We start from the raw sequence: 54,662 nt of genomic DNA, 5'->3' as shown, positions 1-54,662 counted from the left end.
CGGTCGGAGGATGTTGTCGGCAGACAGTATCGGTAATAGATCGAAGTCGATCACTCGCGATTTCCTCGAAAGGATTCATCGGTTAGCGCGCAGAGGTATAGAAACTCTCGTGCTTTCCGAGGTGCGATCGCAAACTCGTGCAGAACTGCGAGTTGCCGGAGCTGCTGCAGAAGCGTGTGCGCCCGAGCCGCTACCGTTGGTGAAGGTTTCGCCACACCGGAGACGCGCCTCTCCAGGCGAGCGAAAGCCTCCATGATGACGGCACGGGGGCGGTCATCAACCACATGCCACAAGTCCCCGTCGATCCCACCTTTCCTTTCCGCGGGCAGGTCCGGTGGGCGCGCCTGGCCGAGGGCGCGAAACGCAGCCGCGGTCAAGTCGGACCAGGTCTTCTCAAACGGCCCGACTGTGTCACGCATCCGTGCAGCGCGGGCACGCCAATCGTGCAAGCGGAAGGCGAGCGTTCCCAGCGTTACTGCCAGCCAGTACGTGACAAGGATCCCGCCTCCAACCATCGCGCCGATCTCGCCAGGTTGTGGCGAGCCCGCCACGGTGGCCGCCAGCCATCCGATCGCCCAGCCAAGCGCGCCTAGCAGCGGACCGACCACGAGCATCTGGTCAATACCGAACGGGGTCCAGTTATAGCCGAACGCGCGTTCGTCGAACCACCTGCGAAGTACCCCCGGCCGACGATCTTGCGTCATCAGCACCCCCACATCCCGATCTCCAACATGCCAAGCCCCGGGCTCCGACTGTCTCATATCAATCGGACGAGCAGGGCGACCTGGCGGCGTGTGACCTGCCAGCAGATGCGTGACACACGTCCGCCAACTGATTCTCGACCGGCATGAACCTGGCGACGACCGCGTGACACCGGCCAACGCACGGATCTGCCGAGTTCAGTGCGTTCCGTGTGGGGCCCGGCAACTTGGCGCACGTCAGGCTGCGGGACGAGACTGTTCCCGTGATGGAACGGCGGCTCTCCGGCTACTGGCGTAACGAGAAGCATCCCGAGTACCCGGACCCGACGGATCTTGTCGATGAGTCATGGGCTGCAGACGAGCGGCACCTGGTCTGGTCCTACCTCTGCAGCGGCACAATGGTCGTCTCCTACATGGGACTCTCGCCTTGCCGCGTCTGTGGCAAGCACAACGGCGCGCTGGAGTTCTCCGACGGCACCTATCAGTGGCCCGAAGGCTTAGCCCATTACGTCTACGACCACGCCGTTCGTCTACCAGCGGATCTCGTCGAGCATGCGCGCAAGCAGTTCGACGGCTTGGAGGCTGGAACCGCCACCCTCGACTGGTGGCTCGCGGCCACACGACATTGACACCGAACCGCACTCATCTGCCGCAAACAGTAGGTCGCTGACACACCGTATGCATGCGTGCGTGAGCGTGGCAATCAACAGCCTGCCGCGCTGACTGGGTTGGCAGCTACCGGAGGGTCGGGGCAAGAATGGCGCCATGTTACTCATCGCCGAAGCCGCTTGGCACGGAGAGCCGGGCTGGTTGTTCACGGTGGCGAGCGTTGCAGCGATGATTCTGTGGGCGATCGGGTTCGGAGCACTCCGCATCGGTCGGGTCGGTGACCGGTACTCCGCGGCGAGCGCCGTCCTCATAGTCCTCCTCGTCGTGGCGGCCGGCCTTCAATCGGTCCTGCTTACGGTGGCCGGATTCTCAGCGGCGTTTGTCCTCGGTGGGTACGGCACGGTTATGAGGTTTCGCCGCCCGAAGGGTGAGGGCCGACCGAGCTAAGTAACGCCCGGATCTGCCGCGTTCCGCGCGGTCATGCCTTGCGAGTGATGCGCGGTCATGCCGAGTTGCGGACGTCCCTAGGGACTGCCTTATGTTGACTGCGTGATCGACGAAGGCGAGGCCCGCACCGCAGTTGACGCGGCTCTGGCCGACTGGCCGCCTCCGGCAAAGCCCGACGAGCAAGTCGTCGTGTGGAAGGTCGACGAGCACTCCCAGGCGTGGGTAGTTCACGTGGCAACCCGTCGCTGGCTTCGCACACAAGACTTCCGAGACCTACTGGTCGGCGCCTGCCCGTTCGTTGTCGAAAAGGCCACCGGTCAGGTGCACCTGTACGGCTCAGCGCCGACTGAGTACGCGAAGTTCAGGGCCTGGCTTGATAACGATGACATCGACCCCTCGACGGCTTGAGACCAAGCACGCTACCGCCGCGCGGTCACTCGCCGACGCACGGACATGCCGCGATCAGAGCGCAGTGGCGATCACCCGTCGCGACCTACGAGCTCAGCGGGATGGCCCATCGCTGGCCGCGTCGATCGCCTGACGGACACTCGCAAACCGGTCGACCGTGAAACCTGATACGGCACGGACCTCGGTCTCATCCCAGACGTTGTTCATGTAATGCTCAATGGTGAAGAGGGCGGCTCGAACGATCTCAGCCTCCTCAAGGGTGAGGCACAAGCCTCCACGCTCAGCACGCTCCATGGCCTCGACAATAGTGGTTCAACGGACCCTGTCACCGAACGTCCGCTCATGCCGCAGATGGTGCTTGCGGGGTTGTTGACGCGACGTGCCGCGCCCTGGGCGCTTGGGGGATGGAGATCTCACAATCGGGGCCGGCCGTTTCCGGTGTCGTTGTCGCTACGTCTGGCGTGCTGCGGTTGGCTGTCGCGGCTTACCTTGCTCGGTTCAAGGGCCAGTCCCGCATCCATACCGACTCAGACCTGCGCGGGTATCTGCGGTGGTGCCAGCAGCGCGCGCTTGATCCTCTGCGAGCGAGGCGGCCCCACATCGAGCTGTACATCCGCTGGCTCCAAGAGGTGCGTCGGTACCAGCCATCGACGGTGTCCCGACGGTTGTCGGTCGTCGCCGGCTTCTACCGCACGTGTGTGATCGACGGCGTCCTTGAGCACTCCCCAGCCGAGTACGTGCGCCGCCCCCAAGTACCGGCCCAGTCCCCGACCCTCGGGCTGACACACCTGCAGTTCGAAGCCATGCTGACTGCCGCCAGGCAATCACCCAACCGGTGCGACTTTTGCCCTGGTCACCATGTTGGGTCTGCTCGGGCTACGGATCTTCGAGGCCACCGCCAGCGACATCCGCGACCTCGGCGAACAACACGGCCACCGGGTTCTGCGCGTGCACGGGCAAGGGCGACAAGATCGCCCTGGCGCCGCTTCCCCCAGCCCTGGGCCGCGCCATCGAACGCGCCATCGACGACCGGACCGCCGGACCGATCCTGCTGACCTCACGCGCACCCGGATGGACCGGCACTGCGCCACCCGCCGACTGCGGCACCTCGCCGAACAAGCCGGCGCCAGGCTGCCACGGATGCACCCGCACATGCTCAGGCACACCTTCGTCACCACCATGCTCGACGCCGGCGTCTACCTGCGCGATGTGCGAATCGCTGCCCCCCACGCCGATCCGCGAACCACCATGCGCTACGACCGCGCCCGCAACAACCTTGACCGCCACCCCACCTACATCCTTGCCGCCTACATGGCCTCCGCCACCTGACAGGTCTACCGATTCTGCCGATGATCGCGCTTCCGCCCGGCAAGCATTCGCGGCACCTCATGCGTCATCACGGCGCGAATCCGACTCGTCCCAGGTCAGGTAGAGGTCGTCGAGCCAGCGCAGGTCGGACTCGGTGGGGGCTGAGGCGACGACCCAGAAGTCGGTCCCATCGCCACAGATCATGAGCACGGAGGCTCCGCGGTAGAGCAGCGAGTGACCCGTGCCTGGCCATGACCAGGAGTTACACGGCAGCGGCGTTGTTGCGCTCTCGATGCTCCGGACAGTCGCAGCATCGAAGCAGTGCGCGCTGCGACTGGCGGGAAGGTTGGAAACGGCATCGAAAGCCGCGTGGTGGAGCCAGAACTCCTCGGTGCTTTCGCCAGTCTCTTGCCAAGGCACCCCGGGCTCGTTCTCCCGCTCGACGTAGCGGTCATCGGCGTCCTTGCCCCAGAGCCACACGCCTTGGTTCTCGACGACCAGTACTTCGACGGCACCGTCAAACGTGCCCGGCGGCGCTGGACGGTTGAACCTCAGAACTCGACCGACGGTGCTCGCCGGGTCGTCGTCCTTACCGCCGCTTTGCTGGCCAAACCACAGCTCGAGGAATCGACCAAGCCGATCCACGTCATCACCTTCCACAGAGATCGCTCGCCGCGCCAATGATGCCGCGTCCCGGTTGGAGCCGGAAGCTTACGGATCTGCCGCCGATGGTGCAGTGCCCATGCCGATGAGTGCGCCGGTCGGGGGGCCGCTGCGAGACTTTCGGCATGGCGTTCCTCAAGCGCAAGAAGCAGCGAGCCAGCGACAGTCCCCAGACGCCACCGGCGGACGAGCGGGCACCCGAGCTCTTCAAGAGCGTGTTAGCGAATCGCTGGGCCCCTGCGCTCCGAGAGTCGGGCTTCAAGGCCTCGGGCCGCCTCTTCGTGCTTCCTGACGACCGAGACTGGGTAATGCTGGGCTTCCAGAGTTCGAGTTCGAGCAACGCCGAATGGGTGAAGTTCACCATCAACCTTCTCGTCGTCGGCAAGCAGGCATGGGACGAAGCGAGAGAACGCTCCCCGCACCTTTCCGCCAAGCCATCGCCGAACAGGATCGGACAAGCACCGCTATTTGCAGCGCATCGGCCACCTCACCCACGGCGGCGATCACTGGTGGAGGCTGTACGCCTCGCAGGACACCGAACCGTTGGTCGCCGAGATCTTGGTGGTACTTCGCGACGCGGCAGTCCCAAAGTTGCGCCAGGAGATGACGGATCAGAGCCCGGGACTTCGCGGGACCTTAGAGGGAATCAGGCAAGACAACCGCTGAGGCATCTGACTCCGGCGGCCGAAACGTACTCATCCGACGCGATCCGCGCTCTCGGCCTTCGCAGATCAACTCGCGGGCGGGTGTCGCAGATCAGTCGGCGGAAGACGCCGGGGGACGCGGGCTGGGCGCTCGACGCCCTTGACTAATACCGGTGCGCGTACCAGGTCGGTGGCTCGCCGAACATGTTTTTGAAGTCGCGGATGAAGTGGCCCTGGTCGGCGTAGCCGAGGTCTGCCGCCAGTGCGGCCCAGTCGATCGGCCGGGCGGCGGCCATGCGTGCGGTCACCTCGTGCAGACGGTAGCGGCGGATCACCCACTTGGGGCCGATGCCGACGTACTCCGCGAACAGCCGTTGCAGCGCCCGCATGCTCAGCCCTAGCTCAGCGGCGAGGCGTTCGACTCTGGTCATGCCCTTGTCCTTGGCGATCAACTCGACCGCGGCCACCGCCTGGCGTGCGCGGGCGTCGTCGTCCGGCAGGTGTTTCAACAGGAACGCATCCATGGTCGGCACGTCGAGCACGGTGGGCAGGTCCGTACTGAACACCTCGGTCGCCGGGACGACGCGGTCCGTGATCATCGAGACGGAGGCACCGAGGAACGGGCGGAAGCAGCCCGGCCGGAACGCGACACCGAAGACGTGGCCGCGGCCCTCGAGGACCTTGATCTGGTAGCCGCTGCACACGCCGCTGACGTCCGCGCGGCCGCCGCCGAACGACAGGTGCACGTTCGGGTAAGGCACGATCTTCTGCCGGTAGGGCTCGGCGTAATCCCAGCGAGCCTCCCAGTAACGCTCCACCCATGGCGTCAGCGCCGGCGACGGGTCATGAAACGCGTGACGCTGGTACTTGCTCCACGCACTCGCCAGCTCACGAATGTCCCGTCCCACCCGGCAGAGTGTATGTCGCCTTTGTTCAATACCCCTCCGGCCAACGCTGCCTAGCATCGCCGCCATGTCACACGTTTCCGAGGCTGCCGAGGCCATGGCCGCAGTCGCCCACACCATCACCGACGACCAGCTCGCCAACAAGACTCCATGTACGGAGTACGACGTGCGGGCTCTGGTCAACCACCTGCTGTTCTGGGGTCCGTCGCTCGCCGGCGCCGGCCGCAAGGAGTCCGTTCCGCAGCCGGCGACCTCCGAGTCCGAGGTCGACCTGGCAGCCGACGACTGGCGCGGCCGCCTGCTCGCCCTGCTGGATGACATCACGTCGTCGTGGGCGCCGCCGAGCGCCTGGACCGGCGAGACGAGCATGGGCACGCCGCAGACGCTGCCCGCGGCCGTCATGGGCGACATGATCATCGGCGAGTTGGCCGTACACGGCTGGGACCTCGCGGTCGCGACCGGGCAGCGGCTGGAACTGCCCGCCGACCTGCTGGCGCATCTGCACGACACGATGTTCGCCGGCGTGGAGCAGGGGCGGGAGATGGGCATGTACGGACCGCAGGTCGCGGTGCCGGCCGACGCGACCACCTTGGACCGCATCCTCGGCCTCACCGGCCGTGATCCCGCCTGGGCGTAGTTTCGACTCCCGCCGGCCGCGGCATCTGGAGCATCACGCCGCCCGCGTGATCCCTCCAGCCTGACTTTGAGCACCCACCAACCAATCCTCGACGAGGATTTTGGTTGGTGGGTGCACAAAGCAGGTGCCAGGCGGGGCGGTGGGCGCCGCAGCAGGCGCCGGCCGCTCGCGCCCGGCGGGAGAGATGACACGGCCGCGCCCACACCACAAGCCGATGGGGGTTCTCGGGATTCGGGCGGGGTAGCAGCGAGGCTCCTACGGATCAGAAGGCCGGTGCCCGGTGCACCTGCGGATACGCATGGGGAATCTCGCGCTCCGCGTAGTGAGGAGGTCGTCGGTTCGATTCCGACAGGCGGCTCCACCAGGCCCCGAGGTCAGAGGTCATCCTCCGGCGCCGGGGTTCATTGTCCCGGCCTCGATCGCCTTCGATGCCCCCGAGTGCTGGACGCCTCATGATGGGTGCATGGGGCGCAAGCGGAAGACCGAGCAGCAGCAGGCTTTTGCTGATGTGGTTGAGAAGGTCCGCGGTTCCGCAGAAGGCGGCGGAGAGCCGGTGGAGGTCTGGTCGCCGATCCGGGACCGACGGTTGGTTGACGAGAGCGGCGTGCTCTGGCGGATGCGGCGCGGCGAGTTGCGGTGGAGCCGCCTGGAGCACTTGGTACGGGACCCGGCTGTGCCTGTGCTGCATGTCTACCTCGACGAGGTCAAGGAGGTACCGACCGCGGAGCGGGTGAACCTCGTGGCGACTATCCGGCCCTACCTGAAGCCGGCCGGCGATGGACGCGCGCCCGGCGATCACACCGAGTTCGTGGCCGCTGAATTCAAAGCTGACGACCAACGGTCATTGGTCGTCGTCGAGGAATACTGCTAGGCGCCGTCTGAGGCGAGCTTCTCGGCTCGCGCCTTGCGGAAGGCGTGCCATCTGGTTTCTGGGGGCTCGGGTGGGCCGGGGATGAGTTTGTGTACGACGGTGGCGGCGGGCGTCCAGGCGGCGTTGGGAAGTTCGCCCATGACTTCGGTGTAGACGGATCGGATGACCTCGGCCTGGGCGGACCAGGAGAAGCGGTGCAGGAGGTCGGCGTCGTCGGCGATGCGTTTGGCGATGCGGTCGCGGTCGGCGAGTACGGCGCTGATCGCGCGGGCGAGGCCGTCCACGTCGCCTGCGGGGTAGACGGCACCGAGGTCGAGCTCGTTCACCAGATCGGCCTGTGCGGGGGTGTCGCTGGTGATGATCGGCAGGCCGGCCGCGATGTACTCGCAGAACTTGTTCGTCACCGCGATGTCGTGGTTCGGCGCGTGCAGCAGCGGGCTGAGGCCGATGCTTGCCGAGCGCAGATACACCGGCACGACTTCGGCGCTGACGAACGGCGCCAGGTGGACGCGGTCGCTCACGCCCAACTCGACGGCGCGTGCCAGCAGTTCCGCGGTCACGGAGTTGGCCCGCGCGACGATCGCGAGGTGTACGTCGGGTAGTTGCGGCAGCGCCTCGACGACCGTCCCGACGCCGCGGGCCCGGTTGACGCCCCCGCCGTACACGAGCAGCGGCACGTCCTCCGACAGCCCGAGCAGCACGCGCACCCCGGTGACCTCGGCGTCCGCGGGCGGTTCGACCGGTGCGTTGAGGACGACGTCGGGCAGCGCGGCCAGCTTGTGATCGCGCTGCAGCCAGCGGGCCAGCGGCTCCGACACCGTGATGACACGGTCGGCGTCGCGGATGAATTCGCGCTCGAGATCGCTGTACGCCGCGACCCGGCGCGGAGCTACCACCGGTACGCCGGGGATGTACTCGTGGGCGTCGTAGATGATCTTGACCTTCCGCCCGTCCAGCGCCGCCCGGTGTGCCGCGCGTGCCGCGATGCCGAGCATGAACACGTCGTGCACGTGGATCACCTCGATCAGGAGGCGGTCGAGCAGCGGGCCCAGCGTCAGCTCCTGGTCCATCACCTCCGGCATCACCCGTCGCCAGCGGCCCGTCGGCAGGCGGCGGTGCAGGGCGAGCAACCGCGCGCGGCGCTTGCCGATCCCGAGGTCGGTGAGGTCGACGTCGCGTTGCGGGCGGCGGACGAAGTACGCCCGGGCCTGCAGTACTGCGCGGTGCAGCCGAAGGGTGCGCCAACGCACCGCACGCTGCAGCCGCCCGAGCAGGGAACGCCGTACCCGCCCGGACTCGTTGCGCTCGTGATCGCGGCGGTCGCGGCCTCGCTCCGCACGGAGCTCGCGACTCGCGTACTGCCAGCGGCTGTACGCCAGCAGGTACTCCGCCTCGGTGCTGAACCACGGCCTCAGGTTGGCCTTGACGATCGTCAGCCGCCTGCGCCACCCGGTCAGCAGCACCTTCGAGGGGATCGGCGGACACATCACCTGCACCTTGCCGAACTGGCGAACGCCCCGGAGCCGACGCCCCGGGATGCCGATACAGGTGACGTCGAGGTCCCAGTTGGCCACCGTCTGCGCGTACTTGAGCACGCGGGCGTCGGACACGATGTCGTTGCCGGCCATCATGACGACCTTGGGCCGGATCCACGACGGCTTCCAGTCGACGGGCACCGGAGCCGGCTGCTCGACGAACGACGCCAGCGCCTCGGCCGACCAGCGGCCGTCATGCACCTTCTCGACGAACGCCGGGCCGCGCGCGGCGACCGCGCGGGCGCGCTCCGGATCCGCGATGAGGTCGAGGACGACCTGCTCGATGGTGTCGGGTGTCGCGTCGACGATCGGGAGGTCGAGCCCCGTGTCGGCGGCCACGCGGTCGCGTACGTGCTGGGCGATGTGGCCGATCACGACCCGGCCCGCGGCCATCGCCTCGCAGGCGGCGACGCCGTAGCTGCCGATGCGGAACTGGTCGAGAACGATGTCGGCGTCCCGGTAGACGGCCGGCATGTCCGCAGGGTCGATCCCCTCGACGCGCCGGTACGTGATCAGGCCGCGCTCGGCCAGGCGCTCCATGATCGGGTCGATCAGCTCCGAGCCCTTCATGGCCGACTTGCTCGGCGCGTGCGCCACGACAGGCTTCTCGTGTTCGAGCACCGGGGCGTCGCTGCGCCAGGCGTCGACGTCGACGATCACCGGGCACCACGCCGCGTGGGGGACGTAATCGAGGAGGTCGGGCGTGGAGACGTACACCTGGCCCGGGTACGACGTGAACAGCTCCGCGGCGCGGGTGGCGTTGCGCTCGAGCAGCTCGACAGTCTCGTCCTCGAGGTCCGGGAACGGCGACCAGGGCTCGGTCTCGACGTGCCGGCTGGGAATCCGTACGTCGGAACCGTGCGCGATGAGCGCCACGTGCAGGCCCTTGGTCAGCAGGTGCGGGATCTCGAAGGACCCGTCCGGGCCGTGCAACGGGCCGAAGACCGGGCGGGCCGCTTCGAGCAGCACGTGCGTGTAGTTGCGTACGACGTGGTTGTAGAAGTTCAGCCGCCACCTGGGATTACGCCGGTACGTACGGGCCGGAACGCCGTAGTCGACCGGGTAGTCGAGGACGCCTTTGAAGAAGGCGAAGGACGTCGCTTTCGTGTTGGTCGCCCGGTTTTCGAGCGCGCGAGCCCAGCGGCTGCCCTGCCCCGCGAAGTTGGCCGGCCCGACGAGCAGCCGGACAGGCGCATCCAGCCGCGCCGGCATCCCGTCCCGCGGCGACGCCGCCCCGCCCGGCGACGTCGCCTGCTCAGCCCGACCCTTGTTCGTACTGCGATCCACTGCGGTGTTCCCCCCACGCGCGCCTGCTCCCCTGCAGGAGATCAGGACTAGACCTCTTACACCTCATTAGATGTCGTGAGAGCGGGAGATGGTTGCAGATCCGCGGCAAATTGCAGCTTTTGACATTGATCCCCGGCGGCTCAGGCGCCTGGCTCAAGCAGGGGGAGACCAGGCGCCCAGCCACTGGTCGGCGCCCCAGGCTTCGTAGCGCTCCACCTCGGTGAAGCCGAGCTTGGTTGCCAGGCGCATCGACGCGACGTTGGCGGTTTGGGTGGTGAGGGCCACTGCAGTGCCGGGGCGGGCGGCGGCGAGCCAGGTGAGGGCGGCGGAGCAGGCTTCGGTGGCGTAGCCCTCGCCCCAGGACGACGGGAGGAACAGGTAGCCGAGTTCGACGGGCGCGACGTCCGGGCGAACCTCCCGCTCGTCGAGGGTGACCGTGCCGATCATCGACCCGTCGAGGTCGACCGCGAACAGGCCGGCGCGGCGCCGTGGCGCGGCACCTCCTCGCGACGGCGCTGGATAACCAGACAGGACCTAGCCGTGAATACCATCCGGTGTGGACTGGAATGCCGAGGTCACTGATCAGATCGACGCGCACTGGCAGACCCGGCTGCGGCCGAGGCTCGACGGGCTGACCGACGACGAGTACTTCTGGGAGCCGGTCGACGGTTGCTGGACACTCAGCCGTCGGGGCACGAGCCGTGCACAGCTGTCGTTCGGCGCCGGGGAGTTCACCTGGGACTACGGCGAGACCGTGGATCCGGAGCCGGTCACCACGATCGCCTGGCGGCTCGGGCATCTGATCGAGGGATTCGCGGAGTCGAACGCGAAGCGGTTCGGCGGTCCGGCGGCCGATCTCGCGACGTTCGAGTTCGCGGGGACCGCCGATGGAGCGCTGCAGCAACTCGACGACGTGTACGCGCGGTGGCTCGACGGCGTACGGCGCCTCGGCGACGACGGCCTCGCCCAGCCGCAGGGTCCCACCGCCCCGCCCGCGTTCGCCGACAAGCCGATCGCGCGCGTCATCCTCTACTCGAACGTCGAACTCATCCACCACGGCGCCGAGATCTGCCTGCTCCGCGACCTCTATCTGCGCCTCGCTCGCGGCCGATGAGTGCCCCGATGGAGTTCGTGGCTCGGGTAGTTGATGAGGAGCGGTGGGGCGACCTGCTCGAGCTGTTCGGGCCGAGCGGCGGGACCCGCGGCTGCTGGTGCATGGCGCGTCGATTGCCGTCCGCACAAGTTGCCGCGAACGGAAATGCCGAGAACCGCGCCGCGCTGCAGAGCTTCGTCGAAGCGGGCAGTCCCGTCGGGCTGATCGGGTACGTCCACGCGCGGCCGGCGGTCTGGTGCGCGGTCGCGCCGCGGACGGCGTACTACGCGATCATGCACTCGAGGACGCTGCCGATCGACGACCCCGGCGACGAGACGATCTGGGCGATCAACTGCCTCTTCGTGAAGCGCGGCTACCGCGGACGCGGCCTCACTGCGCCGATGATCGACGCGGCCGTCGAGTACGCGCGGACCTCGGGCGCCCGGATCGTCGAGGCCTACCCGGTGAAGGCGATGCCCGGCGACCCAGGCCGCGGCGTACTCAGCACCTTCCTCAGCGCCGGCTTCACGCCGCACGCCGAGAACCGCACCACAGCCAGACGCAACATCGTCGTACGGCGCACGCTGTGAACCCGCCCGCCGTCTATGAACTTTCCGGAAGGGGATTGTCCGGAATGGGGTTTACGGTGCAGTTATGGCTGAGGATGAGTGGGTTTCGCCGTGGTGGGAGCCGCCGTTGGCGGGGAGTGAGGCGGAGCATCTGGTCGGGGCGCTGGACCGGCTGCGGACGACGTTCCGGTACAAGGTGGACGCGCTCGACGCGGACGGGCTGAACACGCGGATCGGGGCGTCGTCGATCACGCTCGGCGGGTTGCTGAAGCATCTCGCGGCGAACGAGGACTACATGTTCGACGTGAAGTTCCGTGGCAAGCCGATGGGTGGGCCGTGGCTCGACAACGGCTGGCGGGACGACAACGACTGGGAGTTCAACTCCGCCGTCGACAACACCCCGGAGGAGCTGTACGCGCTCTGGGACGGCGCGGTCGCCCGTTCGCGGGAGACGTTGACGGCGGCGATCGCCGACGGCGGGCTCGGCCAGCCGGCGCACATCAGCTGGCCGGACGGCCGCCACCCCAGCCTGCTCCGGCTCGTCTGCGACCTGATCGAGGAGTACGGCCGCCACACCGGCCACGCCGACCTGATCCGCGAGGCCGTCGACGGCCGGGTCGGCGAGGACCCGCCGCGCGACTGGCAACCGGTCGGCGCCAAGAAGGCCTGAGCGGATCTCCAGCACTACACAACTCGCCTTCATCGGCGCTGTCCACGCTCAGCGCGGGCCGAAACCGGCGATTGATGAGTGCTGGAGATCCGCCACACCTACTTGATCCGCTGCAGTGTCCCGTCCTCGGACACCCCGACCGTGGTGGTGACGCCGTCGACGGTGAGGTTCAGGATCATCCGCGACCCCTGCCACGACGTCGTGTACGACACCGCCGCGTTGGCGCGGCTCGGCGCGATCACGGACAGGATGTTCGCGTCGTGCCCGGACCGGTTGAACTTCACGACCGGCGCCGGCACCCGCTTGTCGATCGTCAGGTAGTGCCACCCCTGGACGGGAGTCTGCTGCCCGGTTGTCACCTCGATCGGCGTGGTCTCCTGCTGGAACGGGATCTGCAGCAGCGTGGTCTTCACCCGGTCGCCCGGCCGCGCCGCCACCGCCCGGTCATTGCCGCTGACAACCACCTTCTGGTCCGCCGGCAGGTGCCACAGCGTCGAGTACTGCTGGTCCGAACCCGACGTCCCGCGGTCCAGCACCACCATCAGATCGGGGTCCTTCAGCACCAGCACGCCACGCGTCCGGTCGACCGCTCCGAGCTTGTCCTTCAGCTCGTAGAACTCCGACGTGTCCTTGATCGACGAGCGCACCAGCTTGGTGTCCGGGTGCTCGGCGGCGGTCGACGCGACGGTCAGCTCGTTGTGCGCGAACTGGCTCTTCGCCCAGCTCCGCCAGTCGTCCCACTTGTACCCGGAGTGCCCGCCGTCGATCAGGATGTCCCGCCCGCGCGACGTGTAGGTGATCGACGTGTGGTCCTCGTGCCCGTGCAGCTTCCGCGCGGGACCGAACCGGATGCTGTACGTCGACTCCTGCGTGAACGGCCGCTTCTCGCCCCAGCCGGTCCGCCCGAAGATGTACCCGGCGTCGAAGATCCCGATCCGCTGCGTCGGCCGGATCCCGCGCGCGCCGAGCGTCCCGGCGTACTCCAGGACCGTCCCGGTGACGGGCACCGTGCGGACCACCTCGGAGTCGCCGATCTGCGGCAGGTTCCCGAGCGAGTTGGTCGCGAGCGCGAGCCACTTCGCGAGCTCCCGCCGGCGCGCCGTGATCGTCGTACCGGGGTCGGCCCCGCACTTGCGCAGTACGTCGATGGCCCGTCCCCAGAGCGCGTAGTTGAACTGCGCGTACGCCGTCGACTGCTCGTTCGTCGACCCCTGCGTGTCGATGGAGGTCTTGATCGCGCTGGTCAGCCGGTCGGTCGCGACCTTCTTCAGATCGTCCCGCTTCAACGTGCAGCCGACGCCGAACAGCGCCAGGCTCTCGTCGGTGCCGTGGTTCCAGTCGCCGCTGTAGTTCTTCTGCAGGAACCAGGCGTGCTGCAGCAGCGTCTTGTCCAGCCAGGCGTACGTCGCCGGCAGCTTGCTCACGCGCAGGCCCGACAGCACCGCCTGCCGCAGGCAGATCAGCACGTTGGTGCGGTGCATCGTCGACTCGTACGCACCGACGTCGGACTTCCACGAGTACGGGTTGTCGTTGACCCAGTCGCGCGCGATCGCGCTGACCCGCTGCAGCGCGGCCTTGTCGCCCTTCGCGGCCGCGTTGATCCCTTGCCCGAGCCACCGCAGCGAGTGCAGCCACATGTACCAGCTGGGGTTCTTGTCCGGGTTCATCCGCCAGTCGACGTTCCCCTTGCCGTCGCCGACCTTGGTGGGCGGCGTCGTACCCCAGGTGAAGGTGTCCTTGGCGAGGTTGGCGACCGGGTTCGCGGAGTCGATCCCGCTGTACGCCGGGCAGGTGTAGACGTTCTGCCGCGCCGGCGCCGGTGGCGCGGTCGGCGGCTCCGGGGTGTGGCTCACGGTCGGGTCCGGCGCTGCCTCGGGCTCGGAACCGCCCCACGGGATCACCAGGACGGCGCTCAGCACGGCAGCGCTCACGAGCAGCGTGATCGTGAGTCGCAGGGTCGCACCGGTCGTACGCAGATGTCTCGCGGGCATCGTGGGTCCTCCCCGCATGCCCGAAGGCATGCCTATTCTGGCATAGACCTGAATTCGGGTGGGGCGATCCCCGGGACAAGGTCAAGTGGTGTGCGTGGTACCTCGGAAACGTGCGGCAGCTCGTCGAAGGTTGCGCCCGGCATCAAAATTGCGGCCGGCCGGCTCCTGTCAGGTACGTCGCCATCGGTTCCCCCCGAGGTCGGAATGGTTCCTCTACCTCATAGATGTCGCGAGCGGCCGGAAAAGTTGCTTCGGATCGCCGACTTCGGTTCCGGTTGCCCGCACGGGCAGCGTCAGCCGTGCCGGATCGCCTGCAGGATCAGGGTGTTTCGCGCGTTCTGCCCGGCCGGGACGGTGGTGTGCCGGCCGTCGCGCAGATCCGCGTGCAGCCGCTGGGGATGGGCTGCGAGGAATTCGGCCCAGTGCACGATCCGCAGGTTCGGGTGCTGCAGCGCCGCCTGTTCGAGTTGCAGGTCGATCCAGGCGCTGTTGCGCTGGTCGGCGACCTGGACCGCGGCGGGCTCGTCGGTCCGGGAGACCTGGACGTCGACCCAGTACACCGTCCGGTCCGGCCCGGCGATCCGGAGTGCGCGCTCGACCTGGGCCGCGAAGGCGGGCGGGTCGAAGATGTCGTTGGACCCGACCGCCATCACGATCCGCCGCGGCAGACCGTACTCACGGGCCCAGACCGCCATCGCGTCGACGGCGGCGGAGGTCGGCTGGCCGGCCCAGCTGTATTGCGCGAACGACGTGTGCAGCTGCTGTCCGAGGAGCCGGCCGAGAGCGCCGCCGTCCTGGACGGCGATGCTGTCGCCGAAGAGCACCACGCCGTTGTTCTTGACCGTCTCGCGCACCGCTGCACTGTCCGAGATGACGTGGTTGTCTCCCTGCCAGGACCCGAGCGTGCCCGATCCGTAGCTTCCGGGGTCGACGGCCGGTGGTGCCGCCTTCGCGTGTGCGGCCGGCGCCTCGAGATGCAGCAGGGTCAGGAGGAACGCGGTCAGGACCACGATCAGAAAGGCCGAGACCGACCAGCGCTTGATGGACATGCCCACCTCCTCGCAATCCTTCACGCGGAGCCGGGCTGCGAGGTTTACCGGCTGTGGAGCGCGTCCGCGATCAGTTCGTTGCGGGCCGCGCCGCCGGCCGGCCGGCTGGTGTGCACGCCGTCGCGCAGGTACTCGGCCGGGCGGTCCGGCTGGGACATCAGGAAGCCCGACCAGTCGATGATCCGCAGGTTCGGGTGCCGGAGCGCCGCGTCCTGCAGCTGCTGGTTGATCCAGGTGCTGTTGGCGAGGTCGGCGTCGCGGATGGCGTCGGGCTGCTTGGTGCGGGCCACATACACGTCCACCCAGTACACGGTCCGGTCCGGGCCGGCGATCCGGAGCGCGCGCTCGACCTGGGCGGCGAACGCGGGCGGGTCGAAGATGTCGTTCGTCCCGACCGCCATCACGATCCGCCGCGGCAGACCGTAGTCGCGCGACCACTCCGCGAGCGCGTCGACGGCCGCGGACGCCGGCTGCCCGGACCAGTCGTGGATCGCGATCGACTCGCCGGTGCGATCCGTCAGCAGCCGCTCGAGTGCGGCGCTGTCCTGGACGGCGATGCTGTCGCCGAACATGAAGATCCCGTCGAACGCGAGCACGTCGCGGATCTCGTCCTCGGGAGAGATCCGGCGGGCCAGGCCGTCCCACGGGCCGAGCGTCCCCGACCCCCAGCGCCCGGGGCCCTTGGACGGCACGCTGTACGAACCGCCGACCGTGCTGTCGGCGCTCGTCGACCGCGGCTCGAGGACGACGAGCACCGCGCCGAGCAGGGCCAGTACGAGCAGCGTCACTCCGATCGCGGCGACCGACTCCAGAAACTTCCGCAGCACGGACACCCGCTCGTGCCTCGGCCGCTGTCGTATGTCGTCCACCACCGCGACGCCCCCCAGCCTCCGTCGTCTCCTCACACTGACATGACGCGGCGACCCCCGCATTCGCTGCATGCTCCTACCCCCCATGTGTTCGGAGCGAACCCCCCGGTTCCCAGACCAGCATCTCCGAAGAGCCGGATCGTGGGTAGGTTTTCGGTCATGCCGGAAGCCGATCTCCTCCGCGACCTCGAGCGCACCCGCCTGTCGCACCTGGTCGCCCGCCGGATCCCGGAGGCCGACGCGATCCACGCGCCGGACTTCGAGCCGATCACCGACATCGACGTGATGGTCGACGGCGCGGTCGCGGTCCTGCGCTACCAATCGGCGATCGAGATCGGCGTCAACGGCCGTGAACCCGGTCCGCTCAACGCCTGGCACCTCGACTGCTACCGGCGTACGACGGCCGGCTGGCAGATCCGCTGGTCCCAGGCGACGGCGCTGACCTGATGTACCGGCCGGCAGGAATGTTCCGGCGGACGCCGGAGGAGCGGGCCGACCAGGAGGTGTCCTGGCGGCGGACGGACCAGGCGTTCTTCGCCGCGGGCGCGTGTCACATCCTCGCGTGGGAGTTCGTCGCGCGGAACCCGGCGTACGGCGTGTGCGCGGTCTGGAAGGCGGGCGAAGAGAACCCGTCCCACGTGATCGCGACCGACGGGACGTGGGCGTTCGATCACGACGGGTGGACGTTGCAGGACGAGCTGCTCGCGGCGACCGCGGCGTACGAGCCGGACGCGGCCTGGGAACTCGTCCCGGTCACGTCCGATCTCGCCACCTTCTGTGCGCAGAACTACCACCGGCCGCCGGAGCTGTACCACGAGGATCCGCGGCCCCGCGCCCGCGCGTACCTGGACCGCTTCCCGCCCCGGCCGCCGGGCTGATCAGCCGGCCCGTTCCGCCTCGCTGCGCTCTACGCAGAACTCGTTGCCTTCGAGGTCCTTCATCGTGACCCAGCCGCGGCCGTCGGGGACCCGGTGGTCCTCGTGGACGGTGCCGCCGAGGGACAGGATGCGCTCGACCTCCTCGTCCCGCGTCCGCTCGGTCGGGGCCCAGTCGAAGTGCACCCGGTTCTTCACCGTCTTCCCCTCCGGGACCGCGATGAACAGCAGCCCGGGCACCGGTGCCGGCGCCTGCACCAGCACCTCGGTGTCGCCCGGCTCGTCCCCGTCCGCCACCGGCCAGCCGGTCACGGTACTCCAGAACTGCGCCAGCTCGTACGGGTTGCCGGCATCGATCGTGACATGTCGCAACATCATGGCCAGACCTTAACCGGACGGCGGGTTTCCAAGGGTCGCGAACTGTCCGTGGCCGGGTCTACTGTGCGGAGAATGAGGGCCGGGCCAGAAGGGCCGGCCGAGATGGGGGAAGGACAATCCGATGGCATCCCGGCTCAATCCGTACATCCAGTTCGACGGCGACGCCCGCGCCGCGATGGAGTTCTACCAGAGCGTCTTCGGCGGTGACCTGTCCGCGAACACCTTCAAGGAGTTCGGCGCCGGTCACGGTCCGGAGGACGACGAGAAGCTGATGCACAGCCAGCTCGAGACCCCGAGCGGGTTCACGCTGATGGCGTCCGACACGCCGCAGGGCATGCCGTACAACCCCGGCCAGAACATCGCGATCAGCCTCAGCGGCGAGGGCGACGAGCTGCGTGGGTACTGGGAGAAGCTGTCCGCCGGTGACAGCAAGGTGACGGTCCCGCTCGAGAAGCAGATGTGGGGCGACGAGTTCGGCATGGTCACCGACCGGTTCGGCATCAACTGGATGGTGAACATCGCCGCCGCGGGCTGAGGCTCGGCCTCCCCGGGGAAATCCGGTGTCCCCGGGGAGGCCTCGCGGCTACCTTGGGCCGGTATGGGACTCAACGACGTGCTCTACGACCCCATCCGGCACAACAACTGGGCGACGGGCAGTCTGATCGACTTCTGTCGCGCGCAGAACCTGACCGCCGATCAGCTCCAGATCACCGGCGTCGGCACGTACGGCGGCATTCTCGCGACGCTCGACCACATCGTGCGCTGCGACGGCAGCTACCTGCGCCGGATCGCGGACCGGCCGCTCGACTTCGTCGACAGCGAACCGGCCGCCGACCTGGAGACGCTCGCCCGCTGGAACGCCGAGGCCGGCGATCTCTGGGAGTACTTCCTGACCCAGCCGTTCGACGTCGAGCGCGTGATCATCGTCGACGACAACACCCGCGGCACGCGGGCCGGCATCTTCGTCGCGCAGGCGATCAACCATGCCAACCACCACCGCGAGCAGGTCTGCGCCATCCTCACCGGCCTCGGCATCGAGCCGCCGGACATCCAGGCCTGGGAGTACGCCTGGACCAGCCGGCGGATCTGGGACCTGGACGAGACGCGGGTCTAGCCGGCCGCGACGGCCGACATCAGGCCCGGCTCGTAGGAGCCGCCGAGCTGGTTGAGTGTTACGGCGAGCCGGTTGGTCGCGTTGATCATCGCGATCAGCGTGACGAGCGCGATCAGTTGGTCCTCGGCGTAGTACTTGCTCGCCCTGGCCCAGGTCTCGTCCGAGACGCCTCCGGGGAGTTCGGACAGTCGCGTCGCCTCCTCGGTGAGCGCCAGCGCGGCCTGCTCCTCCTCGGTGAAGACGGTCGAGTGCCGCCAGCCCGCGACGAGGTTCAGCCGGGTCGCGGTCTCGCCCTCGGCCGCGGCCTCCTTGGCGTGCATGTCGATGCAGTTTCCACAGCCGTTGATCTGACTGGCCCGGAGCATCACCAGGTTCTGGGTGGTGTGCGACAGGCCGGTCTGCTGCAGCAGGGTGTGTACGGCGAACAGCCGCTTCGCCAGCTTGCCGCCGAGTTCGTTCTGCATCAGGTCGATACGGGGTTCCATCGTTCGTCGTCCTCACTCATGGGATCTACTGGATGAACACGAGATGCCGCCGGCCCGGCCCCCGTGACGGTCCGCCGACGTGACGAGCGCCATACGGACGCAGCTGTCACAGGATCCGGCCGGGCGGCATCTGGTGGGTGTCATCCGTGCGTACGAGGGAGTCAGCCCATGACCGGTACCGACCGGGCCACCGAGGCCTTCGTTGCTCATCGCAACCTCTTGTTCACCGTCGCCTACGAGCTCCTCGGTTCCGCCGCGGACGCCGAGGACGTGCTGCAGGAGACGTGGCTGCGGTGGGTCGGTGTGGACCTCGACACGGTGCTGGACCAGCGCGCGTACCTGGTCCGGATCGCCAGCCGCCAGGCCCTGCAACGCCTGCGCACGCTCGGCCGCCGCAAGGAGTCGTACGTCGGACCGTGGCTGCCGGAACCGCTGCTCACCGCGCCCGACGTCGCCGAGGACGTCGAGCTCGCCGACAGCGTCTCGATGGCGATGCTGCTGGTCCTGGAGACCCTCAAACCGACCGAACGCGCGGTCTTCGTCCTCCGCGAGGTGTTCGGCCTCGACTACGACGAGATCGCGAAAGCCGTCGACAAGACCCCTGAGGCCGTCCGCCAGATCGCGCACCGGGCCCGCTCCCACGTCGCCGCCCGCCGCCCGCGAGGTGTCGTGTCGGCCGACCAGACCCGCGACGCCATCGACGCGTTCCAGCGCGCTGTGAACACCGGTGACCTGCAGGGCCTCGTCGACATCCTGGCGCCCGACGTCGTCTTCCTCGGCGACGGCGGCGGCGTCGTCCAGGCGCTCCCGCGCCCGGTCGTCGGCGCGGAGAAGGTGGCCCGCCTGCTTGCCCTGGCCGTGGAACGCCTGGCCGAAGGCTCGCTGGAGACAACGCAGATCAACGGGCAGCCGGCGCTCGTCCTGCGCTTCACCGACGAAGTCGACACCGTCACCGTCCTGCACGTCGAGGACGGCAAGATCGCCGGCCTCTACGCCGTCCGCAACCCTGCCAAGCTGTCCCACCTCACCGACGAGACGTTCCTGACCCGCTAACTGACGTCGGGGCGGGTCATGAGCGGTGCGGTGACATGCACCGCCAGGCTGGGGCCGGTCAGCGGAACGACGTTCCAGGCCGCGACCGCCGTACCGGCCTCGACAACCAGGCGGACCCGGTGCGGAGTGGTGATGACATAAATGTCGGCGACGAACCTGTCGTCCTGCCAGGCGCCGGTTGCGACGATCGGGCGGCCGAGGGGTGAACTCTCCCGCCACTCGCCGTGGCCGACCGCGATCTCGACCGCGTCCCCGAGGCGTACGAGCCAACCGCCGTCAAGCGGCTCGACGAGCACCGCGGTGCCGTCGGTCAGCGGTGAGTCGGCTGCGGAGCCGTCGGCCTTCGCCTCGACGGGATGCCCGGGTCCGGCCGAGCCCGTGACCGGCGGGAGGGACAGCTGTTGGAGGCGCTCGGCGAGGAGCTCGTCGTCCTTGGCGGTTCCCGGATCGTCGAGGCCCGGGAACAGGCACTCCCAGAACAGGCCCGGCAGCGCGTCGGTTGGGTCGACGGCGCCGGTCGCGGCGATCACCAGATCGTGTTCCGGGACCACCACGCAGTACTGGCCGTAGGAGCCGTGACCGTGGTAGCCGTGGCGCGAGATCCAGAACTGGTAGCCGTACCCGCGGAGGAAATCGGGGTTCTGTGACCAGTTCGGGAGCGGCAGGGTCTCGATGTGCCGGCTGGTCGCGAGTTCCACCCAGTCGCGCGGGACGAGCTGACGGTCACCCCAGCGGCCGCCGCGCAGGAGCAATTCGCCGAACGCGGCGACGGCCTCGGTCGTGAGGTGCAGCCCGTGGAATCCGAACGCGGCGCCGCTCGCCACCCGGTCCCACTCGGCGTGGTCGATCCCCATCGGCGTGAACAGCCGGTCGTCGAGCAGCCCCGGGAGGTCGCGGCCCGTGACCTTCTCCACCATTCGGGCGAGGACGTACGTGGTCGAGTTGTCGTACACGTGCCGGGTGCCCTCGGGGTCCGGGAACGGTGTCCTGAGGAACCCCTTCACCAGATCGTCAGGCTCCAGCTGCCACGCCTCGGTCAGGCTGTCCTCACGGTTCCCGACCGCCATCGACAGCAGATGGTGGACCGTGAGGCGGCGCGCCCGCTCCGAGATACCGTCCGGAACACGGTCGGGCAGTACGTCGACCACCCGATCGTCCAGCGACAGCAGTCCGTCACTGATCGCGAGTCCCACGGCGATGGACGTGAACGACTTGGTCAGCGAGTAGAGCAGATGCGGGCGCTCGGCGGAGTACGGCGCCCACCAGCCCTCGGCGACGACGTGCCCGCGGTGCACGACCATGATCGAGTGGCACTCGACGGCGCGCTCCTCGAGCCGATCCAGCAGCAGACCGACCGCCCGAGCCGACATCCCCGACCCCCGCGGCGACGACCGCGGCAACAGCTGACCATGAGCAGACACCCAGGCACCTTAAGCCGAACGGGGGACGCTTGGCGCGTGACTTCTGGCGAGAGCAGCGACCACCAACTCTCGCGGGTCCTGATTCACAGGTGGGCGGATTCGGGGACGGGGGTCAGCGGGGTGCCCTTGGAGAAGTACGTGAGGAGGTTTTGCACGACCAGGTCGGCCATCGCGTTCCGGGTGGGGATGGTCGCGGAGCCTACGTGGGGGAGGAGGACCGCGTTGGGGAGCGTGAGGAGGTCGGGGTGGACCTTGGGCTCGTGCTCGAAGACGTCCAGGCCGGCGGCGTGGATGGTGTTGGTGCGGAGGGCGTCGACGAGGGCCTGCTCGTCGACCACGGTGCCGCGGGCGACGTTGATCACGATGCCTTCGGGCCCGAGCGCCTCGAGTACGTCGGCATTCACCAGGTGGCGGGTGCTGTCGCCGCCGGGGATGACGATCATCAGGATGTCGACGGCGGCGGCCATGTCGACGAGCGAAGGGTAGTACTCGTACGGGACGTCCTTGGCGTTGCGGTTGTGGTAGGCAACGGTGATGCCGAACGGCTGCACGCGGTCGGCGATCGCCTGCCCGATCCGGCCGAGGCCGAGGATCCCCATCCGGCGGCCGTGCATTGTTGCGCGGGTCAACGGGTACGGGCGGCCGTCGGCCCACCGGCCGTCGCGCAGGTACCGCTCGGCCTGCCCGAGCTCGCGCACCGTCATCAGCAGCAGCCCGAGGGCGGTGTCGGCGACCTCGTCGTCCAGGACGCCCGGCGTGTTCGTGACGACGACGCCGCGCTCGGCGGCCGCCGCGGCGTCGATCCGGTCGTACCCGACGCCGAAGCTCGCCACCAGTCGTACGGCGGGAAGCCGGTCGAGCCACGGCCCGTCGATCGCCGTACCGCCGGTGGCGACGGCGACGATCTCGTCGCGGCGGGCCGCGAGGACGGCGTCCGGGTCGCTCTCCTCCCACAGCCGGATCAGCTCGCACTGACCCTCCAACCCGGCGGCGACGGCGTCGTTCATCGGTCCTGGCATCAGCACGACTGGTAGTCCCATGGCCTCATCCTTGTCGACGCCCGCGACCGGTGCCAGGAACCGGACCAGCATCTGAACGGAACCCGAAGTTCGGGCCCGGACCCTGTTGCCCCGGCGTCCCGAGCGGCGACCATCGGGACAGGAGGCCATCATGATCATCGACTGCGCTTACTACCGGGACGGACGCCGCCAGCACGTCGAGGCGATGTCGGTCGCGGACGCCGCCGCGGCCTGCCGGGCCGGCGGCTTCGTCTGGCTGGGCATGCACGAGCCCAGCACCGAGGAACTGACCGAGGTCCGGGACAGTTTCGGCCTGCACGAGCTGGCCGTCGAGGATGCGCAAACGTTCCATCTCCGCCCCAAGGTCGAGCCGTACGAGGGCGACATCCGGCTCGTCATCCTGCGCACCGCCCGATACGACGACGAGCGCGAGGAGGTCGACTTCGGCGAGGTCAGCGTCTTCGTCGGGCCGTCGTTCGTGATCACGGTCCGCCAGGGCGTGGCCAGCGACCTGCACGGCGCGCGGATCCGCCTCGAGCAACGGCCCGAACTGCTGGAGTGCGGCACCAGTTCGGTGCTCTGGGCGATCCTCGACCAGGTCGTCGACGGGTACGGTCCGGTGGTCGCGGAGCTGGAGCGCGACATCGAGGAGGTCGAGCGGACCGTGTTCGCGGGTTCCGTCGCGCCCACGGAGCGGATCTACTTCCTGCGCCGCGAGGTGACCGACTTCTACCGCGCCGTGCACCCGCTGATCGCGGTGCTCGCCACGTTGGAGCGCGACGCCCGTTCCACCCCGCTCCTGCCGTATTTCCGGGACGTGCACGACCACCTGGTGCTGGTGAACGAGGAGGTCGCCGCCCAGCGTGACCTGCTGGCCACGGTCCTGGAGGCGAACATGGCGGTGATCGGCGTCGAGCAGACCAAGGTCAGCGTCCGGCAGAACGCGACGATCGAGCAGCTGACCATCTTGGCGACGGTCTTCCTGCCGCTGACCTTCGTCACCGGCTTCTTCGGCCAGAACTTCGGCTGGCTGGTCGACCGCATCGGAGCCGAGTGGGACTTCCTGGTGCTGGGGATCGGCGGGCTGCTCGTCCCGTGCATCGCGCTGGCGATCTGGTTCCGCCGTCAACGCGCAGCCCGACGGCAAGCTGCCTGACCTCGGGTAGCGGCCATCTCCCGGCCGCTACCCAGCGGATGCTGGGCGTATGACCACCACAGCAACCTTCCACGCGTACTTCGGCTACCGCGACGCCGTCACCGCACTCCGCTGGCTGGAGAAGGCGTTCGGCTTCGAGACCTCGATGGAGGTCCCGGACGGCAAGGGCGGGATCATGCACGCCGAGATGCGGTACGGCGGTGTCGCGTTCACGCTCTTCACCGACGAGCAGGGGTACGACCGGCCGACGCGCAAGGGGGAGACCGTCGGCCACGGGATGTACGTCGCGTTCGACACCCAGGCCGAAGTCGACGCGATGTTCGCCCAGGCGACCGCTGCCGGAGCGGACGTGGTGTGGAAGCCCGAGCTGACCGAGTGGGGCAACTACCGCTTCCGCGTCGCCGACCCCGAAGGCTGCGAGTGGACCTTCGGGACGCACCGTCCCGGCCGGTAGCGCAGTTGGCACTGGACCTAGGAGGACCAGCCGCCGAGGTTCAGGTCGGCGACGACGACCGGCTGACCGGAGGCCAGTGACTGGTTGGCGGCGATCCCGACCGCGACCGCGCGCACACCGTCGTGGACGTCGGCCGCCCGCCCCAGCGGATCGTTGCCCGGGCCAACGAAGAGGTCGTTGTAGATCAACTTGTCGCCGCCGCCGTGGCCGCCTTCACCACGGGGGATCTCGACCTCGACCGCGGTGGCCCAGTGCTTCTGCAGCACCAGCCGTTCACCGTTCGTCCGCACCTCACCGGCGATCACGCGACCGGAGGGGTAGCTCGGGTCGATCTGGTCGTCGACGACGGCCGCCCGCTCGACGACCTCCAGCTCCGCGCGCCCCAGCGTGCCGTTCACCGACACCCGGTACCCCTCCCACGGCGAGTGCGCGTTCAGCGAGTAGCTCAGCCGCGCGCCGTTCGCGTACTCCGCGATCACCGACATGTTGTCCTCGATCGTGATCCCCGGACCGAACACGTCCTGGTCGCGCAGATACCCGTCGTACTTCTCGGCCTCGTAGTACAGCTGCCGGTTCGTGTCGTCGGTGCGCAGGTCGAGCAGCCACGGGTCGTTGGCCGAGCCATCGATCGTGCCGCGCTCCGGGCGCTCGCCGAGCCCGCGAGCCGCCGCGTTGTCGGAGCCGTAGAAGGCCAGCCCGCCGGACGCGAACACCCGCTTGGGCGACGAGGCGATCCACCAGTTCACCAGGTCGAAGTGGTGGGATGCCTTGTGGATCAGCAGGCCGCCGGAGTTCTTCTTCTCGCGGTGCCAGCGCCGGAAGTAGTCCGCGCCGTGCCGGGTGTCGAGCACCCACTGGAACTCGACACTCGTCACCTCGCCGATCTCGCCGTCCTGGATCAGCTGCCGCAGCGCGCTGTTCCGCGGCGAGTACCGGTAGTTGAACGTGACGACCACGGACTTGCCGGACTCGTTCATCGCGTCGACGATCTGCCGGGTGCCGTCGGCGTCGATGGTCAGCGGCTTCTCGACGATCACGTCGGCGCCGGCGCGCAGCAGCCGCGACACGACCGCGGCGTGCGTGTAGTCGGGACTTGTCACCACCACGCGGTCGACGGACTGCTCCTTGACCATCTGCTCCAGGTCGTCGGCGCCGTACTGCGGGAGCTCGCTGCCGCCGAGCTCCGCGACGAAGCGCTGGTGGAACGCCAGCCGGCCCGGGTTCGGGTCGAGCAGGGCGACCAGCTCCGCCTCCTCGGGGTGGTCCTGGAGGATCGCGCGGATGTACGACTGCGCGCGCGAACCGGTCCCGGCGACTGCATACCGTCTGGCCACGGTGAACTCCTTCTACTCGTGTAGACACTGACGCTAGCAATCGCTTTCCACAGCGGTCAACCGTCGTACCATCGCTTCATGCCCAAGGACCCGGTGACTCGCAACGACGTGGCGGAGTACGCCGGGGTCAGCACGGCCGTCGTCAGCTACGTCGTGAACGAGGGTCCGCGGAAGGTCGCGCCGGAGACCCGTGAGCGGGTGCTCGACGCGATCCGCGCGCTCGGGTACCGGCCGAACGCGACCGCCCGGGCGCTGCGGATGGGGACGACGCGGACGTTCGGCCTGATCACGCCGGACGGCGGCAACCCGTTGTTCGCCGAGCTCGCGAAGGCGATCGATCGGGAGGCGGCGGCTCGCGGGTACGTCGTCCTGCAGACCAGCGCCGACGGCGATCCCCTGACCGAGCGGGCGAAGATCGCGGAACTGCTGGCCCGCCAGGTCAGCGGGTTGCTGCTGGTCGCGCCGACCGCGGATCCGTCGCTGGACGACGTCGAGGTCCCGGTGATCGCGATCAACCGGGTGCTGCCGACGGTCAGCTCGGTGCGCCCGGCGTACCGCGAGGGCGCGCGGCTCGGTGTCGAGCACCTGATCTCCCACGGTCATCGCAGGATCGGCCTGGTGATCGGCGGCGCCGGCCATCCCGAGCGCGAGCTGGGCTGGCGCGACGCGCTCGAAGCCGCCGGGCTCGCCGAGGGACCGATCGCGCGTGCGACGTTCTCGCGCGAGGGTGGCTACCGGGCCGCGCAGACGCTGCTGGAATCGCAGTCCACGGCGATCTTCGCCAGCTCCGACCTGCAGGCCATCGGCGTACTGCGGGCGCTCCACGAGGCGGGCGTCGACGTGCCCGGCGACGTTGCGGTGGCGGCGTTCGACGGGACACCCGAGACCGAGTACACCTGGCCGCCGCTCACCGTCGTACGCCAGCCCGTCGAACAACTCGCCCGCGAGGCCGTCCGCCGGCTGATCGAGGGTGAGGAATCGACCGAGGCCCTCACCGTCCCCACAGAACTCATCCTGCGGAGATCCTGCGGCTGCTAGAGCGTTCCGATGTCCTCGAAGATCAGAGCGGTGCGGGTGGCGAGGACTTCGGGGATCGCCTGGAGTTTCTCGAGGACCAGGCGGCGGAGGCCTTCGTTGTCGGCCGCGCGGACCAGCAGGATCGCGTCGAAGTCACCGCCGACCAGGGCCATGTGCTTGATCTCCGGGATCGCCTGGAGCTGCTTGCGCAGCGTCCGCCAGGAGCTCTGACGGAGACTCAGAGTGACGTACGCCGACGTGGCGAGGCCGAGTCTGAGCGGGTCGACGGTGACCGTGAAACCGGTGATCACGCCGGTGTTCGTGAGCCGCTCGACGCGGGCGTACGCGTTCGCGCGGGAGATGTGCACCTCGTCGGCAAGAGCCCGGATCGAGAGCCGTCCGTCGCGTCCGAGGGCCTCGACGATCTGCCGATCGATCTCGTCGAGCGCCGGGGCGACGACAATCTGTCCAGGACCGGCCCGGTGGACCATCACCTCGTCGGACATTCTGTGACCCCAATCTGCCTTCGCGCACCAAACGTCTCGCGATTCTCCCAGCTCTGGCTCAACTTGGCCAGGAGGGACGACGATGTGGCTACCGTCCGTCTCCTGCTGGAGGGTTACGTGAGCGAGCGAAGCGAGTTCACCATCAAACACAGTCCACTTCGCGCCTCATCGGCGCCCGGAGCGAAGCGAGGACGTCGATGAGCTTCGTCGAGGAGCAGTTGCTCCCCTCCGCGGAACCCGTCTGTCTGATCGATCAGTACGGCGTACCGCACGACCACCCGTCGTACCGGCTGCCCTCCAAAGAGGCGCTGCTCGACGGCTACACACAGTTGATCAAGGGCCGCCGGTTCAACGACCAGGCCAGTGCGCTCGTCCGCCAGGGCCGGCTCGCGGTCTACCCGTCGTCGTTCGGCCAGGAGGCTTGTCAGCTCGCCGCCACGATGGTGCTGCGCGAGGGGGACTGGCTGTTTCCGACGTACCGCGACTCGGTGTCGATCATGAGCCGCGGCGTCGACCCGATCGAGACGCTGACGCTGCTCCGCGGCGACTGGCACTCGGGCTACGACCCGTACGAGCACAAGGTCGCGCCGCAGGCGACGCCGCTCGCGACCCAGCTCCCGCACGCGGTCGGGGTCGCGCACGCGGCCCGGCTGAAGGGCGAGGACACGGTCGTGATGGCGCTCGTCGGCGACGGCGGCACGAGTGAGGGCGACTTCCACGAGGCGCTGAACTTCGCGGCGGTGTTCCAGGCGCCGGTGGTGTTCTTCATCCAGAACAACGAGTACGCGATCTCCGTCCCGCTCGCACGGCAGAGCGCCGCGCCGTCGCTCGCGCACAAGGGCATCGGGTACGGCATCCCGGGCGAACGGGCCGACGGCAACGATCTCGCCGGGCTGCTGGCCGTCCTCGGACAGGCCGTGGAGAAGGCCCGCGCCGGCGAGGGCCCGCAGCTCATCGAGGCACACACCTACCGGGTCCAGGCGCACACCAACGCCGACGACGCGACCCGGTACCGCGAGGACGCGGAGGTCGCCCCGTGGCTGCAGCGCGACCCGATCGAGCGGCTGACGACGTACCTCGAGCAGCAGGGCTGGCTGGACGACGACGTGAAGCAGCGCGCCGAGGCCGGTGCGGTCGAGGTGGCCGCGCAGTTGCGCGACGGGCTGATGCCGGAGCCGTCGGTCGACCCCGCCGACCTGTTCGCCCACCTGTACGCCGAGGAGACGCAGCAGCTGCGCGAGCAGGCCGCGTTCCTCCGCGACGAACTCGCCCGTGAGGAGGCCTGATGACGCACACGAAGATCTCGATGGCGCAGGCGCTCAACCAGGCCCTGCGCGACGCGATGACCGCCGACGAGACCGTGGTGATGTTCGGTGAGGACGTCGGCGCGCTCGGCGGCGTCTTCCGGATCACCGACGGGCTGACCGCGGAGTTCGGCGAGCAGCGGTGCTTCGACACCCCGCTGGCCGAGGCCGGCATCGTCGGGATGGCGGTCGGGATGGCGATGAACGGCCTACGCCCGGTCGTCGAGATGCAGTTCGACGCGTTCGGGTACCCGGCGTTCGAGCAGATCGTGTCGCACGTCGCCAAGATGCGGAACCGGACCCGCGGCCGGGTCACGCTGCCGATGGTGATCCGGATCCCGTACGGCGGCGGCATCGGCGGGGTCGAGCACCACAGCGACTCGTCGGAGAGCTACTTCGCGCACACCCCCGGGCTGACCGTCGTGACCCCGGCGACGGTCGCGGACGCGTACGCGTTGTTGCGTAAGGCAATCGAGTTCCCGGACCCGGTCGTGTTCATGGAGCCGAAGAAGCTGTACTGGGCCAAGGAGGAGGTTGACCTCACCGAGTCGCAGCCCGGGATCGGCGAGGCCGTCGTACGGCGGGACGGCGCGGACGCGACGCTGATCGCGTACGGTCCCGCGGTGCCGGTCGCGCTGGAGGCCGCCGAGGTCGCCGCGGCCGAGGGGCGACAGCTGTCCGTGGTGGATGTGCGGTCGCTGGCGCCGTTCGACGACGAGACGGTGTGCGCGGCGGTCCGGCGTACCGGACGGGCTGTCGTCGTGGCCGAGGCGAGCGGCTTCGCGAGCGTGTCGTCGGAGATCGTTGCCCGGGTCACCGAGAAGTGCTTCCACTCGCTGGCCGCGCCGGTGCGGCGAGTGACCGCGTTCGACATCCCGTTCCCGCCGCCGAAGCTGGAGAAGCACCAGCTCCCGAGCGTGGACCGGATCCTCGACGCGGTCGACGACCTGCAGTGGGAGGATTCGTGAACACGTTCCTGCTCCCCGACCTCGGCGAGGGCCTGACCGAGGCGGAGATCGTGCGCTGGCTGGTAAAGGTCGGTGACGTGGTCGCCGTCGACACCCCGATCGCGGAGGTCGAGACGGCGAAGTCGATCGTCGAGCTGCCGTCGCCGTACGCCGGGGTGATCGAGGAGCTGCACGGCGAACCCGGCACCACGGTCCCGGTCGGGAAACCGCTCATCACGGTCGGCGACCCGGACGGCGCGGCGTACCGGCAGGAGGAGCGCGCCGGGTCCGGCAACGTCCTGGTCGGCTACGGCACGGTGGACGCCGCGACCTCCGGCCGGCGGCGGAAACCGCGGGTTTCCGGAACTGCATCGGCTGCGCGGAACGTTCCGGAAAACAAGGTTCCGTTGGTCATTTCCCCGCTGGTGCGCCGGTTTGCGCGGGACGCGGAGGTGGATCTTCGCGAGCTGACCGGGTCCGGCGAGGGCGGTCTGATCGTCCGGCGGGATGTCGAGCACGCGATCGCCGCGCGGGTCGCGGCAACGCAGGAGCCGGTCGCCGCACCGAGGCCGGCCGTGTCGGAGCCGGTGGTTCCGCGGACCGGGCTGCCGGAGTTGCGGCGGGTTCCGATGAGCGGTTTCCGCAAGGCGGTCGTCGCGACGCTGAGCCGGAGCCGGGCGGAGGTTCCCGAGGCGACCACCTGGGTCGACGTGGACGCGACCGCACTGGTCGAGCTCCGGGAATCGTTGCGATCGGCAACGGACCCGGGCCCGGGGCTGCTCGCGCTGATGGCCCGCTTCGTGGTCGCCGGCCTGCTCAAGTACCCGGAGCTGAACGGGTTCGTCGACACCGAGCGCGAGGAACTCGTGCAGTACGACGGGGTGAACCTCGGCCTCGCCGCGCAGACGGACCGCGGCCTCGTCGTCCCGGCCGTCGCGGGCGCGCACGCACTGACGACGCGCGGTCTGGATGCGGAGATCCGCCGCCTGACCGAGTCGGCGCGGGACGGGCGGCTGACCCAGCAGGAGCTGACCTGCGGGACGTTCACCCTGAACAACTACGGCAGCTTCGGTGTCGACGGCAGCGCCGCGATCATCAACCACCCGCAGGTCGCGATCCTCGGCGTCGGCCGGATCATCGACCGGCCGTGGGTGGTCGACGGTGAGCTCGCGATCCGCAAGCTCACGCAGTTGTCGCTCGTGTTCGACCACCGCGTCTGCGACGGCGGGACCGCGGCCGCCTTCCTGCGCTTCGTCGCCGACGCCTTCGAGAACCCCGCGTCGGCGTTCGCTGATCTCTAGGAAATCTGCCGCGGGCGAAGGCCGACCAGGATGACCCGCAGCCCGGAGGCGAATCGCGCCTCCGGGCCGGCGTGGCTCTCACGGTCCAGGTACGCCGTGAGGTGTTCCGCGTCGACTCCCATCCGGCCGGCCGATTCGGACGCCCAGCGCGATCCGTTCAGCCCACTGCGCCGTACCACCGAGAGCCAGGCGGCGTCGGTGACGGCCGAGCCGATCAGGTACTGAAAGACGGCCGAGACCGCCGCGACCAGGTGCGTGCCGCGGAAGCCCGCCGACCTGAGGATCGTGTGCAGGCGCTCGGTCAGCCCTTGATAGTTCGGCCCGAGCCCGGCGTGCGAGGCCAGCAGTTGGCACGCCCACGGATGCTCCGACAACGCCTGATAAGCCGCTCGGACAACGCTCGTCACCTGGTCTCGCCAGTCACCCTCGTCCCGCGCTTCGAGCGCGGGCGCGAAGACCTCGTCGACCACGAGCTCGAGCAGGTCGTTCTTGGTGGCGATCCGCCAGTACAACGCCGAGGTCGCGGCGGTGCCGAGCTCGGCCGCCATCATCCGCATCGAGAACGCGTTCAGGCCTTCGCGGTCGAGCAGCTTGATCGCGGTCAGGACGATGTCCTCCCGGCTCAGCGGCGCCTTGGTCGGCGACGGCTCCTCCCGCAGCCAGACCGATCCGAGCACCGTTTTCCGATCCGCTTCGCGCGCCACCCGCCGGAGCATAGTTAATACAGCGTCTCAGGAGCTAAAACAGCGTGTTAGTAGCGAACAGCAACTACTCTCGGTCGAGGCCGGGGACCCTGTGTTCCGAAACGTAAGGAGCGCGGCGAGTCGCGCCGCGGAAACTTGCGCCGTGCGGGCGGTGTCGCCACAATCGCGAGGGTCGACCTCCCGTGGGGGCGGGCCGGTGTCCACCGGAGCGGAGTTCGACCTGCCGGGGGCTCGCAGCTCTGGGCAGATGGCTTTCACCGCCTGGCCGATCCGGCGCAAGCCGTCGGGGCCACCGACGATCTGCCGGTCGAGAGACCGGCCCAGACCTAGGGAAGACAGTGAACGACACATCGGTGAATGCGCGGGGGCGCTTCAAAAACTCACGCGTAATCGCGCTACTCGGAAGCGCGGGCGCGCTGGCACTCGTGGTGGGAGGTGTCACCCTCGCAACGGCGCCCTCGGCGTCCGCCGAGACAGTGACCACGGTCCCGGGCAACCCTCGGTGCGATGATCGCGTGGTCCGCGGACAGGTTGTGCCTGGCCTGATTCCTGGCTCGACGGAGATCAAGTTCGACCCGCCGACCCCGGGCTCCAAGGAAGGCGCCGGCGTCACGGTGACCTGGACCCAGACGGGCGACCTGATCAATTTCACCGCCACCGGCGGCACGGTGCTGGGCGCCATCATCAAGGGTGGCCCGAACGCGAACTTCTACGACTACCGCCCGGGCGGCACCGTCGTCGGCGCCGGCCTGCACACCCCGGTCAACCCCAACAACGGGAAGTACTACGGGCTCAGCCACGTGAGCTTCTGCGTCGGACAGGGCACCACGCCGACGCCGACCCCGACGGACACCCCGACCACGACCCCGTCGGAGACGCCGAGCGAGACTCCGTCGGAGACGCCTTCCGAGACCCCGAGCGAGACGCCTTCCGAGACCCCGAGCGAGACGCCTTCCGAGACGCCGAGCGAGACGCCTTCCGAGACGCCGAGCGAAACGCCGTCGGAGACGCCTTCCGAGACGCCTTCGGAAACCCCGAGCGAAACCCCGTCCGAGACCCCGTCGGAGACGCCGAGCGAGACGCCGAGCGAGACGCCTTCCGAAACCCCCAGCGAGACTCCTTCCGAGACGCCGAGCGAGACCCCCTCGGAGACGCCGAGCACGACTCCGTCGGAGAGCCCGTCGGCGACCGGCAGCGCGAGCACGCCGGCCGGGGTGCCGACCGCGATTGACGCCGGTCTGTCGGGTGGCGCGAAGAGCACGTCGGCGCTCTCGAGCACCCAGGGCACCTGGGGTATCGCCCTGCTGTGCCTCGGTGGTGTGCTCCTGATCGCGGGTGCCGCGAAGACCCTGCAGCGCCGGGGTCAGCACTCTGCCTGACGCCATGCCGAAACGTCGCCGTCCAGTCCGCGCACGCTCATCATGGGCGCTCGTGGCCTGGACGGCCGGCGTCGCACTTCTCGTGACCGGCGCTTACCTCCAGTTCAGGCCGAAGGACGACACGAGCCGTCCGCAGGCCGGCGCCGGCACGTCCGCGGTCAGCGGCCCGGGCGGCACGTCGTCGAGCGGAAGTGCGACCGCGCCGACGCAGAGCACCGGGCCCTTGCCGACGGGCGCGCAGTCCAAGGCTCCGCGGCAGAGCGCGCCGCCCCCGGAGGTCCGCAGTACGGCGCGGCCCCAGCCCGGCGATCCGATCAGGGTCTCCGTGCCGCGACTGGGAGTCTCGGCCAGGGTGCTGAGCATCCGGGCCCGCAGCGGCACACTCGTACCGCCGTCGAATCCCCTGCTCGTCGGCTGGTGGTCCGACGGAGCCAGACCGGGCGCCGCCAAGGGATCGGCGATCATCACCGGCCACACGGTGCATACCGGCGGTGGCGCGTTCGACGATCTCGACCGCCTGACCGCGGGTGACACGGTCTCGGTGACGACCCGGCGCGGCGCGATCAGTTATGTGGTCACGACGGTCACGGTCTACCGCAAGCGAGCCCTCGCGAAGGCGGCGTCCAAGGTCTTCGACCAATCGGTCCCCGGCCGCCTCGTCCTGGTCACCTGCGAGGACTGGGACGGCACGTCGTACCTCAGCAACGCTGTGGTTGTCGCCATCCCCAAGACCTGACCGGGACCGTCGTCAGGCCACGTTGAAGGTGTCGGGGTCGGGGCCGGTGCGTTCGTTGCGCTCCAGCGTGCCGAGCGCGGCCAGGTCCTCGTCGGTGAGCGCGAAGTCGAAGACGTTCAGGTTCTCGCGGATGCGAGACGGGGTGACCGACTTCGGGATGACGATGTTGCCGAGCTGCAGGTGCCAGCGAAGCACGATCTGCGCCGGTGTGCGCTCGTACTGCTTGGCCAGCGTTTCGATGACCGGCTCCGACAGCAGGCTGCCGCCCTTGGCCAGTGGACTCCACGCCTCGGTGCGGATGCCGAAATCGCGGCCGTAGGCGCGTACGTCGGTCTGCTGCAGGTACGGGTGCAACTCGACCTGGTTCACCGCAGGCGTGATTCCGGACAGCCGGTCCAGGTGGTCAGGCTGGAAGTTGGAGACGCCGATCGCGCGGACGCGGCCGTCGGCGTACAGCTTCTCCAGTGCGCGCCAGGTGTCGACGTACAGGTCACGGGCCGGCGTGGGCCAGTGGATGAGGTACAGGTCCAGGTACTCCAGGCCGAGCAGCGACAGGCTCTGGTCGAACGCCTTCAGCGTCGAGTCGTAGCCCTGGTCGGCGTTCCACAGCTTGGTGGTGATGAACAGGTCGTCGCGGTCGATCCCGGACGCACTGATCGCCTGACCGACACCCGCCTCGTTCTGGTACGCCGCCGCGGTGTCGATGCTGCGGTACCCGGCCTCGAGCGCGTACGTCACGGCGGTTGCCGTTTCGTCATTCGGGACCTGGAAGACGCCGTACCCGAGCTGGGGCATCTCGACGCCGTTGTTGAGCTTCACGGTGGGGATCATCAGTGGCTTCCTTCAAGGGCTAGTGCGGAGACCCGGGTGCGGTCGAGCAGGCCCGAGATGAGTGCGACGAGCAGACCGGTGACGGCCAGCGCGGCGCCGACCCAGTTGGGTGCCGTGTAGCCGAGTCCGTGCTCGATGGTGAGTCCGCCGAGGTAAGCGCCGGCGGCGTTGCCGAGGTTGAACGCAGCGATGTTGGCCGCGGAGGCCAACGCCGGAGCACCTGTTGCCTTGTCCATGACGCGCTTCTGCAGCGGTGCCACCGTGGCGAAGCCGGCAGCGCCGAAGAGCGCGATCGTCACGGCAGAAGGGAGCTTGGCGTGCGCAGTGAACACGAAGACGACCAGTACGGCGGCCAGTAGCGTCAGGATGAGGTACAGACTCGGCATCAGCGACCGGTCCGCTGCCTTACCTCCCAGCAGGTTGCCGACGACGAGCCCTCCGCCGAACAGCACCAGCAGCCAGGTCACGGCACCGGCAGAGAAGCCCGCGACCTCGGTCATCATCGGTGCGATGTAGGTGAACGACGCGAACACCCCGGCGAAGCCCAGTGCGGTCATGGCCAGTGCCAGCCACACCTGCAGGCTCTTGAACACGGCCAGCTCGCTACGCAGCCCCGGACCTTCCGCTGTGTCCTGCCGCGGCACCAGGAACACAATGCCGAGCAGTCCGATCACCCCGAGCGCAGTCACGGCCCAGAACGTCGACCGCCACCCGAACTGCTGACCCAGCGCGGTCCCGCCCGGCACGCCGAGCACGTTGGCCACTGTCAGCCCGGTGAACATCAGGGCGATCGCGCTTGCCTGCTTCGCCTTCGGGACGAGCGACGCCGCGACCACGGAGCCGACGCCGAAGAACGCGCCGTGTGACAGCGCCGCCACGATCCGGCCGGTCATCAGGACGCCGTACGACGGGGCGAGCGCGGACAGCAGGTTTCCGGCGATGAAGACGCCCATCAGCGCGATCAGCACGGTCTTGCGGGAGACCTTGGAGCCGATCGCGGTGAGCAGTGGGGCGCCGACCACGACGCCCAGCGCGTAGCCGGAGATGAGCAGTCCGGCGGACGGGATGCTGACGCCGAAGTCGGTGGCGACCTCGGGCAGCAGCCCCATGATGACGAACTCGGTCGTCCCGATCCCGAAGGCGCCGATGGCGAGCGCGAGCAAGGCCGCGGGCATGGGTTCTTCTCTCCCTCGAATGTAGTCTTATGACTGTTACCGGCGTGCGCGATAGTTGCACACGCGGGCTATTGCACAAGCGCTATGATTGCGCATGCAAGGACGAAGTTCAAGTGGAGGTTGTCGTGGGACTACCGGATGACGCCGCGGAGGCGCGGGCGCAGGGGTGGCGGACCCTGGCGGCGCTGCACGCCCGGATCGAGGACGAGCTGGAGCGCGCGCTGCAGAAGCAGCACGGGCTGTCGGTGAGTGAGTACAGCGTGCTGGACGTGCTGGCGCGGCAGGACGACTACCACCTGCGCATGAACCAGCTGTCGAACGCCGTCGTGCTGAGTCAGTCCGCCACAACCCGGCTGGTGAACCGGTTGGAGGACCGCAAGCTCCTGCAGCGCTACCTGTGCCCGACCGACCGGCGTGGCATCTACACCGAGGTCACCGAGGCCGGCCGCGACCTGCTGGACCAGGCCCAGCCCACCCATGACGCCGTCCTGACGTCCGCGCTGCAGCAGGCCTCCGAGCTACCCGAGCTCTCTCCGCTGGTCGAGGCGCTCGGGAAACTCCCGCTGACGGTGTGACATGGCTCGCCGCTACGACAACCGCAAGCTCTACGTGCTGCTGATGGGCAGCTGCCTGACGCTGATCATCCTGGCGTGGTTCGTGGTGCGGCTGTTCTCGATCCCGGTGGCGATCGGGATGAGCGCGGTCGCCGCCGTCCTGCCCCCGACCGCCGCGATCGTCGCGAACTGGGGTCACGACAAACGCTGACGGGTATCCGCCGGGGTCGGGTCGAGGTAGAGGTGCCGCACCATCGGGAACGCGTCGCGGACCTTCTTGTCGATCCGTTCCGCGAGCTGCTCGACGGCGGCCCCGGTGGTCTCGGAATCGTCCAGGTCGACGGTCGCGACCACCAGCACCTGCTCCGGCGCCAGCCGCAGGCTGAGCAGCTCCGGCACCTCGTCGATCCCGGGCTCGCCCGCGATGATCGCCCGGATCTCGCGCTGGGTGTCGGTCGGCAGCGCACGCCCGATCAGCATCGCCTTGTTGTCGCGACCGAGGACGAACGCGACGACGATCAGCAGCAGCCCGATCGCGATCGACGCGGCGCCGTCCCAGAGATGCTCGCCGGTGACGACCGCCAGCGTCACCCCGATCGCGGCGATCAGCAGGCCGATCAGCGCGGCAGAGTCCTCGAGCGCCACGGTCTTGACCGCGGGCTCGGCAGCACGGAGCTGGTGCAGCAGCGGTACGCCGGCCGCCCGCGCCTCCTGCCGGAGCTGGAGCATCGCGCGCACCCAGGAAGCGCCCTCGAACACGAACGAGATCCCGAGCACCGGATAGATGACCGCGAGCGCGGCGATCGGCTCGGGCGCGAGGATCGACCGCAGCCCCTCGGTGATCGAGAAGCCGGCGCCGAGCACCAGGATGCCGACGGCGGCGAGCAGCGCCCAGAAGTACCGCTCCATCCCGTAGCCGAAGGGATGGCGCGCGTCGGCGGGCTTGCGGCTGCGGTGCAGCGCGGTCAGCAGGAACGCCTGGTTCAGCGTGTCGGCGACGGAGTGCGCCGCCTCGGCGAGCAGGGCCGTTGATCCCGAGAGCAGGCCGGCGACGATCTTCGCGATCGCGATCGCGAGATTCGCCGTACCGGCCAGGAGGACTGTCGCGTCCGACTCTTCGTCAGGCATCACCTTCGCGTGCCCGCAGCCCGGCCGATCGAAACAGCACGTCGACGAACGCGGCCGCGAGCGGGTCCGGTTCGCCGCGGGTGTACGCCGTGAGCGTCCGGCGTACGGCGGGCTCCAGCTGCAGCACGCGACCGTCGAAGTCCTTCGGGAGGATGTTGTCCGGAACGAGCGCGGGGCCCAGGCCGGCCGCGGCCAGCGCGGGCGCAGCAGCGGTCTGCTCGGTGCGTACGGCGATGCGCGGCTCGAAACCGGCCTGTGCGCAGACGTTGTCGAGCACGTCCGCGAGGCCGTGTCCCGGCGCGTAGTGGACCCAGGCGCGGTCGGCCAGGTCCGGCAGCTTGACGGTGTCGCTGGACGCGACGGGATCGTCGGCGGCCACCACGACGACGAGTTCCTCGGTGCCGAGGACGCGGGTGACACCTGGCCAGTCCGACGGTTCGGGGCCGACGGCGAGGTCGGCCTGGCCGGAGTGCATCGCGTCGACGAGCTCGTCGGTATGGCGGTGCTCGAACAGGCGGATGCCGACGTTCGGACGGGTCTGCCGCCAGGCTCGGAGCGCGGCCGGCAGCACGCCGAGCGTGATCGAGTAGAGCGTCGCGATCTGCAGTTCGCCGACCTCGAGTCCGGCGGCCTGCCGCGCGGCGCAGCGCGCCCGCTCCGCGTCGGACAGAGTCGCGCGGGCGTGCGGAAGCATCGCGCGCCCGGTCGGGGTCAGACGGACGCTGCGGGGGAGCCGCTCCAGCAGCGGTCCGCCGGCGGAGCGCTCGAGGGTGCGGATCTGGTGGGAGAGCGCGGGCTGAGTGACGTGCAGCAGCTCGGCGGCCTTCGTGAACGAGCCCTGATCGACCACCGTGACGAGGTACTCGAGCTGCCGGAGCGTTGCCATGTCCTCAGTTTATGGGTTCAGTGAAAACTATGCCTTGGTTTTATCCGCACAGGTCAGCAAGGCTGTTCGGTATGGAGAACGTCGCGTTGGTGGTGGGTGCCCGAGGAGTCATCGGGACGAATCTGGTCGAGCATCTGGCGTCGCTGCCCGAATGGCGGGTGATCGGGCTGTCGCGCCGCGGCGGCATCGATGTACCCGGCCGGGTGCGGCACGTCGCCGTCGACCTGCTGGACCCGGACGACACCCGCGACAAGCTGTCCGGGCTGACCGACGTGACGCACGTCTTCTACGTCGCGTACCAGGACCGCCCGACCTGGGCGGAGCTCGTGGCGCCGAACCTCGCGATGCTGGTGAACGTCGTCGACGCGATCGAACCGGTCGCGCGTCGGTTGCAGCACGTCAGCCTGATGCAGGGCTACAAGGTGTACGGCGCGCATCTCGGGCCGTTCAAGACGCCGGCGCGGGAGGACGACCCGCCGCACCTGCCGCCGGAGTTCAACGTCGACCAGCAGCGCTTCCTCGAGGAACGCCAGCGGGGCAAGGCCTGGACCTGGTCGGCGCTGCGCCCGTCCGTGGTGGGCGGGTCCGCGCTCGGCAATCCGATGAACCTCGCGGTCGCGATCGCCGTGTACGCGTCGCTGTCCAAGGAACTCGGCGTACCGCTGCGGTTCCCGGGCAAGCCCGGCGCCTACCACTCGTTGCTGGAGCTGACCGACGCCGGATTGTTGGCCAAGGCAACGGTCTGGGCGGCGACCGCGCCGGCCGCGGCGAATCAGGCGTTCAACATCACGAACGGCGACCTGTTCCGCTGGAGCGAGCTGTGGCCCAAGCTCGGCGCGTGGTTCGGGCTCGAGGTCGCGCCGCCGCTGCAGTTGTCCCTGCAGGACGTGATGGCGGACAAGGAGCCGGCCTGGAAACAACTGCAGGCCGCCCACGGGCTGGAGGCGACGTCGTTCGCCGAGGTTTCGTCCTGGCCGTTCGCCGACTTCGTCTTCGGCTGGGACTACGACTTCTTCGCCGACGCGTCGAAGTCGCGGCGGGCCGGGTTCCACGAGTACGTCGACACCGAGCAGATGTTCTACGGCATCTTCGCGGACCTGCGGCGGCGCCGGATCATTCCGTGACGGTTCCCGGCCCGGCGACGGTTACTGGCCAGGTGACGGATCCGCGGTTGCCGCCGGATGTGGCATGCTCCGGGCTGTGACGGCGATGGGTGCGGGAAAGCTGCTCGGGACGAACCTGCGGGCACGGCGGGACGAGCAAGGCATCTCGCTGTCCGAACTCGCCCGGCGGTCCGGGATCGCGAAAGGTACGTTGTCGCAACTGGAGTCGGGCGCGGGCAACCCGACGATCGAGACAGTGTTCAGTTTGTCGAACGCTCTCGGCGTGCCGGTCTCGGCCCTGCTGGCCGACTCGCCGGCCTCCGACGTGGTGCTCGTACGGTCCGCGGACGTCGACGTCCTGTCCGGCGACGCGATCGACCTGCGGATGCTGCGGCGGCTGGAGCACCCCGGCGGGCTGTTCGAGATCTACAACCAGGAGATCCGGCCGGACGCGGTCCAGCACTCCGACGGGCACCCGGGGACCGAGCATCACATCGTCCTGTCGGGCTGCTTACGTATCAATGCTCACGGGCAGAGCGCGGACCTGGGGCCGGGCGACTACCTGGCGTTCCGGGCCGCCGGGCCGCACTCGTACGAGGCGGTGGACGGGCCGGTGCGGTCGGTGCTGCTGCTCGAGTACCCGCCGGACGTGTACCCGACGGCGGCCGGCGGACCGCATCTGCCGGTCTAGTTGCCGGCTGGGTTCCGGGAAAGGTCCGGGAGAGGTCCGGTTGGGTGCATTGACCGGTCGACGGAGGCGCGCGTAGTCTCGGTATCGTTCATTTTAGCGAACGCCTGCCGAGGAGGTCCGTCATGCACCGATCCGCGACACCCGATGTGGTGGTGGTCGGCGCGGGCATGGTCGGGGCGGCGTGCGCGGAGGCGTTGTCGGCGGCCGGTGTGCGGGTCCTGGTCATCGACCGCGACGGCCCCGCGGCCGGGACGACGGCCTCCGGTGAGGGCAACGTGCTGGTGTCGGACAAGGAGCCGGGGCCTGAGCTGGAGCTCGCCGTCGCGTCACGCGCCGAGTGGGATGTGGTCCGCGGGCGGCTGCCCGAGCGGGTCGCCGACGTGGAGTGGGAGGCGAAGGGCGGCGTCGTGGTGGCGACCGGAGACCCGGAGCCGCTGACCGCGTTCGCGGCGAAGCAGCGTGAGGCCGGGGTCGCCGCGCGGGTGATCACGCCCGCCGAGGTCCTCGAGCTCGAGCCGCTGATCACGCCGCGGGTCACCGTCGGTGTGCACTATCCGGACGACGCCCAGGTGCAGCCGGTGCTGGCGGCGACGGCATTGCTGGCAACGGTTCGCGAGCGCGGCGGCGAGGTCAGATCGGGGGTCACCGCGCTCGGGATCCGGCAGTCCCGAGGCCGGGTCGTCGGCGTCGACACGTCCGACGGCGACATCGCCTGCGGTGCGGCGCTCAACGCGTGCGGGCCGTGGGCCGGTGCGTTCGCCGCGGCGGCCGGCGCGCCGATCGAGGTGCTGCCGCGGCGCGGGATGATTCTCGTGACGGCGCCGCTGCCGGACTGCGTGCGCCACAAGGTGTACGACGCTGATTATGTGGGCGCGGTCGGCAGCGGCGACGCCGAGCTGCAGACTTCCACCGTGGTCGAGTCGACGCGCGCCGGCACCGTGCTGATCGGGTCGAGCCGCGAGCGGATCGGATTCGACGACGCGATCCGGGTGCTGGTGCTGCGGGAGCTCGCCCGCAAGGCGATGGGCCTGTTCCCGTTCCTCGGCGACGTCCCGGTGATGCGGACGTACGGCGGCTTCCGGCCGTATGCTCCGGATCACCTGCCGGTCATCGGCCCCGACCCCCGCGTCCACGGCCTGTGGCACGCCACCGGCCACGAGGGCGCCGGCATCGGCCTCGCCCCCGCCACCGGCCGCCTCCTCACCGAACAGTTCCTCGGCCTGGCCCCCCACCTCGACCCCTCCCCGTTCCGCGTCGACCGCCCCGCGGTGATCGCCGCATGACCACGATCAAGCCGAGCCCGCGCCACGACGGTGCGCGCAGCACCCTCCTGCCTTCATCCGCTCCGCCGCAGCTCCGCCGCACCCCACCCGGAGCCGACCGCAAGCCCTCCTCACTCCGTCGCGTCGGTGCGTCATGACCGCCTACCTGCGCCCACAATCCGGCGACCTGGCCGAGGTCGGCACGCCGCCGACGCTGGACGTCACCATCGACGGCAAGCCGGTCGAAGCGCGCGCCGGCCAAACGGTCGCTGCCGTACTCCTCGCCAACGGCCAGGACACCTGGCGAACCACCCGCTTCCACGTCCGCCCCCGAGGAATCTTCTGCGGAATCGGCGCCTGCCAAGACTGCCTGATCACCATCAACGGCCTCCCCGACATCCGAGCCTGCCAACGCACAGTCGCCCCCGGCGACACCATCACCACCCAACAAGGCGCAGCCCTTCCCGCCACAACACCTTCGGGTACGGCGGCCTCGGGTACGGCGGCTTCGGATGCAACGTCTTCGGGCACCGCGCCTTCGGGGGTGGTGGGTTCTGGTGGTGGTGTGGCACGGGTGGCTGAGGTTGTGGTGGTGGGAGCGGGGCCGGCTGGGATCGCGGCTGCGCTTGCGGCGGGGGATGCCGGGGCTGAGGTGTTGGTGGTCGACAGCGGGCGAGCCGTCGGCGGACAGTACAACCGGCAGCTCCCGGCCGAGTTCGCAGCGCAGCGACCGGATCGCCTGCAGCACGAATGGAAGGCGTTCGCGGGCCAGCGGGACAGGCTGCAGGGACATCCACGGATCACCTACCTTCCGGAGACTTCGGTATGGGCGGTGGAAGGTCTCCGACTCTGGGCACAGACCGGACCGGCAGACGCGAGCGGCCGGCAGCCGTTCCCCATCGACGCCAAGTCCGTCGTCCTGGCAACCGGTGCCTTCGATCGTGTGCTGCCCTTCCCCGGCTGGGATCTACCGGGCGTGTACACAGCCGGCGCCGCCCAAGCCCTAGCCAAGGGCCAGCGCATCGCCGTCGGCCGACGTGTCCTGGTCGCCGGCACCGGTCCATTCCTGCTGCCGGTCGCCGAGTCCTTGATCGGCGTCGGTGCCCAAGTCGTCGAACTCCTCGAAGCCAACACGCTGACGACGGTCCGCAAGGGCTGGTCCACCGACCCTTTGGTTGCCCGCAGCAAGTTTCGCGAGGCCGTCGGGTACGGCGCCCTGCTCGCCCGTCACCGCGTCCCGCTCCGCCACGGCTGGACGGTGATCGCCGCCCACGGCACGAACCACGTCGACTCCGCGACGATCGCCCGCCTCAGCAGCGATTGGCGCCCGATCCGCGGCACCGAACGCCGCATCGACGTCGACGCGATCTGCGTAGGCTTCGGCTTCACCGCGAACCTCGAGCTAGCGGTCTCCGCCGGCTGCACCATCACCACCGCCCCCGACGGCGGCCCGGCCGTAGCCGTCGACGCCAGTCAGCAAACGAGCACCCCTGGCTTCTTCGCGGCCGGCGAACTCACCGGCATCGGCGGCGCCGCCCTCGCCACCGCAGAAGGCACGCTCGCCGGCATCTCAGCCGCCCACTACACCCAATCCCTCGCCACCCCACCCCCCGCCACCGAGGCGTCCGCGGCGGCTGTGGCTGCTGTTGTGAAGGGGCGGCGGTTCGCGGCTGCCCTGGCCAAGGCTTATCCCGTGCGGGACGGGTGGAAGAGCTGGAGTGACGCGGACACGCTCGTCTGCCGGTGTGAGGAAGTGACCCGGGGACAGCTCGAAACCGCCGCCGACGAGCGGGGGCTCGACGACGGGCGGGCGATGAAGCTGAGCAGTCGCGCGGGGCTCGGGATGTGTCAGGGGCGGGTCTGCTCGCGCACCGTCGCCGCCCTGCTGGCCAAGCCGGGCGACGCACCGCAACCAAGCATGAAAAGACCGATCGCCGTACCAGTGAGGCTGCGGGATCTGGCGGCGGCCGAGGTCGCGCCATCACCGGAAACCAGGGAGGAACCATGAGCGAGAAGTTGGACGGCGTGATCGTCGCGACCGCGTTGCCGTACGCCGAGGACGCGTCGGCGCCGGCGGGGCTGCGCCCCGACCTCGACAAGTACGCCGAGCACTGCCGCTGGCTGGTCGACAACGGCTGCCGCGGCGTCGGGCCGAACGGGTCGCTCGGTGAATACTCGTCGCTCACCGACGACGAGCGCCGGGCCGTGGCGAAGACCGCGATCGAGGCTGTCGGCAACGACGGTGTCGTGGTTGTCGGCGTCCACGGCGTCGGTTCGCACCAGGCCCGCGCCTGGGCGGAGAAGGCGGCCGAGGACGGTGCGGACGGCGTGCTCTGCCTGCCGCCGACCATGTACCGCGCGAACCGCGGCGAGGTGATCGCGCACTTCACCGAGGTCGCGAAGGCCGGACTGCCGGTGATGGTCTACAACAACCCGCTGGACACCAAGGTCGACCTGACGCCGGACCTGCTCGCCGAGATCGCGCAGATCGAGAACATCGTCGCGGTCAAGGAGTTCTCCGGTGACGTCCGGCGGATCCTCGAGATCCGCGAGCTGGCCCCCGACCTGGCTGTGATCGCCGGCGCCGACGACCTCACCCTCGAGGCGCTGCTGATGGGCGCGACCGGCTGGTTCGCCGGCTTCCCGAACGTGTTCCCGAAGGAATCGGTCCGGTTGTTCGAGCTCGCCACGCAAGGCAAGCTGGAGGAGGCCCGCGCGTTGTACGAGCCGCTGGTCGCGGCGTTCCGGTGGGATTCGCGCACCGAGTTCGTCCAGGCGATCAAGTACGGCATGGACTACGTCGGGCGGTTCGGCGGTCCGTGCCGGCCGCCGCGCGGACCGCTCGTCCCCGAGCACATCGCGCAACTGGAGCAGGACATGAAGAAAGCAGTGGAGTCACTCGTATGAGGTCCGTCCGGACGATCACCGCCATCGACTCGCACACCGAGGGCATGCCGACCCGCGTCGTCACCGGCGGGGTCGGCGTGGTGCCGGGTGCGACGATGGCGGAGCGCCGCGAGTACTTCATCAAGCACCTCGACGACCTGCGGTTGTTCTTGATGAACGAGCCGAGAGGCCACGCCGCGATGAGCGGGGCGATCCTGCAGCCGCCGACCCGGTCCGACGCGGACTGGGGTGTGCTGTACATCGAGGTCTCCGGTCTGCTCCCGATGTGCGGTCACGGGACGATCGGCGTGGCCACAGTGCTGGTCGAGTCCGGCATGGTCGAGGTGACGGAGCCACAGACGTTGGTCCGGCTGGACACGCCGGCCGGGCTGGTCGTCGTCGACGTTGCCGTGAGCAACGGCCGCGCGGAGCACGTGACGTTGCGCAACGTCGCGTCGTATGCCCATGCCCTCGACGCCTCGGTGGACGTGCCCGGGCTGGGCAAGGTCACGTACGACCTGGCGTACGGCGGGAACTTCTACGCGATCCTGCCGATCGAGCAGCTCGGCATCCCGTTCGATCGCGCGGAGAAGGACCGCATCCTGAAGGCCGGGCTGGACATCATGGACGCGATCAACGCCACCGACCGTCCGGTGCATCCGCTCGACCCCGGCATCAACGGGTGCAAGCACGTGCAGTTCACCGCGCCGGGTCTCGACGGCGCCGACTCGCGGAACGCGATGGCGATCCACCCCGGCTGGTTCGACCGTTCGCCGTGTGGGACGGGGACCTCGGCGCGGATGGCCCAGCTCCACGCCCGCGGCGAGCTCGCCCTGGACACCGACTTCGTCAACGAGTCCTTCATCGGCACGCGCTTCACCGGCCGTCTCGTCGAGGAGACGACCGTCGGGCCGCATCCTGCCGTCGTCCCCACGGTCACCGGCCGAGCCTGGATCACCGGCACCGCCAACTACCTCCTCGACCCCGACGACCCCTTCCCCACCGGCTTCGTGCTGTAGGCGCGGTCGAAGGTGCGGCCGCCGCTGTCAGTCCTCAGGGCGATAGCGGCGGACGTGGCCCAGTGCCATGTCGAGTGCCAGCTCCAGCGGTTGGACATCATGCGAGGCCTGGGACAGCAGCAGGCCGCCTTGTAGCGCGGCCATCACCGCGGTCGCGAGCGATTGCGGGTCGGCGTCCTGGGACAGCTCGCCGTCGGCGCGCATCGCCCGGAACCCGTCGAGCAGGTACTCCTCCCACTCGGCGAAGCACGCCGCGAGTACTCGACGGGCCGACTCCGATCGGTCAGCGAGTTCGCTCGACAGCGAGCCCAGCGGGCAGCCGCCCACTCCGCCGGTGGCGCGAGTGCTCTCGACGACGTGATCGCGCCACCGCTGCAGACCGTCCCACGACCGCGCCGCACGCAACTCTGTTCCCTGCCCGGCGATGATCTTGGCGAGCTGGTTGCGGATGACCTCCAGGATCAGCGCGTCCTTGTCGGCGAAGTAGTGGTACAGCTGCGACTTGCTGGTGCCGGTCGCCGCCATGATGTCGTCGAGGCTGGTGCCCGCCACGCCTTGGTCGTACACGAGGTCCGTCGCGCCCGCGATGATCCGCGCGCGCGTCAGAGAGCCTCGCGCGGTCAGGCGCGCCGTACCCCGGTGGATCTTCGTCGCCATGACCGCAGCGTACGACCAATTGGACTTGATAGTCCAATTCTGTGCCATGAACATGGACCAGTCAGTCCAATTTCGGGCATCCGAGAGGAATACCGTGTCTCGTCTGCACAATGGCCAGCACTTCCCGTCCCTGTCGCTCCCCGCCGTCGGCGGTGGAACCGTCTCCCTGCCGGACGATCTCGCCGGCTCGTTCGGCGTCGTCCTGATCTACCGCGGCTCGTGGTGCCCGTACTGCAACGCGCAGCTCGCCGCGTTCTCACGTGCGTCCGAGACGCTCGCGGACCTGAACGCCAAGGTTGTCGCGTTGTCGGTGGACGACGGGCCGACCAGCGCCGCCCTGGTCGAGAAGCACAAGTTGACGTTCCCGGTGGCACACAGCGCGGACCCCGACACGGTGTCGAAGGCGACCGGTGCGTACGTCAGCGCCGATCACCGCTACCTGCAGTCGTCCGGCTTCGTCCTCGATCCCCAGGGGAACGTCATCACGGCCGTGTATTCGAGCGAGGCCATCGGTCGCCTGGTCGCGGACGATGTCATCGGCTTCCTCCGCTATCTGAAGGCCCACGAGGGCTGAGGTGACGACCAAAGAGCAACGCCGTGCCCTCGGTCTCGTGGCTTTGGCAGCAGTACTGGCCAACGCCTCGTGGTTCAGTGCGACCGCGATCGTGCCGGCGCTCGAGGACCAGTGGCACCTGACCGCAGACGGCGCCGCCTGGCTGGTGGTCGTCGTTCAGATCGGTTTCGTGACCGGCAGCGTGGGCGCGGCGATGCTCAACCTTCCCGACCGCTTGCAGCCGCGTTGGCTGATCGCCGGGTCGTCGGTTGCCGCCGGACTGTGCAACCTGGCATTGCTGCTGACGCATGGGCTGGCTCTCGCCCTGCCGATCCGTCTGCTGGTCGGCATCGCGCTGGCAGGGGTCTATGCCCCTGCCGTGCGGTTGGTCGCTACCCATTTCGAGCGCGGGCGTGGCGTGGCGACCGGCGTGGTTGTCGGCGGGCTCACCCTGGGGTCGGGGACTCCGCACCTGGTGCGGGGCCTTGGTCACGTTCCCTGGGAGGTGACGATCGCCGTCACCTCCGTTCTCGCCGGCCTGGCCGCAGTAGCGGTCTCGACGGTGCGCTCCGGGCCGGCGGCCGTATCGTCCCCTCCGCTCGATGTCGGCGCCGCGGTCCGGGCTCTCGCCAGTGAGCGACCGCTGCGGCTGGCCACGATGGGTTATCTCGGGCACATGTGGGAGCTTTACGCCTTGTGGAGCTGGCTGGCCGCGTTCTTCGTTGCCGCAAGGGCGGATTCACGACCTGGTCCTGCTCAGACCGGAGTCGTGACATTCCTTGCGATCGGGGTGGCCGGGCTGCTCGGAGCTGTGGTGGCGGGACGGCTCGCCGACCGACTGGGGCGCACCACGATCACCAGCGCGGCGATGCTTCTCAGCGCCGCGTGCTGCCTCGCGAGCCCACTGATCTACGGCGCGGCGCTACCGGTGCTCGTGGTGGTTCTGCTCATCTGGGGTGCGGCTGTGATCGCCGACTCCGCACAGTTCTCTGCAGCTGTGACGGAGCTGGCTGAGCCGCGTTACGCGGGTTCGGTGCTCGCGCTGCAGCTCGCCCTCGGTTTCACGCTCACCATCGTGAGCATCCAGCTCGTGCCCCTTGCCGTCAGCCTTGCCGGCTGGCGTTATGCGCTGCTGCCACTGGCGATCGGGCCGCTGCTCGGAACGGTTGCCATGCTGCGGTTGCGTCGGCTGCCGGCGGCGCTGGCTCTCGCCAACGGACGACGCTGACTGGGTGCAGGCGTTACCTGTGGAGTTGGGACTGCCAGTTGGTGGGCACCTTGCCGCCGGGGACCGGCTGGTTTTCGGGGCGGGCGGCCGGTGGGGCGAGGTCTGGGCCGTCGTAGTACTGGGACTCGCCGTAGTGCCAGAACCAGTCCTCGCCGGGCTCGAAGCTGCGGACGATCGGGTGGCCGCTCTCGGCGGCGTGGGCGGAAGCGTGCTGGGCAGGGGAGGAGTCGCAGCAGCCGATGTGACCGCACTGCGCGCACCGGCGGAGGTGGAACCACCAGCCGCCGGCCTGCAGACACTCGACGCATCCGGTGCCGCTCGGGGGAACTGTGCTGTCGATGCCTGGCGTTCCAGAACTTTCCGTCATACCGGACATCCTCACCTGTCCCCGGCTCCCGGACAAGCAACGTCCGCGGTCACTCGGGCCAGGACGAGTTCTTGATGACGTCCACGAAATCGCCGCGGTGGAAGCCCGGTACGAAGTGCTCCAGTACGTCGGCCTTCACGTTGCCGAAGGTGGTCGCCGGGCGGCCCTGGATACCTTCGGTGAACGCGGCGAGGATGCGGTTCTTGAAGTCGGGACGCGGGTGCGCGGCGGTCACGGCGTCGCGCTCGGCGTCGGTGACGGCGTCGTACCCGATGCCGAGGACATCGAGTTCGACGCCGCGGGTGACAAGAGCGATCTCGGCAGACATGTGCAGCGGGATCTCCGGGGTGGTGTGCAGCGCGATCGCCGTCCACACGCGGTCGGCGGCGTCGTCGGTGATCCCGTGCCGCCGTAGGAAGCTCCGGGCCTCGTCGGCGCCGTCGATCTCGAAGCGCTGGTCCGTCCGGCGGTAACGCTCGGTCAGGCCGAGGTCGTGGAACATCGCGCCGACGTACAGCAGTTCCGGGTCGAACGAGAGACCCTGCGCCCGGCCGCGGAGGGAGCCGAACAGGTACACGCGGCGCGAGTGGTCGAAGAGCAGGGGCGACGCGGCGTCGCGGACGAGGTCGGTCGCCTCGCGGGCGAGGGCGCTGTCAGGGATCTGGATGCCGGCGATGGTTTCGGTCATGCGTTCAGGTTCGTGGTCCGGGGTACGCTGACGCCATGTCCAAATCGCCAGGTGAACCACAGATTCGGACACACCGGGTCGCGTTCGTCGTGTACGACGAGGTGACGCTGCTCGACGTGACCGGACCGCTCGAAGTCCTCCACCAGGCCAACCTGGTCACGGCCGAGAGGTGGGGTGGGCGGGTGCGGTACGAGTCGGTGCTTGTGTCTGCGGGTGGTGGGGAGGTGACTACTGCCTCGGGCGTGGTGCTGGCGGGGGTGGTCCGGGCTGCCGACGTCGGCGTGGTCGACACCGTGGTGGTGGCTGGGGCGGACGATCTTGTGCGCGGGGTGCCGGACGAGGTGCTTCAGGTGACGGCGACGTTGGCGGACGGGGCCGGGCGGGTGGCGTCGGTGTGCAGTGGGGCGTTTGTGTTGGCGGCGCTCGGGATGCTGGACGGGCGGCGGGCGACGACGCACTGGCGGCATGCGGCGGCGATGGCGCGGCAGTATCCGACGGTGGAGGTCCTGCCGGACGCACTCCACGTCACCGACGGGCGGTACCTGACCTCGGCAGGGATCAGCGCCGGCATCGACCTCACACTCGCCCTGGTCGAAGCAGACCACGGCTCCGAGACGGCCCGAGCCGTGGCGCGTGAACTCGTCGTCTTCATGCAGCGCCCCGGCGGCCAGTCGCAGTTCTCGACCGCGATGGCGACCCCACCGCCGCGCACCGATCTGCTGCGGGCGCTCGCCGACAGCATCGTCGCGGACCCGGCTGCTGACCACAGCCTGCCGAACCTCGCCGCCGCGGCCGCGGTCAGTCCGAGGCATCTGACCCGGTTGTTCCAGAGCGAGTTCAACACGACGCCCGGTCGGTGGGTCGAGCATGTACGGCTGGACCGGGCGCAACAGCTCCTGCTCGACGGGCACAGCATCACCACGGCAGCACGCGTCAGCGGGCTCGGCAGCGACGAGACGTTGCGCCGGGCGTTCGCACGCCATCTCGGTACGACGCCGACGGAGTACCGCCGCCGCTTCCAGGCCGCACAATCCGACGAGGAAGAGGACAGAACCCGTCCGCTACTGTCGTCAGACTCGAGGTATGAACAAGCCAAACGGTAAGTCGACGATCACGCCCTACATCGTGGCGAAGGGCGCGGACGCCTTCCTCGAGTTCGTGGAGCGCACCTTCGAGGTCAAGACGAGCGGACGGTTCCCGAACCTGGACGGCACGGTCGGCCACGCCGAGATCACCGTCGGCGAATCGGTGCTGATGACCTTCGACGCGGCGGCCGACTGGCCGGACACCCCGAGCTTCCTGAGCGTGTACGTCGACGATGTCGAGCGCACCTATCAGCGGGCCCTCGACGCCGGCGCCACCGTGGTCACCGAGCTGATGTACTCCGGCATCACCGGCGACCGCGGCGGCCGGGTGAAGGACCCGGTCGGCAACATCTGGTGGCTCCAGACCCACGTCGAGGACGTCCCCGAGAGCAAGGCCCGCGAGCTCTTCGCGGACCCCGACGAACTCGCCGTCATGAGCATCGCCCAGGACACCTTCGCCGCCGAGATGAACAGCCGCGTCAAGAACTGAGCAACTGCAAGACGGCCGGCGAGTTCAGCTGGACGGCGGGCCGTAGCCGCCGCCGCCCGGGGTCTCGATGACGAAGATGTCACCGGTGGACAACTGAACGGAGTCGCAGCCGTCCATCTCGGTCACGGTGCCGTCCGTGCGTTCGATCCACTGGTGGCCGAGGCTCCCGGGATGGCCGCCGGCCATTCCGTACGGCGGTACGCGGCGGTGACTGGCGAGCGTGGTCACGGTCATCGGCTCCAGGAAGCGGAGCATGCGGCGGCCGCCGTCGCCGCCGCGCCACCGGCCGTCGCCGCCGCTGCCCTCGCGGATCTCGAAGCTCTCCAGCCGTACCGGATACCGCCACTCCAGCACCTCGGGATCGGTGAGCCGTGAGTTCGTCATGTGGGTCTGCACCACGTCGGCACCGTCGAAGCCTTCGCCGGCGCCGGAGCCGCTGGCCACCGTCTCGTAGTACTGGTAGCGCTCGTTGCCGAACGTGACGTTGTTCATCGTCCCGGACCCCTCCGCCTGGACACCGAGTGCGGCATACAACGCGCCGGTGACCGCCTGCGAGACCTCGACGTTGCCGGCGGCAACCGCCGCGGGGTACTCCGGCGACAGCATCGAGCCCGGTGGGATGATCACCCGCAGCGGCTCCAGACAGCCCGAATTCAAGGGGATCTCGTCGTCGACCAGCGTGCGGAACACATACAGCACTGCAGCCATCACGACCGACGAGGGCGCGTTGCCGTTGTTCGGTTGCTGTGCGGAGGTGCCGGTGAAGTCGATCTCGGCGGTGCGCGCGCCGGCATCCACGCGGACCGACACCTCGATCCGCGCGCCCGAGTCGAGCTCGTAGCTGTACCGGCCGTCGCGGAGCGTTGGAATGACCCGCTGGACTGCTTCGGTCGCGTTGCGGCGGACGTGTTCCATGTACGCCGACACGACGTCGAGTCCGAAGTGGTCGACCATTGCGAGGAGCTCTTCGACGCCCTTCTCGTTGGCCGCGACCTGAGCGCGCAGATCGGCGATGTTCGTGGTGGGATTGCGTGACGGGTACGCCGCGGAGCCGAGCAGCTCGATGGTTTCGGGCTCTCGCAGTACACCGCCGGAGACGAGCAGCCAGTTGTCGATCAACACCCCTTCCTCGTCGATGTGCGTGCTGTCCGCGGGCATCGATCCCGGTGTGATCCCGCCGATCTCCGCATGATGGCCGCGGGAGGCGACGTAGAACAGGATCTCCCGTCCGGCCCGGTCGAAGACCGGGGTCACCACCGTGACGTCGGGAAGGTGGGTGCCGCCGCGGTACGGGTTGTTGAGCACGTAGGTGTCGCCCGGCGTCATCCGTCCGGCGTTGCCGGCTATGACCATCCTGATGCTTTCGCCCATCGAACCGAGATGCACGGGGATGTGCGGGGCGTTCGCGATCAGGTTGCCCTCGGCATCGAACAGTGCGCAGGAGAAGTCCAGCCGCTCCTTGATGTTCACCGACTGCGAGGTGCTCTGGAGCCGCACACCCATCTGCTCGGCGATCGACATGAACAGGTTGTTGAAGATCTCCAGCATCACGGGGTCGGCCTCGGTCCCGATCGTTCGCTGGACAGGCCGGGCGGTCACCCGGCTCAACAGCAGGTGGCCGAGGTCGTTCACTTCGGCACGCCAGCCAGGCTCGACCACGGTCGTCGCGTTGTCCTCGGCGATGATGGCCGGCCCGTCCACGGCGTCGCCGGGAACGATATCGGCGCGTCGGTAGAGGTGCACGTCCGTCCATGAGCCGGCCGAGAACATCGGCACGCTCGCGACTGCCTGCAGGGCGCTGTCCTCCCGGGTCCGCTGGTCCCAGGACGCCGCACTGTCTCCGGCCGCGCCCAGCAGTTCGAGTGACACCGCTTCGACGACAATCTGCTTGCCGGGCATCAAGAACGAGAACCGTCGGCGGTAGGCGGCCTCGAACTCCGTCACCATCGCAGGCACGTCGCCGGTCGACACGGCCACCGCCGTGTCGGTGCCGTCGTAGCGCAGCAAGGCCCGGCGGATCGCGGTGATCCGTTCGGCCGGGACGCCTTCGCGCTCGAGCTCGGCGGCGGCGTCGGCCTGGAGTTCGTCGAGGACCTTCGAGAGCTCCGGAAGTACGGCGTCGTTCAGGGGCGCCTCGACCGCCCGCTCGCGGAGGGCCGCGACGTCGGCGAGCCCCATGCCGTAGGCCGACAGAACCCCGGCGAGCGGGTGGATCAGTACTTCGGTCATGCCCAGCGCATCGGCTACGGCGCACGCGTGCTGGCCGCCCGCGCCGCCGAAGGTCGCCAGCACGTACCGGGTGACGTCGTACCCGCGCTGGACAGAGATCTTCTTGATGGCGTTCGCCATGTTCGCGACCGCGATGTCGGCGAACCCGGCCGCAACCTGCTCGGGGCTCCGTCCGTCCGCGATCGCCTCGGCCAGCTCGGCGAACTTCCGGCGTACGACGTCCGCGTCGAGGGGCTGATCGCCGTGGTCGCCGAAGACCGCGGGGAAGAAGTCCGGCTGGACCCTGCCGAGCATGACGTTCGCGTCGGTGACCGTGAGCGGACCGCCCTTGCGATACGACGCCGGCCCGGGATCCGCGCCTGCCGAGTCCGGTCCCACCCGGTACCGGCTGCCGTCGAAGGCGAGGATCGATCCGCCCCCGGCCGCCACCGTGTGAATGCTCATCATCGGCGCCCGCATCCGGACTCCGGCGACAAGCGTCTCCAGTTCGCGCTCGAACTCACCCGCGTAGTGCGACACGTCGGTGGACGTGCCACCCATGTCGAACCCGATCACCCGCTCGAACCCGGCCGCCGTGGTGGTGCGCGCCATCCCCACGACGCCGCCCGCGGGGCCGGACAGGATCGCGTCCTTGCCGCGGAACAGATGTGCTTCGGTCAGACCGCCGTTGGACTGCATGAACATCACCCGTACGCCGTCCAGCTCGGCCGCCACCTGATCCACGTACCGGCGCAGGATCGGCGAGAGGTAGGCGTCGACGACCGTGGTGTCACCTCGCGACACGAGCTTCATCAACGGGCTGCACTCATGAGACAGCGAGACCTGGGTGAAGCCGATCCGTCGCGCGATCTCACCGATCGCCACCTCGTGCCGGGTGTGGCGGTACCCGTGGACGCAAACCACGGCGACTGATCGCAAGCCGTCGTCGTACGCCTGCTGCAGGTCCCGTGCCACTGCTTGCTCGTCGAGCGTGACGACGACCTCGCCGTCCGCCGCGACGCGCTCGTCCGCTTCGATCACCCGGGAGTAGACCAGCTCGGGCAGCACGATCTCGCGGGCGAAGATCCGCGGGCGGTTCTGGTAGGCGATCCTGGGTGCGTCCCGGAATCCCTTGGTGATGACAAGCGCCGTCGGCTCACCCTTGCGCTCGAGCAGGGCGTTGGTGGCAACGGTCGTACCCATCTTGACGACGTCGATCCGGTCGGTCGGCAGGCGCTCGCCGGCGGACACACCGAGGAGCTGCCGGATGCCCTCGACGGCTGCGTCCCGGTAGCGGCCGGGGTTCTCGGACAGCAGTTTGTGGGCGACCACCGTGCCGTCGGGCCGCCGGGCGACGACGTCGGTGAACGTGCCGCCACGATCGATCCAGAACTCCCACTTCGCTGCCACGCGATCCCGCCTTTCGCCTGCGTTCCGTGCCACCGAGAGTAGGGATTGTTCAACAATCCTGCAAGAGGTTCGTTCCACCAGATTTCCCCGCTGCGCGCGGCGTGGGCGATGATGCAGGGGTGGGTACGGGTGAGACGGACGACGACGGCCGGCAGGCCTGGCTGCGAGGGGTCGCGGCCGACGTGGCGCGGCTGGACCGCAGCAGCTCGGCCGAGCGTGCGGCCGACATTCTCCGTCGCAGTATCACGGAGGGTGCCCTGCCGCCCGGTGCGCAGCTGTCCGAGATCGAGCTGACCGAGGTCCTGGAGGTCAGCCGGAACACACTGCGGGAGGCTTTCCGGCTGCTCACTCACGAGGGTCTGCTGGTCTACAAGCTGCACCGCGGGGTGTTCGTCCCGGAGCTGGACGAGCATGACGTGGTCGACCTGTACAGGCTCCGCCGGGTGCTCGAGGTGGACGTCGTCCGGGCGTTGGGTGAGCGCGATCCAGAGGTGCCTGCGAGTCGGCTCGAGCCGCTGCTGGACGATGTCGAGGCAGCCGAGGCGGCCGCGCTGGCGGATCGCTGGCCGGCGGTCGGCACCGCCAACATGCGGTTCCACGAGCACCTGATCGGGCTCGCCGACAGCGCCAGGCTGAACGCGATCACCAGTCAGTTGCAAGCCGAGTTGCGGCTGGTCTTCCACGTGATCGCGACGCCGCGGGAGCTGCACGAGCCCTATATCGCGCGAAACCGCAGGCTGTTCGAGCTGTTGGAGGCCCGCAAGTACGAGCAGGCCGCCGCAGACCTGCACCAGTACCTGCTCGACTCCGAGGCCGGCATCCTCGCCGCGTTCCGGGATAAGGGCTTGCGAACCCCGTCCGGAACCTGAGTTGATGTGAGGGCGTGGGTGGTGGCTCAGCGCCGCACCGAGCACCTGCTCGCGACGGCGCTGAGGGCACCGGCGCGGTCGTGTCGTTGATGTCGAAGAAGTCGCCCTTGACAACCGCCATCGCGCCTTTGCT

General features: G+C 69.1%; 60 protein-coding genes. 36 read left to right on the top strand and 24 right to left on the bottom strand.

Going from position 1 to position 54,662, the window contains the following annotated elements; genetic code table 11:
* Positions 1-50 precede the first annotated feature (50 nt).
* Entirely contained in the window at positions 51-716 is a 666-nt protein-coding gene (locus AB0L64_RS36205) for a hypothetical protein (protein ID WP_363717506.1), read from the bottom strand.
* A 248-nt stretch (positions 717-964) separates the two neighbouring features.
* Between AB0L64_RS36205 and AB0L64_RS36200 the strand changes: the two genes are divergently transcribed.
* The 3 genes from AB0L64_RS36200 (at position 965) to AB0L64_RS36190 (ending at position 2,165) form a co-directional block, all read left to right on the top strand.
* A complete protein-coding gene (locus tag AB0L64_RS36200; protein WP_363717505.1) occupies positions 965-1,330 on the top strand; it encodes a hypothetical protein in 366 nt (121 codons plus the stop codon).
* A 136-nt stretch (positions 1,331-1,466) separates the two neighbouring features.
* Positions 1,467-1,757 (top strand): hypothetical protein, encoded by a 291-nt coding sequence (locus tag AB0L64_RS36195; protein ID WP_363717504.1) that lies wholly within the window; start codon positions 1,467-1,469, stop codon positions 1,755-1,757.
* Positions 1,758-1,859: 102 nt separating this feature from the next.
* Positions 1,860-2,165 carry a YrhB domain-containing protein gene (locus AB0L64_RS36190; protein WP_363717503.1) on the top strand — a complete coding sequence of 102 codons (306 nt, stop codon included), beginning with the start codon at positions 1,860-1,862 and terminating at the stop codon, positions 2,163-2,165.
* Positions 2,166-2,258: 93 nt separating this feature from the next.
* On the opposite strand, the gene AB0L64_RS36185 is transcribed toward AB0L64_RS36190, so the two are convergent.
* On the bottom strand, positions 2,259-2,459 hold the full coding sequence (locus tag AB0L64_RS36185) for a hypothetical protein (RefSeq protein ID WP_363717502.1): 201 nt from the start codon (positions 2,457-2,459) through the stop codon (positions 2,259-2,261).
* 564 nt (positions 2,460-3,023) lie between these two features.
* Between AB0L64_RS36185 and AB0L64_RS36180 the strand changes: the two genes are divergently transcribed.
* Positions 3,024-3,494: a tyrosine-type recombinase/integrase gene (locus AB0L64_RS36180; RefSeq protein WP_363717500.1), complete on the top strand. Its 471-nt coding sequence runs from the start codon at positions 3,024-3,026 to the stop codon at positions 3,492-3,494.
* Positions 3,495-3,551: 57 nt separating this feature from the next.
* On the opposite strand, the gene AB0L64_RS36175 is transcribed toward AB0L64_RS36180, so the two are convergent.
* Positions 3,552-4,118, bottom strand: coding sequence for a hypothetical protein (locus AB0L64_RS36175; RefSeq protein WP_363717499.1), 567 nt, complete (start codon positions 4,116-4,118; stop codon positions 3,552-3,554).
* A 143-nt stretch (positions 4,119-4,261) separates the two neighbouring features.
* Here AB0L64_RS36175 and AB0L64_RS36170 point away from each other — a divergent pair, with 143 nt between their 5' ends.
* Complete coding sequence (locus AB0L64_RS36170; RefSeq protein ID WP_363717498.1) at positions 4,262-4,948, top strand: DUF4304 domain-containing protein; 687 nt, start codon at positions 4,262-4,264, stop codon at positions 4,946-4,948.
* Here the strand turns inward: AB0L64_RS36170 and AB0L64_RS36165 are convergent.
* Positions 4,945-5,688 (bottom strand): helix-turn-helix domain-containing protein, encoded by a 744-nt coding sequence (locus AB0L64_RS36165; protein WP_363717497.1) that lies wholly within the window; start codon positions 5,686-5,688, stop codon positions 4,945-4,947. The genes AB0L64_RS36170 and AB0L64_RS36165 overlap by 4 nt on opposite strands.
* A 64-nt stretch (positions 5,689-5,752) precedes the next feature.
* On the opposite strand from AB0L64_RS36165, the gene AB0L64_RS36160 reads away from it, so the two are divergent.
* Both AB0L64_RS36160 and AB0L64_RS36155 read left to right on the top strand, forming a co-directional pair.
* Complete coding sequence (locus tag AB0L64_RS36160; RefSeq protein ID WP_363717496.1) at positions 5,753-6,322, top strand: TIGR03086 family metal-binding protein; 570 nt, start codon at positions 5,753-5,755, stop codon at positions 6,320-6,322.
* A gap of 463 nt (positions 6,323-6,785) precedes the next feature.
* On the top strand, positions 6,786-7,193 hold the full coding sequence (locus tag AB0L64_RS36155) for a hypothetical protein (RefSeq protein ID WP_363717495.1): 408 nt from the start codon (positions 6,786-6,788) through the stop codon (positions 7,191-7,193).
* Here the strand turns inward: AB0L64_RS36155 and AB0L64_RS36150 are convergent.
* Both AB0L64_RS36150 and AB0L64_RS36145 read right to left on the bottom strand, forming a co-directional pair.
* On the bottom strand, positions 7,190-10,015 hold the full coding sequence (locus AB0L64_RS36150; RefSeq protein WP_363717494.1) for a glycosyltransferase: 2,826 nt from the start codon (positions 10,013-10,015) through the stop codon (positions 7,190-7,192). The two genes, AB0L64_RS36155 and AB0L64_RS36150, sit on opposite strands and share 4 nt — an antisense overlap.
* Before the next feature lie 153 nt (positions 10,016-10,168).
* Entirely contained in the window at positions 10,169-10,489 is a 321-nt protein-coding gene (locus AB0L64_RS36145; RefSeq protein ID WP_363717710.1) for a GNAT family N-acetyltransferase, read from the bottom strand.
* A gap of 82 nt (positions 10,490-10,571) precedes the next feature.
* Here AB0L64_RS36145 and AB0L64_RS36140 point away from each other — a divergent pair, with 82 nt between their 5' ends.
* The 3 genes from AB0L64_RS36140 to AB0L64_RS36130 all read left to right on the top strand — a co-directional run bounded on the left by AB0L64_RS36140 (position 10,572) and on the right by AB0L64_RS36130 (position 12,347).
* The gene (locus AB0L64_RS36140) at positions 10,572-11,129 is read left to right on the top strand and encodes a DinB family protein (RefSeq protein ID WP_363717493.1); all 558 of its coding nucleotides are present in this window, start codon (positions 10,572-10,574) and stop codon (positions 11,127-11,129) included.
* Positions 11,130-11,137: 8 nt separating this feature from the next.
* Positions 11,138-11,698, top strand: coding sequence for a GNAT family N-acetyltransferase (locus tag AB0L64_RS36135; RefSeq protein WP_363717492.1), 561 nt, complete (start codon positions 11,138-11,140; stop codon positions 11,696-11,698).
* A 64-nt stretch (positions 11,699-11,762) separates the two neighbouring features.
* A complete protein-coding gene (locus AB0L64_RS36130; protein ID WP_363717491.1) occupies positions 11,763-12,347 on the top strand; it encodes a DUF664 domain-containing protein in 585 nt (194 codons plus the stop codon).
* Positions 12,348-12,445: 98 nt separating this feature from the next.
* On the opposite strand, the gene AB0L64_RS36125 is transcribed toward AB0L64_RS36130, so the two are convergent.
* From AB0L64_RS36125 to AB0L64_RS36115, 3 genes are all read right to left on the bottom strand, one after another.
* Positions 12,446-14,338, bottom strand: coding sequence for a heparinase II/III family protein (locus AB0L64_RS36125; RefSeq protein WP_363717490.1), 1,893 nt, complete (start codon positions 14,336-14,338; stop codon positions 12,446-12,448).
* Positions 14,339-14,631: 293 nt separating this feature from the next.
* Positions 14,632-15,387 carry a hypothetical protein gene (locus tag AB0L64_RS36120; protein WP_363717489.1) on the bottom strand — a complete coding sequence of 252 codons (756 nt, stop codon included), beginning with the start codon at positions 15,385-15,387 and terminating at the stop codon, positions 14,632-14,634.
* A 44-nt stretch (positions 15,388-15,431) separates the two neighbouring features.
* A complete protein-coding gene (locus AB0L64_RS36115; RefSeq protein ID WP_363717488.1) occupies positions 15,432-16,220 on the bottom strand; it encodes a hypothetical protein in 789 nt (262 codons plus the stop codon).
* Positions 16,221-16,415: 195 nt separating this feature from the next.
* Between AB0L64_RS36115 and AB0L64_RS36110 the strand changes: the two genes are divergently transcribed.
* Positions 16,416-16,703: a hypothetical protein gene (locus AB0L64_RS36110; RefSeq protein WP_363717487.1), complete on the top strand. Its 288-nt coding sequence runs from the start codon at positions 16,416-16,418 to the stop codon at positions 16,701-16,703.
* The gene (locus AB0L64_RS36105; RefSeq protein WP_363717486.1) at positions 16,703-17,134 is read left to right on the top strand and encodes a hypothetical protein; all 432 of its coding nucleotides are present in this window, start codon (positions 16,703-16,705) and stop codon (positions 17,132-17,134) included. Before AB0L64_RS36110 ends, AB0L64_RS36105 begins: the two co-directional genes overlap by 1 nt.
* Here AB0L64_RS36105 and AB0L64_RS36100 read toward each other — a convergent pair whose 3' ends face one another.
* Positions 17,135-17,509 (bottom strand): VOC family protein, encoded by a 375-nt coding sequence (locus AB0L64_RS36100; RefSeq protein WP_359931546.1) that lies wholly within the window; start codon positions 17,507-17,509, stop codon positions 17,135-17,137.
* Between the two features lie 121 nt (positions 17,510-17,630).
* Between AB0L64_RS36100 and AB0L64_RS36095 the strand changes: the two genes are divergently transcribed.
* Both AB0L64_RS36095 and AB0L64_RS36090 read left to right on the top strand, forming a co-directional pair.
* Entirely contained in the window at positions 17,631-18,044 is a 414-nt protein-coding gene (locus AB0L64_RS36095) for a VOC family protein (protein ID WP_363717485.1), read from the top strand.
* 63 nt (positions 18,045-18,107) lie between these two features.
* On the top strand, positions 18,108-18,623 hold the full coding sequence (locus AB0L64_RS36090; protein ID WP_363717484.1) for a DinB family protein: 516 nt from the start codon (positions 18,108-18,110) through the stop codon (positions 18,621-18,623).
* Here the strand turns inward: AB0L64_RS36090 and AB0L64_RS36085 are convergent.
* Positions 18,620-19,108, bottom strand: coding sequence for a carboxymuconolactone decarboxylase family protein (locus AB0L64_RS36085; protein WP_363717483.1), 489 nt, complete (start codon positions 19,106-19,108; stop codon positions 18,620-18,622). The genes AB0L64_RS36090 and AB0L64_RS36085 overlap by 4 nt on opposite strands.
* A gap of 168 nt (positions 19,109-19,276) precedes the next feature.
* Between AB0L64_RS36085 and AB0L64_RS36080 the strand changes: the two genes are divergently transcribed.
* Complete coding sequence (locus AB0L64_RS36080) at positions 19,277-20,161, top strand: RNA polymerase sigma-70 factor (protein WP_363717482.1); 885 nt, start codon at positions 19,277-19,279, stop codon at positions 20,159-20,161.
* Here AB0L64_RS36080 and AB0L64_RS36075 read toward each other — a convergent pair.
* Positions 20,158-21,582 carry a serine hydrolase gene (locus AB0L64_RS36075; protein WP_363717481.1) on the bottom strand — a complete coding sequence of 475 codons (1,425 nt, stop codon included), beginning with the start codon at positions 21,580-21,582 and terminating at the stop codon, positions 20,158-20,160. The genes AB0L64_RS36080 and AB0L64_RS36075 overlap by 4 nt on opposite strands.
* Before the next feature lie 83 nt (positions 21,583-21,665).
* Positions 21,666-22,622, bottom strand: coding sequence for a 2-hydroxyacid dehydrogenase (locus AB0L64_RS36070; RefSeq protein ID WP_359931566.1), 957 nt, complete (start codon positions 22,620-22,622; stop codon positions 21,666-21,668).
* 130 nt (positions 22,623-22,752) lie between these two features.
* Between AB0L64_RS36070 and AB0L64_RS36065 the strand changes: the two genes are divergently transcribed.
* The gene (locus AB0L64_RS36065) at positions 22,753-23,757 is read left to right on the top strand and encodes a magnesium and cobalt transport protein CorA (protein WP_363717480.1); all 1,005 of its coding nucleotides are present in this window, start codon (positions 22,753-22,755) and stop codon (positions 23,755-23,757) included.
* Between the two features lie 49 nt (positions 23,758-23,806).
* Positions 23,807-24,211 carry a VOC family protein gene (locus AB0L64_RS36060; protein ID WP_363717479.1) on the top strand — a complete coding sequence of 135 codons (405 nt, stop codon included), beginning with the start codon at positions 23,807-23,809 and terminating at the stop codon, positions 24,209-24,211.
* A gap of 17 nt (positions 24,212-24,228) precedes the next feature.
* Here the strand turns inward: AB0L64_RS36060 and AB0L64_RS36055 are convergent, their stop codons facing one another.
* The gene (locus AB0L64_RS36055) at positions 24,229-25,545 is read right to left on the bottom strand and encodes a Gfo/Idh/MocA family oxidoreductase (protein WP_363717478.1); all 1,317 of its coding nucleotides are present in this window, start codon (positions 25,543-25,545) and stop codon (positions 24,229-24,231) included.
* Between the two features lie 78 nt (positions 25,546-25,623).
* On the opposite strand from AB0L64_RS36055, the gene AB0L64_RS36050 reads away from it, so the two are divergent.
* Positions 25,624-26,583 (top strand): LacI family DNA-binding transcriptional regulator, encoded by a 960-nt coding sequence (locus AB0L64_RS36050; protein WP_363717477.1) that lies wholly within the window; start codon positions 25,624-25,626, stop codon positions 26,581-26,583.
* Here AB0L64_RS36050 and AB0L64_RS36045 read toward each other — a convergent pair.
* On the bottom strand, positions 26,580-27,068 hold the full coding sequence (locus tag AB0L64_RS36045; protein ID WP_363717476.1) for an Lrp/AsnC family transcriptional regulator: 489 nt from the start codon (positions 27,066-27,068) through the stop codon (positions 26,580-26,582). The genes AB0L64_RS36050 and AB0L64_RS36045 overlap by 4 nt on opposite strands.
* A 197-nt stretch (positions 27,069-27,265) precedes the next feature.
* Between AB0L64_RS36045 and AB0L64_RS36040 the strand changes: the two genes are divergently transcribed.
* The 3 genes from AB0L64_RS36040 to AB0L64_RS36030 are packed head-to-tail and all read left to right on the top strand — an operon-like array spanning position 27,266 to position 30,620.
* Complete coding sequence (locus tag AB0L64_RS36040) at positions 27,266-28,354, top strand: thiamine pyrophosphate-dependent dehydrogenase E1 component subunit alpha (protein WP_363717475.1); 1,089 nt, start codon at positions 27,266-27,268, stop codon at positions 28,352-28,354.
* Complete coding sequence (locus AB0L64_RS36035; RefSeq protein ID WP_363717474.1) at positions 28,354-29,340, top strand: alpha-ketoacid dehydrogenase subunit beta; 987 nt, start codon at positions 28,354-28,356, stop codon at positions 29,338-29,340. Before AB0L64_RS36040 ends, AB0L64_RS36035 begins: the two co-directional genes overlap by 1 nt.
* Positions 29,337-30,620, top strand: a complete 1,284-nt coding sequence (locus AB0L64_RS36030; RefSeq protein WP_363717473.1) for a dihydrolipoamide acetyltransferase family protein — start codon at positions 29,337-29,339, stop codon at positions 30,618-30,620. The genes AB0L64_RS36035 and AB0L64_RS36030 overlap by 4 nt, the downstream gene beginning before the upstream one ends.
* Here the strand turns inward: AB0L64_RS36030 and AB0L64_RS36025 are convergent.
* Positions 30,617-31,324, bottom strand: a complete 708-nt coding sequence (locus AB0L64_RS36025; protein WP_363717472.1) for a TetR/AcrR family transcriptional regulator C-terminal domain-containing protein — start codon at positions 31,322-31,324, stop codon at positions 30,617-30,619. The two genes, AB0L64_RS36030 and AB0L64_RS36025, sit on opposite strands and share 4 nt — an antisense overlap.
* A gap of 533 nt (positions 31,325-31,857) precedes the next feature.
* Between AB0L64_RS36025 and AB0L64_RS36020 the strand changes: the two genes are divergently transcribed.
* Both AB0L64_RS36020 and AB0L64_RS36015 read left to right on the top strand, forming a co-directional pair.
* A complete protein-coding gene (locus AB0L64_RS36020; protein ID WP_363717471.1) occupies positions 31,858-32,703 on the top strand; it encodes a hypothetical protein in 846 nt (281 codons plus the stop codon).
* A gap of 52 nt (positions 32,704-32,755) precedes the next feature.
* Positions 32,756-33,439, top strand: a complete 684-nt coding sequence (locus tag AB0L64_RS36015; protein WP_363717470.1) for a class F sortase — start codon at positions 32,756-32,758, stop codon at positions 33,437-33,439.
* 12 nt (positions 33,440-33,451) lie between these two features.
* Here the strand turns inward: AB0L64_RS36015 and AB0L64_RS36010 are convergent, their stop codons facing one another.
* The gene (locus AB0L64_RS36010) at positions 33,452-34,270 is read right to left on the bottom strand and encodes an aldo/keto reductase (RefSeq protein ID WP_363717469.1); all 819 of its coding nucleotides are present in this window, start codon (positions 34,268-34,270) and stop codon (positions 33,452-33,454) included.
* The gene (locus tag AB0L64_RS36005) at positions 34,270-35,445 is read right to left on the bottom strand and encodes an MFS transporter (protein WP_355694986.1); all 1,176 of its coding nucleotides are present in this window, start codon (positions 35,443-35,445) and stop codon (positions 34,270-34,272) included. Before AB0L64_RS36005 ends, AB0L64_RS36010 begins: the two co-directional genes overlap by 1 nt.
* 125 nt (positions 35,446-35,570) lie before the next feature.
* On the opposite strand from AB0L64_RS36005, the gene AB0L64_RS36000 reads away from it, so the two are divergent.
* Positions 35,571-36,020, top strand: a complete 450-nt coding sequence (locus AB0L64_RS36000) for a MarR family transcriptional regulator (RefSeq protein ID WP_355694984.1) — start codon at positions 35,571-35,573, stop codon at positions 36,018-36,020.
* A 1-nt stretch (position 36,021) separates the two neighbouring features.
* Entirely contained in the window at positions 36,022-36,210 is a 189-nt protein-coding gene (locus AB0L64_RS35995) for a DUF3099 domain-containing protein (protein ID WP_363717468.1), read from the top strand.
* On the opposite strand, the gene AB0L64_RS35990 is transcribed toward AB0L64_RS35995, so the two are convergent.
* Both AB0L64_RS35990 and AB0L64_RS35985 read right to left on the bottom strand, forming a co-directional pair.
* Positions 36,195-37,127 (bottom strand): cation diffusion facilitator family transporter, encoded by a 933-nt coding sequence (locus AB0L64_RS35990; protein WP_363717467.1) that lies wholly within the window; start codon positions 37,125-37,127, stop codon positions 36,195-36,197. The genes AB0L64_RS35995 and AB0L64_RS35990 overlap by 16 nt on opposite strands.
* Positions 37,120-38,013: a LysR family transcriptional regulator gene (locus tag AB0L64_RS35985; RefSeq protein ID WP_363717466.1), complete on the bottom strand. Its 894-nt coding sequence runs from the start codon at positions 38,011-38,013 to the stop codon at positions 37,120-37,122. The genes AB0L64_RS35990 and AB0L64_RS35985 overlap by 8 nt, the downstream gene beginning before the upstream one ends.
* Positions 38,014-38,084: 71 nt before the next feature.
* Here AB0L64_RS35985 and AB0L64_RS35980 point away from each other — a divergent pair, with 71 nt between their 5' ends.
* The 6 genes from AB0L64_RS35980 to AB0L64_RS35955 all read left to right on the top strand — a co-directional run bounded on the left by AB0L64_RS35980 (position 38,085) and on the right by AB0L64_RS35955 (position 44,974).
* Positions 38,085-39,137, top strand: a complete 1,053-nt coding sequence (locus tag AB0L64_RS35980) for an SDR family oxidoreductase (protein WP_363717464.1) — start codon at positions 38,085-38,087, stop codon at positions 39,135-39,137.
* Positions 39,138-39,201: 64 nt separating this feature from the next.
* Positions 39,202-39,807, top strand: coding sequence for an XRE family transcriptional regulator (locus AB0L64_RS35975; RefSeq protein ID WP_363717463.1), 606 nt, complete (start codon positions 39,202-39,204; stop codon positions 39,805-39,807).
* A 122-nt stretch (positions 39,808-39,929) separates the two neighbouring features.
* Complete coding sequence (locus AB0L64_RS35970; RefSeq protein ID WP_363717461.1) at positions 39,930-41,090, top strand: FAD-dependent oxidoreductase; 1,161 nt, start codon at positions 39,930-39,932, stop codon at positions 41,088-41,090.
* A gap of 133 nt (positions 41,091-41,223) precedes the next feature.
* A complete protein-coding gene (locus AB0L64_RS35965) occupies positions 41,224-43,077 on the top strand; it encodes a 2Fe-2S iron-sulfur cluster-binding protein (protein WP_363717460.1) in 1,854 nt (617 codons plus the stop codon).
* Positions 43,074-43,976, top strand: a complete 903-nt coding sequence (locus AB0L64_RS35960) for a dihydrodipicolinate synthase family protein (RefSeq protein WP_363717459.1) — start codon at positions 43,074-43,076, stop codon at positions 43,974-43,976. Before AB0L64_RS35965 ends, AB0L64_RS35960 begins: the two co-directional genes overlap by 4 nt.
* Positions 43,973-44,974, top strand: coding sequence for a proline racemase family protein (locus AB0L64_RS35955; RefSeq protein WP_363717458.1), 1,002 nt, complete (start codon positions 43,973-43,975; stop codon positions 44,972-44,974). The genes AB0L64_RS35960 and AB0L64_RS35955 overlap by 4 nt, the downstream gene beginning before the upstream one ends.
* A gap of 27 nt (positions 44,975-45,001) precedes the next feature.
* Here AB0L64_RS35955 and AB0L64_RS35950 read toward each other — a convergent pair whose 3' ends face one another.
* Positions 45,002-45,631 carry a TetR/AcrR family transcriptional regulator gene (locus AB0L64_RS35950; protein ID WP_363717457.1) on the bottom strand — a complete coding sequence of 210 codons (630 nt, stop codon included), beginning with the start codon at positions 45,629-45,631 and terminating at the stop codon, positions 45,002-45,004.
* A 94-nt stretch (positions 45,632-45,725) separates the two neighbouring features.
* On the opposite strand from AB0L64_RS35950, the gene AB0L64_RS35945 reads away from it, so the two are divergent.
* The gene (locus tag AB0L64_RS35945; RefSeq protein ID WP_363717456.1) at positions 45,726-46,205 is read left to right on the top strand and encodes a peroxiredoxin family protein; all 480 of its coding nucleotides are present in this window, start codon (positions 45,726-45,728) and stop codon (positions 46,203-46,205) included.
* A 1-nt stretch (position 46,206) separates the two neighbouring features.
* A complete protein-coding gene (locus tag AB0L64_RS35940) occupies positions 46,207-47,412 on the top strand; it encodes an MFS transporter (RefSeq protein WP_363717455.1) in 1,206 nt (401 codons plus the stop codon).
* A gap of 13 nt (positions 47,413-47,425) precedes the next feature.
* Here the strand turns inward: AB0L64_RS35940 and AB0L64_RS35935 are convergent, their stop codons facing one another.
* Entirely contained in the window at positions 47,426-47,779 is a 354-nt protein-coding gene (locus AB0L64_RS35935) for a UBP-type zinc finger domain-containing protein (protein WP_363717454.1), read from the bottom strand.
* A gap of 49 nt (positions 47,780-47,828) precedes the next feature.
* Entirely contained in the window at positions 47,829-48,467 is a 639-nt protein-coding gene (locus AB0L64_RS35930; RefSeq protein ID WP_363717453.1) for an HD domain-containing protein, read from the bottom strand.
* Between the two features lie 35 nt (positions 48,468-48,502).
* On the opposite strand from AB0L64_RS35930, the gene AB0L64_RS35925 reads away from it, so the two are divergent.
* Entirely contained in the window at positions 48,503-49,570 is a 1,068-nt protein-coding gene (locus AB0L64_RS35925; RefSeq protein ID WP_363717452.1) for a helix-turn-helix domain-containing protein, read from the top strand.
* Positions 49,551-50,042: a VOC family protein gene (locus AB0L64_RS35920; RefSeq protein WP_363717451.1), complete on the top strand. Its 492-nt coding sequence runs from the start codon at positions 49,551-49,553 to the stop codon at positions 50,040-50,042. The genes AB0L64_RS35925 and AB0L64_RS35920 overlap by 20 nt, the downstream gene beginning before the upstream one ends.
* A gap of 24 nt (positions 50,043-50,066) precedes the next feature.
* Here the strand turns inward: AB0L64_RS35920 and AB0L64_RS35915 are convergent, their stop codons facing one another.
* Entirely contained in the window at positions 50,067-53,660 is a 3,594-nt protein-coding gene (locus AB0L64_RS35915; protein ID WP_363717450.1) for a hydantoinase B/oxoprolinase family protein, read from the bottom strand.
* Between the two features lie 119 nt (positions 53,661-53,779).
* Here AB0L64_RS35915 and AB0L64_RS35910 point away from each other — a divergent pair, with 119 nt between their 5' ends.
* A complete protein-coding gene (locus AB0L64_RS35910; RefSeq protein ID WP_363717449.1) occupies positions 53,780-54,529 on the top strand; it encodes a GntR family transcriptional regulator in 750 nt (249 codons plus the stop codon).
* The last annotated feature ends 133 nt before the right edge of the window (positions 54,530-54,662 follow it).

The organism is Kribbella sp. NPDC051936 (genome assembly GCF_040680955.1).
GTDB lineage: Bacteria > Actinomycetota > Actinomycetes > Propionibacteriales > Kribbellaceae > Kribbella.
This window is presented reverse-complemented; position numbering and strand designations above follow the sequence as displayed.

Excerpts from the sequence above, each read along its gene's own strand:
- AB0L64_RS35995 (WP_363717468.1), top strand. The coding sequence starts at position 36,022 with ATGGCTCGCCGCTACGACAACCGCAAGCTCTACGTGCTGCTGATGGGC.
- AB0L64_RS35925 (WP_363717452.1), top strand. The coding sequence starts at position 48,503 with ATGTCCAAATCGCCAGGTGAACCACAGATTCGGACACACCGGGTCGCG.
- AB0L64_RS35965 (WP_363717460.1), top strand. The coding sequence starts at position 41,224 with ATGACCGCCTACCTGCGCCCACAATCCGGCGACCTGGCCGAGGTCGGC.
- AB0L64_RS36195 (WP_363717504.1), top strand. The coding sequence starts at position 1,467 with ATGTTACTCATCGCCGAAGCCGCTTGGCACGGAGAGCCGGGCTGGTTG.
- AB0L64_RS36100 (WP_359931546.1), bottom strand. The coding sequence starts at position 17,509 with ATGATGTTGCGACATGTCACGATCGATGCCGGCAACCCGTACGAGCTG.
- AB0L64_RS36045 (WP_363717476.1), bottom strand. The coding sequence starts at position 27,068 with ATGTCCGACGAGGTGATGGTCCACCGGGCCGGTCCTGGACAGATTGTC.
- AB0L64_RS36120 (WP_363717489.1), bottom strand. The coding sequence starts at position 15,387 with ATGTCCATCAAGCGCTGGTCGGTCTCGGCCTTTCTGATCGTGGTCCTG.
- AB0L64_RS36135 (WP_363717492.1), top strand. The coding sequence starts at position 11,138 with ATGGAGTTCGTGGCTCGGGTAGTTGATGAGGAGCGGTGGGGCGACCTG.
- AB0L64_RS35935 (WP_363717454.1), bottom strand. The coding sequence starts at position 47,779 with ATGACGGAAAGTTCTGGAACGCCAGGCATCGACAGCACAGTTCCCCCG.
- AB0L64_RS36060 (WP_363717479.1), top strand. The coding sequence starts at position 23,807 with ATGACCACCACAGCAACCTTCCACGCGTACTTCGGCTACCGCGACGCC.
- AB0L64_RS36085 (WP_363717483.1), bottom strand. The coding sequence starts at position 19,108 with ATGGAACCCCGTATCGACCTGATGCAGAACGAACTCGGCGGCAAGCTG.
- AB0L64_RS36050 (WP_363717477.1), top strand. The coding sequence starts at position 25,624 with ATGCCCAAGGACCCGGTGACTCGCAACGACGTGGCGGAGTACGCCGGG.
- AB0L64_RS36005 (WP_355694986.1), bottom strand. The coding sequence starts at position 35,445 with ATGCCCGCGGCCTTGCTCGCGCTCGCCATCGGCGCCTTCGGGATCGGG.
- AB0L64_RS35920 (WP_363717451.1), top strand. The coding sequence starts at position 49,551 with ATGAACAAGCCAAACGGTAAGTCGACGATCACGCCCTACATCGTGGCG.
- AB0L64_RS36070 (WP_359931566.1), bottom strand. The coding sequence starts at position 22,622 with ATGGGACTACCAGTCGTGCTGATGCCAGGACCGATGAACGACGCCGTC.
- AB0L64_RS36125 (WP_363717490.1), bottom strand. The coding sequence starts at position 14,338 with ATGCCCGCGAGACATCTGCGTACGACCGGTGCGACCCTGCGACTCACG.
- AB0L64_RS35950 (WP_363717457.1), bottom strand. The coding sequence starts at position 45,631 with ATGGCGACGAAGATCCACCGGGGTACGGCGCGCCTGACCGCGCGAGGC.
- AB0L64_RS36130 (WP_363717491.1), top strand. The coding sequence starts at position 11,763 with ATGGCTGAGGATGAGTGGGTTTCGCCGTGGTGGGAGCCGCCGTTGGCG.
- AB0L64_RS36160 (WP_363717496.1), top strand. The coding sequence starts at position 5,753 with ATGTCACACGTTTCCGAGGCTGCCGAGGCCATGGCCGCAGTCGCCCAC.
- AB0L64_RS36180 (WP_363717500.1), top strand. The coding sequence starts at position 3,024 with ATGTTGGGTCTGCTCGGGCTACGGATCTTCGAGGCCACCGCCAGCGAC.
- AB0L64_RS35990 (WP_363717467.1), bottom strand. The coding sequence starts at position 37,127 with ATGCCTGACGAAGAGTCGGACGCGACAGTCCTCCTGGCCGGTACGGCG.
- AB0L64_RS36035 (WP_363717474.1), top strand. The coding sequence starts at position 28,354 with ATGACGCACACGAAGATCTCGATGGCGCAGGCGCTCAACCAGGCCCTG.
- AB0L64_RS36040 (WP_363717475.1), top strand. The coding sequence starts at position 27,266 with ATGAGCTTCGTCGAGGAGCAGTTGCTCCCCTCCGCGGAACCCGTCTGT.
- AB0L64_RS35970 (WP_363717461.1), top strand. The coding sequence starts at position 39,930 with ATGCACCGATCCGCGACACCCGATGTGGTGGTGGTCGGCGCGGGCATG.
- AB0L64_RS35930 (WP_363717453.1), bottom strand. The coding sequence starts at position 48,467 with ATGACCGAAACCATCGCCGGCATCCAGATCCCTGACAGCGCCCTCGCC.
- AB0L64_RS36170 (WP_363717498.1), top strand. The coding sequence starts at position 4,262 with ATGGCGTTCCTCAAGCGCAAGAAGCAGCGAGCCAGCGACAGTCCCCAG.
- AB0L64_RS36105 (WP_363717486.1), top strand. The coding sequence starts at position 16,703 with ATGTACCGGCCGGCAGGAATGTTCCGGCGGACGCCGGAGGAGCGGGCC.
- AB0L64_RS36095 (WP_363717485.1), top strand. The coding sequence starts at position 17,631 with ATGGCATCCCGGCTCAATCCGTACATCCAGTTCGACGGCGACGCCCGC.
- AB0L64_RS35985 (WP_363717466.1), bottom strand. The coding sequence starts at position 38,013 with ATGGCAACGCTCCGGCAGCTCGAGTACCTCGTCACGGTGGTCGATCAG.
- AB0L64_RS35955 (WP_363717458.1), top strand. The coding sequence starts at position 43,973 with ATGAGGTCCGTCCGGACGATCACCGCCATCGACTCGCACACCGAGGGC.
- AB0L64_RS35960 (WP_363717459.1), top strand. The coding sequence starts at position 43,074 with ATGAGCGAGAAGTTGGACGGCGTGATCGTCGCGACCGCGTTGCCGTAC.
- AB0L64_RS35980 (WP_363717464.1), top strand. The coding sequence starts at position 38,085 with ATGGAGAACGTCGCGTTGGTGGTGGGTGCCCGAGGAGTCATCGGGACG.
- AB0L64_RS36065 (WP_363717480.1), top strand. The coding sequence starts at position 22,753 with ATGATCATCGACTGCGCTTACTACCGGGACGGACGCCGCCAGCACGTC.
- AB0L64_RS35975 (WP_363717463.1), top strand. The coding sequence starts at position 39,202 with ATGCTCCGGGCTGTGACGGCGATGGGTGCGGGAAAGCTGCTCGGGACG.
- AB0L64_RS36155 (WP_363717495.1), top strand. The coding sequence starts at position 6,786 with ATGGGGCGCAAGCGGAAGACCGAGCAGCAGCAGGCTTTTGCTGATGTG.
- AB0L64_RS36090 (WP_363717484.1), top strand. The coding sequence starts at position 18,108 with ATGGGACTCAACGACGTGCTCTACGACCCCATCCGGCACAACAACTGG.
- AB0L64_RS36010 (WP_363717469.1), bottom strand. The coding sequence starts at position 34,270 with ATGATCCCCACCGTGAAGCTCAACAACGGCGTCGAGATGCCCCAGCTC.
- AB0L64_RS36185 (WP_363717502.1), bottom strand. The coding sequence starts at position 2,459 with ATGGAGCGTGCTGAGCGTGGAGGCTTGTGCCTCACCCTTGAGGAGGCT.
- AB0L64_RS36080 (WP_363717482.1), top strand. The coding sequence starts at position 19,277 with ATGACCGGTACCGACCGGGCCACCGAGGCCTTCGTTGCTCATCGCAAC.
- AB0L64_RS36110 (WP_363717487.1), top strand. The coding sequence starts at position 16,416 with ATGCCGGAAGCCGATCTCCTCCGCGACCTCGAGCGCACCCGCCTGTCG.